A 45,602-nucleotide genomic window follows, 5' to 3' on the forward strand; every position below is an offset into this window, starting at 1 on the left:
GCCCGGCGCGACGGCGAGCTGGCCCGGCGGCTGGCCTCGGACCTCGGCGACCCGGGGCGCGGCGTGCTGCCCGCCGGGACGGCGAGCGTCGAGGCGCCGGCGGGCGCCCTGGTCAGGGACCTGCTGGACGAGGACGGCTGGCAGGCCGGTGAGCCGTGGACGCCGCTGCGCCGCGACCTCACCGCGCCGGTGCCCGGCCCAGGCGTGCGGGTGGTGGAGGTCACCCCTGATCAGGTGCCCGAGCGGGTGGCCGTCCAGCGGGCCTCGTTCGACGGGTCGACGTTCACGGAGGCGGCCTGGCACGCGATGGCCGCCGGCTCGCCGTACTCCGGCGCCCGCTGCCTGGTCGCCTACGACGAACGGGGCGACGCGGTGGCGGCCGTGACCGTCTGGCCGGCCGGGCCGGACCGGCCCGGCCTGCTCGAACCGATGGGCGTGCACCGCGACCACCGAGGCCGCGGCCACGGCGCCGCGATCGTCCGCGCCGCCGCCGCGGCGCTGCGCGAGCTGGGCTCCTCCAGCGCGGTCGTGTGCACCCCCAGCTCCAACACCGCCGCCGTCGCCACCTACGGGTCGGCCGGCTTCGACCGCCTCCCCGAGGTCAGGGACCTGTGCCGGCCGCCCCTATGAGGGGTTCTGCTCCGTGGACTGGTCCATGACGTAGAGGGTCGCGCCGCCCGGGTCCCGGTAGGTGGCCTGGAAGCCGCCGGGGATCTCCGACGGCGCTTCGACCACGGTCAGCGACTCCGGGCGGGCGGCGTGGAACGCCTCGACGCTCTCGACGACGAACACCGGCCCCACCGGGGCGGCCGGGTCGTGGGCGTCGAGCATGATCTGCACGTCGGTGCCCGGCAGGGCCAGGGCCACGGTCGCGTCGCCCTCGCGCCAGCTCTCGGTGAAGCCGAGGCCGTCACGGTAGAGGGCGAGCGACGCCTTCAGGTCGGCGGTGGGGACAATGGATCCCCGTATCGACCTCCCCGAGGGGCAGGCTCGTACTCGCAGCGGTCAAGGAGTTCGGGGCGCGCCCCTTCGACGAGGTCACGGTCGCCGATCTGGCGGCGGCGGCCGAGGTCACCACGGGCGCCCTCTACCACCACTTCGGCAGCAAGCTCGGCCTGTACGCCTTCGTCCGGGACGACGTCGAACGGCGTCTGCTGGACCGGATGGAGGGCGCGATGGCGGCCACGGGGTCCGGGCCGGACCGCCCGGCGGCCGTCACCGCCGCCCTGCTGGTCGGCCTGGACTTCGCCGTACGCGAGAACTTCCTGCGCATCCTGGGCGAGCCGCCCCAGGACGCGGAGCGCGACCGGCTGGCCGAGCTGCTCGGACGCGGCGACCTGCCGTCGGCGCCGCTGCTGGGCCGCGTGCTCGCGGCGGCCTGGCGCGCTGCCCTGGCGGCGGTCGCCGAGGGCGCCGAGCCGGAACACGCCCGCGCCGCCCTCGCGGCCCTCAGGCCGCACACCCCCTGACGGACCCGCCGCCCGGGACGTCGGGCGAATCGCCCGCTCAGGGAAGAAGGGCGTCCAGCGCCCGCAGGGCACCGGCCACGCCCATCCGGGCGCCGAGCTCGTACCTGTCGATCAGCTCGGTGAGGGGCGTCCCATCGACACGGGCGACGACTTCGAGGGCGTCGAAACCGAGCTCGTCACGTCCCTGATCATCCCACCCTGGTCGAGGTCGGGTCAGGGGGTCAGAGAGGGCGCGGGTCAGGTGGGGGAGGTGGCGGCGGCGGGGACGGTGGGGTCCGTGGGGGCGGAAAGGCGGCGCAGGCCGCGTACCGGTCTGATCAGCAGCAGGGCGGCCGACACGCCGACCGTCACCACCGCCGAGCCCAGCAGGAAGGTCTGCGGCTCGACCACCAGGGCCGCCGGGCCGGCGAGCGCCTGGCCGACCGCCATGCCCGCGACCGACCCGGCCACCTGGTAGGCGGAGACCCGGTTGAGGACGTCCGGCGCGACGAGCGTCTGCACGCTGGTCGACCACATGACCGACCAGAACGCCATCGCGCATCCCCCGATCACGTGGCCCGCCATCAGCGTCGGCAGCGGCGCGCCGAGGGCGACGGTCAGCGGCACCGGAGCGTAGCCGATCAGCGCGATCGCCCCGGCGGCCAGCGGCCGGGCCGGGCGCAGCCGGATGGCGACCACGCCGCCGATCACCGTGCCGAGGCCGAGCGCGGCCATCACCCAGCCGTAGTCGGCGCCGATGACCTGCGACGACAGCGGCACGGACGGCCCGACGACCAGGACGCCCCAGAACACCCACACCAGGATGACCGACCACATCCAGCTCCTGGCCTTGAACTCGTGCCAGCCCCGGCGCAGGTCGGCCAGCACGTTCGAGGGTTCGGGCCTGGGCACGGTGACGCGGACCAGCAGCAGGCAGATGGCGCTGACCAGGAACGTCCCGGAGTCCAGCGCGTACACGAACACCGGGCCGGCGGCGAGCACCAGGATTCCGGCCAGCGCGGGCCCGGCGAGCTGGGTGATGGCCTCGGCGATCTTCAGCGTGGCGTTGGCCCGCTGCGGGTCACGGGCGACGAGCGGCACCATGCCGTTGACGCCGGGCTCGAACATGCCGGCCCCGATCCCGGAGAGGAACGCCATCGCCAGCAGCAGGCCGTACGGCGGGGCGCCGTCGAGGAAGGCGACCGCCACCGTGGCCTGGGTGAGGATCCGCAGCAGATCCGCGACGATCATCACGGTACGGGCGCCGATGCGGTCGGCGAGGACGCCGCCGAAGAGCATGACGAGGACGGCGGAGGCGGTCCAGAGGGCCAGCACGTAGCCGACTCCCGCGATGCCGTACACCTGGCCGACCGCGAGGGCGGCGGCGACCGGCATCATGGCGTCACCGAGCAGCGAGATCGTCCGGGCGCCGAAATAGAGGGTGAAATTCCTCGTCCACATAAGCAACAATTGTGGATATTTCCAGATCAGGGCGCTGGTGTCCCAGATGACATCATTGGGTACATTTGCGCCATGCTCCTCGCGCCACCCCTGGACCTGCCCTCGGCCACGCTCCCCGCGTGCCCCCCGCCGCCTCCGCCGCTCGACCCGCACCGCGTGGTCGCCCTCGTCGGCGAGAACCAGGAGCTCTACCCCGTCACCTCGGCCTCGGCGGTCTTCGGCTACCAGGGACGCGAGATCCCCCAGCATTACAGCTTCCGCCTCTGCGCCGAACGCCCCGGCTCGCTCACCACCACGCTGGGCGCCCCCATCCACGTCGAACACGGCCTCGACGCCCTCGACACCGCCGACACCGTCGTCATCGCGAGCTGGACGGTCGCCCCCACGCCCGCCGTGCTCGACGCCGTCGCCGGGGTCCACGCCCGCGGCGGCCGGATCGTCGCCGTCTGCGCCGGGATCTTCATCCCGGCCGCGCTCGGCCTGCTCGACGGCCGCCGCGCCTCCGTCCACTGGGACCTCGCCGCCGACCTGGTCGCGCGCCACCCCCGCATCGTCCCCGACGACACCGTCATCTACGTGGACCACGGCGACGTCGCCACCGCCGGGGCCTCGGCCGCCACTCTGGACCTCTGCCTCCACCAGGTCCTCCAGGAGCACGGCGCGTCCCACGCCATGCGCGTCGGCCGCCAGCTCGCCGCGGGGCCGCACCGCGAGGGCTGCCAGCGCCAGTACCCGCCGCTGCCGACGGCCGGGCCCATGCCGGACTCCCTCGCGCCGCTGCTGGAATGGCTGCTCGCGCACCTGTCCGAGCCCGTCACCGTCGAGGACATGGCCGCCTTCTCCGGCGTCTCCCCGCGCACGCTCACCCGCCAGTTCGCCGACCAGCTCGGCGTCCCGCCGGCCCGCTGGCTGCTGGAGCGCCGCCTGGCCGCCACCCGCGCGCTCCTGGAGGACACCGACCTGCCGGTGGAGACGATCGCCGCCCGCGTCGGCCTGTCCTCGGCGGTCAACCTGCGCCGCCGCTTCCACGCCGCGCTCAACACCACCCCGGCCGCCTACCGCCGCGCCTTCCGCTGACCGGCCCCGTACCAGGCTCGGGTGGGGACGGCTACGGGGCGCGGTCCTCCGGGTCGGGGGCGGAGCCGCCGGCGACGAGGGCGTCGCCGAGCTCGGAACGCAGGTAGAGGACCGAACGACCGTGCCGCGCGCTGGTGAGCAGACCGGCGTCACGCAGCGCGCGCAGGTGCTGGTTGACGGCCGAGGTGGTGACGCCGAGCCGGCCGGCCAGCTCGGTGGAGGAGGCCGGGGTCGCGAGAGTCGTCAGCAGGCCCGCGCGGGTCGCGCCGAGCAGTCCGGTGAGCGCCGCGGGGGAGCGGTGCGTCTCCGTCTGCCAGAGCGTGCCCGCGCCGCGCGTGCCGTACATGATCAGCGGCGGTTCCTCCGGCGAGATGGGCGCGGTCACCCCCCGGCCGAACAGCGTCGGCACGAGGGTGAGCCCCTCGCCGCCGGTGGAGCGCCGGTAGCCGGCGTTGGTGGTCAGGCGGACGCGCACCACGCCGCCGTCGAGGGAGACGCGTTCGCTGAGCCCGGCGAACATGGCCGCCAGGCCGTGCGCCGAGATGACCTGCGCCCGGTAGATGATGTCGGCCTGCAGGACCGTGCGCATCCTCGGCCACCAGGGCGCGAAGCAGGCGTGCCAGTACGCGCGCAGCGCCGTGGTGATGCGCTCGCGCACGGCGGCCGGGTCGCCGCGCAGCGGCTCGGGCAGCTCCCCTGGATGCAGGGCGCGCAGGTCGTCGAGCATGCGGTCCAGGGGGACGCGGGCGATGGCGGCGAGCTCGTCGTCGATGCGGGTGAGCGGCGCGTACGGCCGGGGCGTCAGGTAGTCGGGCGACCACATGGACGCGTTCGTGAGGGCGTGGAGCAGGGGCAGGTCGAGCCCGGCCCGGACCCGCTCGGTGCGCCGCAGCCAGGGCAGGTGGACGGGATAGCGCCCCGGGTCGCGGAACGTGCGCAGGGACAGCGTCAGCTCGTTGACGGGCGAGACGGCGAAGCGCACGTCGGCGACGTCCATCCCGGCGAGCTCGTACGAGATCAGCCCGCCGCCCGGGACCATGACCATGTAGCCATACCCTACATCAATTCGCCCATCGGTCCCGATACGGCACAAAGGGGACCGTGATCCGTACCTTCTTCCCCGAGGACCGCGTCGGCCGCTCGCTCACGCTGAGCACGATGGCGTTCGCGCTGTCCAGCGGCGTCTTCTACACCGTCAGCACGCTGTACTTCACGCTCGTCGTCGGGCTCGCCCCCACCACCGTGGGCCTGGGGCTCGGCATCGCGGGCGGCGCCGGCGTGCTGTCCTCGTACGTCTCGGGACGGCTGTCCGACCGGCTCGGCGCGCATCGCGTCCAGGTGGCGGCGACGGCGTTCAACGGCGCGGCGATGCTCGGCTACACGCTCACCTCGGACGCCGTCGCGTTCACCGTGGTCGCCTGCCTGGCGACGGCGATGCGGTCGGCCAGCGGCACGTCGAAGCAGGCGATGCTGGCGCGCTGGTACACCGGCCCGGAACGCGTCGAGGTGCGGGCCCGGATGCGTGTGGTCACGAACGTCTTCATCGGCCTGGGCACCGTGGCCGCCGCCGCGGCGCTCCTGGCCGGCACCGCCGCCGCCTACCGGGCCGCGATGCTCGTCTCCGGCCTGCTGCTGCTGACGGCGAGCGTGCCCCTGGCGCGGCTGGGCAGCCGGGTGCCGGAGCTGGCCGGACGGATGTCCGCCCCGGCCGGTCCGGCGAAGGGCGCCGCCGCCGGCCCGTCGCCGCTCAAGGACCGCACGTACGTGGCGAGCGTCGCGTGCAACACGGTGGTGGCCATGCAGTTCGGCCTGATGACCGTCGGCGTGCCGCTGTGGGTCGCCTCCACCGAGGCCCCGACCGCCCTCGTGTCGGTGCTGCTCGTCCTCAACACCGTGGTCGTGGCCCTGCTCCAGGTGCGCTTCTCGCGCGGCGTGCACGACGTGCGCCGCGCCGGGATCGCCGTCCGCCGCGCGTCGTGGCTGCTCGCGCTCGCCTGCGGGGCGTACGCGCTGGCGGGCTACGGGAACGTGGCCGTCGCGTGCGCGCTGCTCCTGGTGGCCGCGTTCGCCCACACGCTCGGCGAGATCCTCGGCGAGGCGGGCGGCTGGGGCATGGCCTTCGAGCTGGCCGACCCGCGCAGCGCGGGCGCCTACCAGGGCCTCAGCCAGACCGGCTACTCGATCGCCGCGATGGTCTCGCCGGTGCTCGTCACCGCCACCGCGGTCGAGCACGGGACCGCGGGCTGGCTCGCGCTGGCCGTGCTGTTCGTCGCCGGCGGCACCGGGGCCGCGGCGGTCGCCCGCCGGCACCGTCCCGCGCCCGCCGCGGACGGCCCCGCGCCGGTCACCGAGCCCGTCGGCTCGCCGCCCGCCTGACAGGCGCGCCGGGGCCGACTTGACCGGATGATGTTGCCCGGCGCCCCGGAAAGGGCAGGGATCCCCGGAGACGATCATCCGCTCGGACGACCTGAGGAGCTGGTGTGCAAGACATCCTGTCGAGGATCTCGGACTTCGTCTGGGGACCGTTCCTGCTGATCCCGCTGCTCCTGCTGACGGGCCTCTACCTGACGATCATGCTGCGCGGGCTGCAGTTCCGCAGGCTGTTCTACGCGTTGTGGCTGGCGCTCATCCGGCGCAAGGAGCCGGGCGGCGTCGGCGACATCACCCACTACCAGGCGCTGTCGACGGCGCTGGCGGCCACCGTGGGCGTCGGCAACATCGCGGGCGTCGCCACGGCCATCCACTTCGGCGGGCCCGGCGCGCTGTTCTGGATGTGGGTGACCGGCCTGGTCGGCATGGCGACCAAGTACTCCGAGGCGTTCCTCGGCGTCCGCTTCCGCCGCACCGACGCCAGGGGCGAGCAGAGCGGCGGCCCGATGTTCTACCTCACCTACGGGGTGGGCGGCAGGTTCGGGGCGACGCTGGGCGTGCTGTTCGCGGTGTTCGGCGCGCTGGCGGCGTTCGGCATCGGCAACATGGTGCAGTCCAACAGCGTGGCCGACGCGATCAACGCGCAGTGGGACGTGCCCATGTGGCTGACCGGCGCGGTCATCACGGTGCTGGCCGCCGTCGTCATCCTGGGCGGCATCAAGAGCATCGGCGCGGTCACCAGCGCCTTCGTCCCCGTGATGATCGTCTTCTACATCCTCGGGGCGCTGTGGATCATCATCGCCAACGTCGGCGAGCTGCCCGGCGCGCTCGCGCTGATCTTCACCGACGCCTTCACGGGCACCGCCGCCACGGGCGGCTTCGCGGGCGCGGGCGTCCTGCTGGCGATCCGGTACGGGGTCGCCCGCGGCATCTTCTCCAACGAGTCCGGCCTCGGGACCGGCGGGATCGCCGCGGCGGCGGCCAAGACGACCGAGCCCGCGCGTCAGGCGCTCGTGTCGATGACGCAGACGTTCATCGACACGCTCGTCGTGGTCAGCATGACCGGCCTGGCCATCGTCGTCACCGGCGCCTGGCGCAGCGGCGAGAACGGCGCGCCGCTGACCACCCTGGCCTTCAGCCACGGCCTGCCCGGTCAGTGGGGCGGCATCGTCGTCACGATCGGCCTGGTGTTCTTCGCGTTCTCCACGCTGCTCGGCTGGGCGTACTACGGGGAGCGGTGCATGGACCGGCTCTTCGGGCGGGTGGCGGTGACGCCGTACCGGCTGCTGTTCATCGTGCTGATCTTCACCGGCACGGTGCTGGAGCTGCAGACGGTGTGGACGTTCTCCGACATCATGAACGGCCTCATGGCGCTGCCCAACCTCATCGGCCTCATCCTGCTGTCGGGCCTGGTCGTCCGCGAGACCCGCGCGTACTTCGCCAGACCGGACTGGCGGGACGACACGGTGTCGCGGTGAGCCCGCACGCCCTCACCGCGGCCGGCTCCCGGACGGCCCGCGCCGCCAGGGCCCTTGGTCCCGGACCTCTGTTTGAAACAACTGTTTACGGCCGCTGGTAGGATCGCCCGAATGGGAGTCCCTGAGGATTTGCTGGCCGCGGCCAAGCAGTGCCTGTCCGAGCGCGGCTACGCCCGCACGACGGTGCGCGACATCGTCGCCGTCTCCGGCAGCAACCTCGCCGCGATCAACTACCACTTCCGCTCCAAGGACGCCCTGCTCACCCAGGCGATGATCGAGACGACCGGGGAAGCGGTCGCCGAGGTCCTCAAGGCGTTCCCGGACGACTCCAAGCAGTGGTTCGAGGCGTTCTGGGGGGAAATGATCGAATCGTTCCGGGCCAATCCGATGGTGTGGCGCGCCAACGTGGAGACGCTCGCGCAGGCGCCCCACCTGCCCGAGGTACGGGCCCGCCTGACCGAAGGGCAGGCGCTCGCCCAGCGCGAGCTGGGCAGGCGGCTGCCGCACGGGGACGAGGCGGGCGCGCAGGTGCTGCTGACGCTGTTCATCGGCCTGCTGGTGCGCTGGCAGCTCGACCCGGACAACGCCCCGTCGGCCCGCGACCTGGTCGCCGGGATCCGCTCGGTGGCCGAGGCCGCGGGCGGCTAACGCATCGCGTGCCGCCCAGCCGGGTCCGGCTGGGCCGGCGGCGGCGTCGCGCGCCGCACGGAACGCAGCAGGACCGGCGCGAGCACCGCCATCAGGCACAGGCCCGCCGCGGCGGCGATCATGGCGTAGTGCTGGCCCTGCGTGAAGGCCACCCGGGCCGCCCCGGCCAGCGCGCTCCCGGCCGCCTCCGGCAGGTGCCGGGCCGTCTCCAGAGCGCCGCCGAGGGTGTCCATCGCGGGCGCGGGCGCGCCGGTGCCGGCGAGGTGGCCCCGGTAGACGGCGGTCCCGATGCTCCCCAGCAGCGAGATGCCGAGCGCGCCGCCGAACTCGGTGGCCACCTGCGACAGCCCGGCGACCGAGCCGGCCCGCTCCGGCGGGGCGGTGGCGATGATCAGATCCGAGGAGACGGTCAGGACGAGCGTCACGCCCCCGGCCATGAGCATGATCCCGGCGATCAGCAGGCCGCCCTGGCCGGTCACGTCCAGCATCGAGAGCACCGCGAACCCGCTCGCGCCGACGAGCAGCCCCACGCAGACCACCAGCCCGGGCCGCACCCTGCGGACCAGGACGGGGGCCAGCCCGGCGGCGAGCATCGCTGTGCCCGCCGACGGCAGCGCGTACAGCCCGGCGATGAGCGGCCTGGCGCCCATGACCATCTGCAGATACTGGGTGGTGAACAGGCTGGAGCCGACCATGGCGAAGACGCCGAGCGTGTTGGCGCTGATGGCCGCGGTGAAGGCGCGGCTGCCGAACAGGCGCACGTCCAGCAGGGGATCGGCGGCCGAGCGCTGGCGGCGGACGAAGGCCACGCCCAGCGCCAGCCCGGTGACGACGGCGAGCACCGGGGCCCAGCCGAGGCCGTCCTGGGCGATGTGCTGGATCCCGTAGATCGCCGGCAGGATCGCGCCCAGTGACAGGGCCACGCTCACCAGGTCGAAGCGCCCCGGACGCGGGTCACGCGACTCGGGGAGCAGCAGCGGCGCCAGGACCAGCAGCAGCGCCATCACCGGCAGGTTGACCAGGAACACCGAGCCCCACCAGAAGTGCTCCAGCAGCGCGCCGCCCATCAGCGGGCCCAGCATGGCGCCACCGGCGAACGCGCCCGTCCAGATGGAGATCGCGACCCGGCGCTGGCCGTCGTCGTGGAACATGTTGCGGATCAGCGACAGCGTCGAGGGCATCAGGGTCGCGCCGCCCACCCCGAGCAGGGCCCGGGTGACGATGAGCAGGTCCGCGCTGGGGGAGAAGGCGGCGACCGCCGAGGCCGCGCCGAAGGCCGCCGCCCCGGCCAGCAGCAGCCGCCGCCGTCCGATCCGGTCGCCCAGCGTGCCCATCGGCAGCAGCAGCCCGGCCAGCATGAACGGGTAGATGTCGATGATCCACAGCAGCTGGGCGCCGCTCGGCGCCAGCTCGGCGCTGATGAACGGCAGCGCGTACGACAGCACGTGCAGGTCGACGGAGATCAGGAGCACGGGCAGGACCAGGACCGCCAGCCCGATCCACTGCTTGCGTCCGGCCCTCATGGCCGGCCCGCCCGGCCGAGGGGGTGCGGGGGGTGTGGGACCGCGGTCGTCGCGGTGGGTGATGTCATGCCGCCGACCATACACACGTTTGGCACAATCGTGCAAAACACTTGTTTGTGACAGTTGTTTGGATAGGGTGGCGGCATGACCGAGCGAGACGACCCGGCCCCGGCGATGCCGTCGCTGACCCTGCGTCAGGCTTTGCTGATCGTGGACGCGGTGAACGGCCTGGCCCCCACCGGCCGCCTGGCCAGGGCACGCCTGCTGGCGCGGGAGGTGGCGGCGGTGATCGCGCTGGGCGCGCCGGAGGTGTGGGCCGACGACGGGCGCGCCCTGCTGGGGATGATCGAGACCTGGACGACCGGCGAGCGCCTGGCCGTCATCGACGCCGCCGAGCGGTTCTGGGCGTCCGCCGAGGGCGGCTACGAGGAGGGCCTGCGCGCGGCGGGCCTGCTGCCCGGGGCATGAACCGGGCGGGAACCCGGCCGTGCCCGGCGCCGGAGAGTGAGCCGGGCCTCCGTCACCGGTGGCGGACGACGCCCGTCATCGTGGTGCCGCCGGCGGGCACGCTGTTCACCGTCACCAGCCCGCCCACCTCGGCGAACGCGGCGCTCAGCGCGGCGATCCGCGACGCCGGCCACGGCTCGCCGCCGCCCTCGTGGCTGACCGTCAGGCGCACCCCCCGGGCGCCCGACGTGCAGGCCACGTGCACCACCGCCGGCCGCTCGCCGTCCTCGACCGCGCCCAGCGCCTCCCGCAGCGCCCGCGCGAGCGCCCCGGCGACCCGCGCCGGCACGGGCGTGCCGGTCCAGAGCCACGCCTCCACGGGGACGCCGGTCCGCTCCGACCAGGCGGCCAGCACCTCCGCCACCGTCGCGGGACGGCCGGGCGCACGCGTCCCGCTCACCGCGACCGGACCGCCATCCGCACCCCGATGACCCCGTACGTGCCCACCAGCCAGGCGGCGCTGACGTACGTGGACACGACGCCGCCGCCGAGGATCTGCGCGGCCATCGTCACCGGGAACCAGCACCCCGCCACGAGCGGCAGCCACCGCATCGCCCCCCGGTAACGGCCGGTCACCGCGACCGCCACGCCGAGCACCAGCATGCCGAGCATGCTCAGCGGCCAGCACCCGTCCAGAATCATCAGCCACAGCGGGAACTCGTCGTGCGTGGCGTAGCCGAACGACAGCGCGTTCAGCAGGAACGCCCCCGGCAGCAGCGCGAGCAGGACGACGGGCACGGCCCGCCCGGCCCGGTCGCCGCCGGCCCGGTCGGCCCGCAGCCGCCACACGAACGCCCACACCCCGGCCGCGAACATCATGCCGGTGACCGTGTCCAGCGTCTGGATGCCCTCCTGGATCTTCTCCCCGACCACGAGCGTGCCCACGGCCCAGGCGCTCGCGCCGGCCGCGAGCAGCACCCCGGCCGTCCGGGTCGCCGCCCGTCCGTCGGGGACCCTCGCGGCGAGGGTGGTGTCGTGCGGGCTCTCTGACATGGGGCGCCTCCGTCGTCGCGGGCCCCCGGCCGGGCGCCGGGGCGGCCTCCACGGTCGCGCCGCCGCGTCCCGGGCCACCAGGGAACGCCGCCATCCCCGCCGTCCCGGCGCTGTCCCGGACCGGACGGGACAGGAGTCCCGGCCGATCCGGGATCGCGGTCACCTCCCGCCGGCGGCGGCGCGTGCCACGCTAGGGAGGTGTTCAGGTATCGCGCGGGCCGCCGCGTCCCGGGCCACCAGGAAACGCCCCCGCCCCCGTCCCCGCCACCCCGCGACCCGGCGCGGACGGCCGCCGTCGCCGTCGCCGCCGCGGCGGGCCTGGCCGCGCTCGCCGCCACCGGGCTGGACCTCGCGGCGGGCCCCGCCGTCCGGCCCGAGCCGATCGACTGGCCGGTGTGGTCGTCGACGGTGCCGGGCGTCGCGCTCGCCGCCGCCGGGTTCGTCCTCGCCACCCGGCTGCCCCGCCACCTGATGACCTGGCTGCTGCTCGGCGGCGGCGCCGTCTCCGGCCTGAACGCGCTCGGCGCCGCCTACGCCGTCCTGTCGCTGCACGCGCACGGCGGGCGGCTGCCGCTGACGGCCGCCGCCCTGTTCGCCGGGGCGCGGCTCGGGCCGCTGCTCAACCTGGTGACGCCGCTGGTGCTGCTGTACTTTCCCGACGGGCGGCTGCCGTCGCCGCGCTGGCGAGCCGCGGCCTGGCTGACGCTCGGCTCGGCCGGGCTGGCCGCCCTCCTGTTCATGACCGTGCCCTGGCGGCTGATGTCGGCCGGACCCGGCTGGCCGGGCGTCGACGCGCCGCTGCCGCCGCTGCCCGACGCGGTGTGGACCGCCCTGCTGCCCGCCGCGCCCCTGCTGCTCGTGGTGAGCACGGCCGTCCCGGTGCTCGCGTTCGTCAGCCGCTTCCGCGGCTCGCGCGGCGTGCTGCGCGCCCAGCTCCGCTGGATGGCGCTGGCCGCGCTGCTCAACGGCGCGCTCATCCTGCTGCCGCTCGCGCTGAGAGGGCTGCCGCAGGACCTCGCGTTCGTGCTGTCGCTGCTGGCCGTCGCGGGCGCGGTGCTCGTCGCCGTCGGCCGCTACCGGCTGTACGACATCGACCCGCTGCTCGGCTGGACGCTGCTGTACGGCGGCCTGGCCGTGGCCGTCGTCGCCATCGACGTGCCCATCTTCGTCGGGCTCGGCGCGCTGATCGACGAGCCGGTCGCCGCCGTCCTGGCCGCCTCGGCCGTCGCCCTGGTGTACGCGCCGCTGCGCGAGCGGGCCCGCCGCTGGGTGAGCCGCGTCCTGACCGGCCGGGCCGAGCCGTACGAGGTCGTCTCGGTCCTGGCGCGGCGGCTGGAGGAGGCGACAGGCCCCGAACGCCCCCTGCTGGAGCCGCTGCTGGAGACCGCGCGGGCCGTCTGCGCCGCCTACGGCTCCCCGTACGCGAGGGTGGAGCTCGACCAGGCGGACGGCGGGACGCTCGTCGCCGAGCACGGCACGCCGGGCGGGGCCACGGTCGTGCTGCCGATCGGCTACCGGGGCGAGCCCATCGGGCGGCTGTCGCTGACCCCGCGCGGCCGGCTCGCCGAGGCCGACGAGCGGCTGCTGGCCGACGTCGTCCGGCAGACGGCGGCGGCGGTGCGGGCGATCGCGCTCAGCGAGGAGCTGCAGGAGAGCCGGGCGCGGCTGGTGTCCGGGGTGGCCGAGGAGCGGCGGCGGCTGCGCCGCGACCTGCACGACGGGCTCGGCCCGGCGCTCGCCGCGGCGGCGCTGAAGGTCGAGGCGGCCGGCAACCTGATGGAGCGCGACCCCGCCGCCGCCCGGCAGGCGCTCGGCCAGGTGCGCGCCGACCTCGGCGCCGTCATCGGCGACGTCCGGCGGCTCGTGCACGACCTGCGGCCGCCCGCGCTGGACCAGTGGGGGCTGGCCGGGGCGCTGCGCAAGGAGGCGGCCAGGTTCAGCGACGGGGGGCTGGCCGTGCGCGTCGAGGTGCGCGGCGAGCTCGACGGGCTGCCCGCCGCCACGGAGGTCGCCGCGTACCGGATCGTGTGCGAGGCTCTCGTCAACGTGGCCAGGCACGCGGCCGCGCGGACGTGCGAGGTCCGGCTGACCCGGACCGGCGGCGAGCTGGAGGTCGAGGTGGCCGACGACGGCCGGGGCGTGGAGCCGCAGGCGGCGCCCGGGGTGGGGCTGATCGCCATGCGAGAGCGGGCGCGGGAGCTGGGCGGCCGGTGCTCGGTCGCGCTGCGGGCGGGCGGCGGCACGCTCGTCCGGGCGGTGCTGCCGTCGGGAGGCGTCGCGTGAGCGTGCCGCGCGTGCTGCTGGCCGACGACCATCCCGTCTACCGTGACGGGCTGCGCATGATGCTCGACTCGACGGGCCAGGTCGAGGTGGTCGGCACCGCCGCCGACGGCGCGCGGGCCGTGGCGCTGGCCGCCGAGCTGCGGCCCGACGTGGTGGTGCTCGACCTGCAGATGCCGGGCCTGGACGGGCTCGCCGCCGCCGAACGCATCCTGGCGGCGGCGCCGGGCACGGGCGTGCTCGTGCTGAGCATGCACGAGGACGACGACACCGTGCTGGCGGCGATGCGCGCGGGCGCGCGCGGCTACCTGCTCAAGGGCGCCGACCAGACGGAGATCCTGCGGGCGATCACCGCCGTCGCGGGCGGCGAGGTGATCTTCGGGCAGGCGCTGGCGGCGCGGGTGAGCGGCTTCTTCGCCCGGCTGGCGGGCGGCGACGCGCCGAGGGCGCAGCCGTTCCCGCAGCTCACCGCCCGCGAACGGGAGGTGCTTGAGCTGATCGCGGCGGGGCTGTCCAACGCGCAGATCGCGGCGCGGCTGTTCCTGTCGCCGAAGACGGTGCGCAACAACGTGTCGAACGTGTTCGCCAAGCTCCAGGTCGCCGACCGCGCCCAGGCGATCATCCGGGCACGCGACGCGGGTCTCGGCCGCTGACCTGCGCCCGGCCGGTCAGGAGCGCAGCAGGTGGCTGGTCAGCTCGTACAGGCGGTGGGCGGCGGCCGGGTCGAGCGTGGGCAGCGACGGGTCGAGCGGGCGGCGGCGGTCGTAGGCGAGCAGGCCGCCCGTGCCCGGCGGGTCGTCCATCAGCTCGATGATCGGCGCGATCGCCCGCTCGACCGGCTGGGCGGCGAACCTGGCCAGCAGCTTGACGACGGACCTGGCGGGCTGCGCGAGCCCGTCGGCGCCGCTGTCGGTGAAGCCGGGGTGGTGCAGCAGGTAGCGGGTGCGGGCGTCCGGGTGGTTGCGGGCGTACGCGACGCCGAGCAGGTCGGTGGCGCGCCCGGCCTGCAGCATGGCCTTGACGGTGCCGTAGCCGCGCTTGAGCGACAGGTCGTCCCAGTGGATGCGGCCCTTGGTGACGCCGACGCCGCAGATGTTCACGATCATCGGGTTCGCGCCGCGTTCGAGCAGGCCGGTGAGGCCGTAGGCGAGCAGGAAGCGGCTGACGTAGTAGAGGGCGAACGTGGCCTCGTAGCCGTCGGGCGTCTCCACCCGCTTCGGGAACGGCCGCAGCGCGGTGCAGACCAGGCCGTCCAGCGTGTCGTGCCGTGCCTTGACCTCCTCGATCACCCGGGCGTTCTCCGCCGCCGACGTCAGGTCGGCGCGCACGAACGCGGCCCGGTCCGCGGCGCTCAGGCGGGCGGCGTCGTCGAGCAGGCGCCGCCCCCTGGCGGGGTCGCTGCCGACGACCGTCACCCGGTCGCCCCGGCTCAGGAAGTGCAGGGCGAGCCCGCGGCCCATGCCGTTGGTCCCGCCCGCCACCACGTACGTCCCCATGAGTCACTCCGTAAGTCATCGAACGCTGACTTGAGTGAACGTAGCACGACCTCCGCCTACAATGTCAACGGTCGATGACCGAGCGAGGAGGAGCGCGGTGCAGAAGAGGGACAGGGAGGCCACCCGGGCGCGCCTGCTGGAGGCCGCCAGGCTGCGCTTCGCCCGCGAGGGCTACGACGCCACCAGCGTCCGCGACATCGCCCGCGACTCCGGCGTCGACGCCACCCTCATCTTCCGCTACTTCGGCTCCAAGAAGCAGCTCTTCGACCTGGCCACCGCCGCCGACGTTCCCGCCGGGCTGCTCGACGGCCCCCAGGAGGAGCTGGTCGCCCGCATGGTGCGCACGGTCGTCGAGCACGACTGGACCGCGTACGGCGGCGAGCACCCCCTGGTCGCCATGCTGCGCTCGTCGGCCCACGAGGACGCCCGCCGCCGCATCCGCGACGAGGTCTGCGCCACCTACGTCGACGCCCTGCGCGACCTGGCCGAAGGCGAGGACGCCGAGCTGCGGGCCGAGCTGCTCAGCGCCTGGATGGTCGGCATCGGCATCCTGCGCTCGGTCGTCGCCACCCCCGCCCTGGCCGGGGCGAGCGCCGCCGACCTGGACCCGCACGTCGCCGCCGTCGCCACGGCCCTCCTCGGCCGCCCCATGTCGGGCGCCGTCGCCCCCGCCGGCGAACGCTGACGCACCCGCCTCCGCGCCTGGCCGCCGCTCAGGCACCCCGTGTATACCCTCGGTATATATTGGGCTCCCATGACCGTCCCCCTGGCCCTGCTCGGCCTCCTGGACCGCGAGCCCAGCTACGGCTACGACCTCAAGCGCGACTACGACACGTACTTCGCCAGGGGCAAGCCGCTGCCCTTCGGCCAGGTCTACTCGACGCTCAGCCGCCTGGCCAGGGACGGCAAGGTCACAGCCGGTCAGAGCGAGCCCGGCGACGGCCCCGACCGCAAGCGCTACTCCATCACCACGCTCGGCAAGCAGGAGGTGGACGCCTGGCTGGCCGAGCCGGTGGCGGCCGAGCCGTTCCTGCAGACGGTGCTGTTCACCAAGGTCGTGCTGGCGCTGATGCTGGGCCACGACGCGCAGCGCTTCCTCGACACCCAGCGCGCCACCCACATGCGGCGCATGCGCGAGCTGTCGGAGATCAAACGCGGCGGCGCGCTCGTCGACGCCCTGCTGGCCGACCACGCGCTGTTCCACCTGGACGCCGACCTGCGCTGGATCGACGTGACCACGGCCCGGCTGGGGGCGCTGGCCGAGACGGTGCGCCGCGCATGACCGTCGACGGCCTCCCCGTGCCCGGCCCGCTGCTGGAGGCCCGCGCGATCGACCGCTCCTACGGCCGCACGCAGGCGCTGCGCGAGGCCAGCCTGTCCGTGACGCCGGGGGAGATCCTGGCGATCATGGGCCCGAGCGGATCCGGCAAGTCCACGCTGCTGCACTGCCTGGCCGGCATCTTCACCCCCGACGCCGGCGAGGTCTGGTTCGACGGGCGGCGGCTCGACACGCTGAGCGACGCCCGGCGCTCGGAGCTGCGCCGCACCGCGTTCGGCTTCGTGTTCCAGTTCGGCGAGCTCGTGCCGGAGCTCACCGTGGCCGACAACGTCGCCCTGCCGCTGCTGCTCGGCAGAGCCGGGCGCAAGGAGGCGTACCGGCGGGCGGCCGGCTGGCTCCAGCGGCTGGAGCTGGACACCCTGAGCGGGCGGCGCACCGGCGAGCTGTCCGGCGGGCAGGCGCAGCGGGCGGCCATCGCGCGGGCGCTGGTGACGCGCCCCAAGGTGGTCTTCGCCGACGAGCCCACCGGCGCGCTCGACTCGCTCACCGGCGAGCGGGTCATGGACCTGCTCGTCGGCCTGGCCCGCGAGGAGGGCACGACCGTGGTCGTGGTGACCCATGACGCCCGCGTCGCCGCCTGCGCCGACCGGGAGGTCATGGTGCGCGACGGCAGGGTGACCGATCCGTACGTCGGCGGGGCCGTCCGATGACGCTCCGGCTCGGCCTGCGGCTGTCGCTGCGCGGCGGCCGGGAGGCGGCCGGCCGGCTGGTCCTCGTCGCGGCCTCGGTCGCGCTGGGGGTGGCGGTGCTGCTGTCCACGCTGGCGCTGTTCAACGCCTTCCGGGCCACCGCGGCCCGCCCGTGCTGGGAGTGCACGACCGGCTCCGCGCCGGGCGCCACCCCGGGCGCGGTGCTGTGGAACCACCGCCAGGACTCGTACGCGGGCCGCCCGATCGTCCGCCTCGACGTCGCCGTCCCCGCCACGCGGGCGGCCCTGCCCGGCATCCCGGGCATCCCGGAGCTGCCCGGAGCCGGCCGCCACTACGTCTCGCCCGCGCTGGCCGGGCTGATGGCCGCCGTGCCGCGCGACCAGCTCGCCGACCGCGTCCCCGGCACCCGCGCCGGCCTCATCGGCAGGGCGGCCCTGTCCGGCCCCGACGACCTGGTCGTCATCGCCGGCCGGAGCGCCGCGGAGCTGACCGCGATGGCCGGCACCGTGGCCGTCGGCGAGGTCGCCACCGCGCCGCGCGCCGACGACACCACCGCCCTGTACGAGCACGGGTTCGGCATCGCCGCCGTCGGCCTGGTCTTCCCGCTGCTCGTCCTCGTCGGCACCGCCACCCGCCTGGCCGCCGCCCGCCGGGAGGCGCGGTTCGCGGCGATCCGCCTGGCCGGCGCCACCGCGCGGCAGGTCAACGCGATCGCGTCGGTGGACGCGGCGCTCGGCGCGGCCCTGGGCGCGCTCGCCGGGATCGCCGTCTTCCAGGCGATCCGTCCCGTCCTGGCCGAGGTGGCCATCACCGGGTCCCGGTTCTTCCCCGACGTGGTCGCGCCCACCGCGCTCCAGTACGCCGCCGTGGCCGCGGGCGTCCCGCTCGCCGCGGCCGGAGCCGCCCTGTGGTCGCTGCGCCGGGTGCGGATCACCCCGCTCGGCGCGGCGCGCACGGCGCGGGGCTCCGCTCCCGGCTGGTGGCGGGTGCTCCCGCTCCTGGCGGGCCTGGCCCTGTTCGCCGGCCCGGCGATCGCGCCGGGGAAGGAGCCCGACGCGGTGCTCGTCGACACCGGCCTGGTGCTGATCATGGCCGGGCTCGTGCTGGCCGGGCCCTGGCTGACGATGCTGACCGCGCGGCTGGCCGCCCGCGTCACCTCCGGCCCGGCGACGCTGCTGGCCGCGCAGCGGCTGGCGGCCGACCCCAAAGGCGCCTTCCGGTCGGCGAACGGCATCGTGCTCGCGGTCTTCATCGGCACGGCCGTCGCCGGCATCGTCCCCGCCGTCGTCTCCGGCCAGCAGGCCGCGGGCGGCGGCACGCTGAACGCGGTCCTGCGGGCCTCCTTCGGCGACGACCGGCCCCTCCCGCCCGCCGCCGAGGCCGGCCTGCTGGCCCGGTTGCGCGCCCAGCCCGGTGTCACCGTGCTGCCGATCCACCACCGGCCCGACGCGCCGCCCCTGCCCATGCGGCCTCCGCCGTGCGACCCGGGCCCCGGCTGCCGCCCCGGCTTCCTGCTGCGCCACGTGGTCGCGTGCGACGACCTGGCCGCCTTCCCGGCGCTCGGCCGGTGCGCCCCGGGCCCCCGCGCCGTGGCGGCCGACCTCAACCGGCTGCTGACCAGCGACAACATGCTCTCCGTCGACCGCAACCTGCCGGTCGTCGACGCGGCCAACCCGGCCGCGCCCGGCGACCCGGGCGCCCGGGCCGGACTGCCGCTGGCCGCGGTGCTGGTCCACACGGACGACCCGGCCGTACGCGAACGCGTCCGCACGCTGCTCGGCCCGTACCTCGCCCGCACCGGCAGCACCGAGACGCCGCAGACGTTCGCCGAGGTCGCCCAGGCCCGCGAGGTGCTGCTGGACCGGGTCGAGGACGCCGCGCTGGCCATCGTCGCGCTGACCCTGCTGGTGGCGGGCTGCGGCCTGCTGGTCTCGGTCGCCGGCGGCGTCGTGGAGCGCAAGCGGCCGTTCACGCAGCTGCGGCTGTGCGGCACGCCGACGCGGACGCTGTCGAGCGTGGTGCTGCTGGAGACGGCGGCCCCCGTGGTGCTGGCCGCCCTGGTGGCGGCGGTCGCGGGGGTGGGCGTGGCCGGCCCGGTGATCGGCCGGCTGGCCATCAAGAGCGCCCCGGCGGCGCTGCCGGGCCCCGCCTACTTCCTGACCGTCGGCGGCGGCCTGGTCGTCGCGCTGCTCGTGACCCTTGCCGGGCTGCCGCTGCTCAAGCGCGTGACCGCGCCCGGCGGCGCCCGCTTCGAGTAGGACCGCCGGCGAACCCGGGCCCGGTCCGGCGACCGGCGGTGCCGACCGGCCGATCTTCGCCTATGCTCACAGTGACCCTTCGATCACCATGAGTGTCACTCGTGCGGCAGGAGCTCGGCATGACGGTCAGTCCGGCGCAGTCCCCGGCGACGAGAGCCGGGCGCCGTGACCGGGTCGTGCTCTGGCTCGGCGTCGCCTTCATTCGACCTCGGCTCTTAGCGGACGCCTCGCCGGGCGCGGCCGGCGCACATGACCGACGCCCCCGAGGAGAGTCATGACCCGATACGCGCCGATGCTGATTCCGGCCTGGCTCGCCCTGGGTGACCCCGCCGTGACCCGGGCCTTCGACCGGGCCGGCGACATGATCACCAGCTGGGCGCCGGGCGTCGGGCGGCTGGTGGTGATCCGCGACCCGGTCCTGGTCCGGCAGGTGATGCGCGCCCCGGGCGAGGACGTCGACGCCGTGTCGGCCAACCGGCTGCAGGAGCCGGTGGTCGGCCGCCTCGGCCTGGCCGTGCTCGACGGCGACGAGCACCGCAGCATCCGCGCGATCATGCTGCCCGCGCTGAAGGGCCGGATCCTGCACGACCTGCGCGACGTCGCCGCCCGCATCGCGCTGCGCACCGTCGAGACGTGCCCGGCGGGCACGCCGTTCCGGCTGCTGCCGCGCCTGCGGCCGGCCATGCTCCACGCCATCCTGCACACCACGGTCGGGGACGACCCGCTCCTGCTGCGCCGGTGGGGCACCCCGCTGCGCCGCCTGCTCAACCTGGCCGACTCCTACGAGATGAACGTGCGGTACGCGCTGCGTGACGTGGGCGGCCTCGCGCTGTGGCAGTCGTACCGGCGGCTGGGCCGCGAGTGCGACCGGCTCATCCACGCCGAGGTCGATCACCGGCTGCGGCGCGGCGAGGACCACGACGACGTGCTCGGCCTGCTGATGCGGGCCCGCGACGAGCGCGGCGCCCGGCTCACCCAGCAGGCGCTGCGCGACGAGCTGATGAGCGTCATCAGCGCCGCGCGCACCTCCACCGCCACCGGCATCGCCTGGGCGTTCGAACGGCTCGCCCGGCATCCGGAGGCGCTGCGCCGCCTGACGGCGGAGGCCGACGCGGGCGAGGGCGCGTACGCCGACGCCGTCACCTACGAGACCCTGCGCGTGCGGCCGCCGGTCGCCTTCATCGGCCGCCGCACCGTGCGCGCCTACCGGCTGGGCGGGCGCGTCCTGCCGCCCGGCACGCTGATCGCCGTGCACCTCAAGAGCCTGCACCACGACCCCGGCCTCTACCCGGACCCGGAGGAGTTCCGTCCCGGACGCTGGTTCGACGGCCGGCCGGGCGGCTACGGCTGGATGCCGTTCGGCGGCGGCGCCCACACCTGCGTCGGCGACCGCCTGGCCTTGCTGCACATCAGGACGTTCCTGCACGTGTTCGCCAGGCACGTGACGATCTCGCCCGCCGATCCGCGGGACGAGCCGGTCAGGTGGCGGGCCGTCTCCAACGTCCCGGGCCGCCAGTGCCGGCTCGTCCTTCACCCGCGCTGAGCCCGGCCTGCGCCGGAACCTCACTCCACCTCGGTCACCGGCTCGGCGAACTGCGCCGAGTAGAGCGCGGCATAGGCCCCGCCGGCGGCCAGCAGCGACTCGTGGGTGCCCTGCTCCACGATCCGCCCGTTCTCCATGACGAGAATCAGGCTGGCGTCGCGGATCGTCGACAGCCGGTGCGCGATCACGAAACTCGTCCGCCCTTCGCGCAGGGAGCCCATGGCCCGCTGGATGAGCACCTCCGTCCGGGTGTCGACGGAGCTGGTCGCCTCGTCCAGGATGAGGATCGCCGGCTCCGACAGGAACGCCCGCGCGATGGTGATCAGCTGTTTCTCGCCCGCGCTGACCGTCGCGCCCTCCTCGTCGAGGACCGTGTCGTACCCGTCGGGCAGCGTGTGCGCGATCCGGTCCACGTGCGCGGCCTCGGCGGCGGCCTCGACGCGCTCGCGGGTGGCGCCCTCGGCGCCGTAGGCGATGTTCTCCGCGATCGTGCCGCCGAACAGCCAGGCGTCCTGGAGCACCATGCCCATCGCGCCGCGCAGCTCCTCCCGCGACATCGCCGCGATGTCGACGCCGTCGAGCGTGATGCGGCCGCCGGTCACGTCGTAGAAGCGCATGAGGAGGTTGACCAGCGTCGTCTTGCCCGCCCCGGTCGGGCCGACGATGGCCACGGTCTGGCCGGGCTCCACGGTGAGCGACAGGTTCTCGATCAGCGGCCGGTCCGGCGCGTACCGGAAGGACACGTTCTCGAACGCCACGCGCCCCCTGATCCGCGCCGGCCGGGCCGGGACCGCCGGTTCGGGCGACTGCTCGGGGGCCTCCAGCAGCTCGAAGACCCGCTCGGCCGAGGCGGCGCCCGACTGGACGATGCCCGCCATGCCCGCGACCTGGGTCAGCGGCTGGCTGAACTGCCGCGAGTACTGCACGAACGCCTGCACGTCGCCGAGCGAGATCGAGCCCGACGCCACCTTGAGCCCGCCGACGACGGCCACCAGCACGTAGTTGAGGTTGCCGATGAACATCATCGCCGGCTGGATGAGCCCGGAGATGAACTGGGCGCGGAAGCTGGAGGCGAACAGCGCCTCGTTGTGCTCGGTGAACGTCTCGGCCGCCTCGCGCTGCCTGCCGAACACCCTGACCAGCGTGTGCCCGCCGTACATCTCCTCGATGTGGCCGTTGAGCCGGCCGGTCGACGACCACTGCTTGACGAACTGCGGCTGCGAGCGCTTGCCCACGACGGCGGTGACGTAGATCGACACCGGCACGGTGACCAGCGCGATGAGCGCCAGGAGCGGCGAGATCCAGAACATCATCGCCAGCACGCCCACCACCGTCAGCAGCGACGAGATGAGCTGGCTCAGCGTCTGCTGCAGCGACTGGGCGATGTTGTCGGTGTCGTTGGTGGCGCGGCTGAGGATCTCGCCGCGCGGCTGGCCGTCGAAGTAGCTCAGCGGCAGCCGCCCCAGCTTGGCCTCGATCCGCTCGCGCAGCCGGTACGCCGAGCGCTGCACGACGTTCGTGGTGAGCCGGAACTGCGCGATGCCGAGCAGCGCCGCCACCAGGTAGATGGCCAGGACCCAGGCGAGCACCCCGGCCAGCGCGGCGAAGTCGATGCCCTGCCCCGGCACGACGCTCATCGAGGCGACCATGTCGGCGTACGTGCCCTGCCCCTGGGCGCGCAGCCCGGCCACGGCCTGCTCCTTGGTGAGCCCGGCGGGCAGCTGGGACCCCACGATCCCGGCGAAGATCAGGTCGGTGGCGTGGCCGAGGATCTTGGGCCCGATCACGGTCAGCGCGACCCCGGCGGCGCCGAGGGCCAGCACCACGACCAGCATCGGGCGTTCGGGGCGCAGCAGCCGCATCAGGTGGCGCAGGGTGCCCTTGAAGTCGCCGGGCTTCTCGGCGGGGCCGGACATCATCCGGCCGGGCCCGAAGCCGGGCTGCGGCCGGCGCGCGGGCGTCTGCGTGGTCATGCCGCGGCCTCCTGTTCGGTGAGCTGGGACAGGACGATCTCGCGGTAGGTCGGGCAGGTGTCCATGAGCTCGCCGTGGGTGCCGATCCCGGCCACGCGGCCGTCGTCGAGCACCACGATGCGGTCGGCGTCGCGGATGGTGTTGACCCGCTGGGCCACGATGACGATCGTGGCGTCGGCGATCTCCTCGGCGAGCGCCGTGCGCAGCCGGGCGTCGGTGGCGTAGTCGAGGGCCGAGAACGAGTCGTCGAACAGGTAGACGCCGGGCCGGTGCACGAGCGCCCGCGCGATGGCCAGGCGCTGGCGCTGCCCGCCGGAGACGTTCGTGCCGCCCTGCGCGATCGGCTCGTCCAGCCCGCCGGGCATCGCCTCGACGAACTCGCGCGCCTGCGCCACCTCCAGCGCCCGCCACAGCTCCTCGTCGGTCGCGTCCGGCCTGCCGTAGCGGAGGTTGGAGGCGACGGTGCCGGAGAAGAGGTAGGGCGCCTGCGGGACCAGGCCGACCCGCTCGGCGAGCGCCGCCGGGTCGAGGTCGCGCACGTCGACGCCGTCGACGAGCACCTGCCCCGAGGTCGCGTCGAACAGCCGGGGGACGAGGTTGAGCAGCGTCGTCTTGCCGCTGCCCGTGCTGCCGATGATCGCGGTGGTGCGGCCGGGCCGCGCCGCGAAGCTCACGCCGGACAGCACCGGCTCCTCGGCGCCCGGGTAGCGGAAGCCCGCCTCGCGCAGCTCCAGCTCGCCGGTGCGGCGTTGGGGGACGACCGGGTTGGCCGGCGGGCGGACGGTCGGCTCGGTGCCGAGCACCTCCTCGATGCGCTCGGCGCACACCTCGGCCCGGGGGATCATCATGAACATGAACATCGCCATCATCACGGACATGAGGATCTGCATCAGGTAGGAGATGACCGCGGTCAGCGCGCCCACCTGCATGGCGCCGCCGGCGATGCGGTCGGCGCCGAACCAGACCACGGCGACGCTCGACAGGTTCACCACCAGCATCACCGAGGGGAACATCAGCGCCATCAGCCGCCCGACCCGCAGCGACACGTCGGTGAGCTCGTCGTTGGCCGCGCCGAACCGCTCGCGCTCGTGCCGGTCGCGGACGAAGGCCCTGATGACCCGGATGCCGGTGATCTGCTCGCGCAGCACCTGGTTGATCCGGTCGATGCGCTCCTGCATGGCGCGGAACAGCGGGCGCATCCGCATCACGACCAGGCTCACGATGACGATCATCAGGGGCAGCGCGACGAGCAGCAGCGACGACAGCGTCACGTCCTGGCGCAGCGCCAGCACGATGCCGCCGACGCACATGATCGGCGCCGTCACCACCATCGTGCACGTCATCAGCACGAGCAACTGGACCTGCTGCACGTCGTTGGTGGTCCGGGTGATCAGCGACGGCGCCCCGAACCCGTTGACCTCCTGGGCGGAGAAGTCCTGCACCCGATGGAAGATCGCGGCCCGCAGGTCGCGGCCCAGCGCCATCGAGGTGCGGGCGCCGTAGTAGACGGCCACGACCGAGCAGACGATCTGCACGAGCGTCACCCCGAGCATCACCAGCCCGACGCGGACGATGTAGTCGGTGTCGCCCTTGACGACGCCGTCGTCGATGATGTCGGCGTTCAGCGTGGGCAGGTAGAGCGTGGCCAGCGTCTGGACGAACTGGAAGAGCACGACGAGCGTGATCTCTTTCCCGTACGGCCTGAGCCGGGCCCGCAGGAGACGGAGCAGCATCAGGGAGCGCTTCCTGTGGAAGGGGCGGGGGAGTGGCGCACGAGGAGACCGTCGAGCAGCATGGAGACGATCTCGTCGTCGTCCACGTCGCCGATCTCCGCGCCGCCGTGCCCGAGGTCGGCGTGCGCGCTGACAGCGACCAGCGTGAACAGCAGGTGGGCGGTGGTCTCGGGGGACCGGCGCAGCAGGTGGCGGTCGGGTTCGACGAGGGCGGCGAGCGCGGCGGCCAGCCGGTCCCGGCCTTCCACCATCCGGTCGCGGAAGCACGCGTCGCCGTTCATCAGCTCGCGGGGCGCGGTGAGGAGGTTGGCGTTGGCCCGCATCCCGGCTCTCAGGATCGCGACGGCCTCGCGCAGCCGCTCGCGCAGCCCGGCCGTGGTCGCGCCGACGGCCGCCAGCGCGTCGATCCCGGGCTGCGGGTCGAACGCGTTCATGAGCGCCGCGCGCAGCAGGGACGCCTTGTCGGGGAAGACGCCGAAGATCGTGCCTTCGGCCACTCCGGCGGCCTCGGCGATCTGGCGGGTGCTCACCGCGGTGCCGTGCTCGCGCAGCAGGGGGACGGTGGCGGCGATGAGCGCCGCCCGGCGGTCTTCCGGCGCCATGGCCGGCACTCTGCGCCTTTTGGACATGCCGGACACCCTAATGAGCGAGCGCTCACTCGTCCAACGGGTTTTCGGGGCGTCCGGTCTTCGGGGGGTCCGTGCGGGGAGAGGGCGGCCGCCCGGCCTCGTGGCGGGGCCGGACGGCCGTACGGGTCGGGGCCGTCAGAGCGGGCGCACGTCCAGGCCGTAGGAGACGCGGTCGATCCACCAGGGGCCGCAGCTCGCCGAGCTCCACTGCCCGGTGTTGGTCGTCACCCAGGCGCCGTCCCGGCGGCCGTTGACGCACTGGACGTAGGCGCGGAACTCGTAGGCGGGGCCGCTCGTCGCGCACCGGGCGGAGAACGAGTTCCCGCCCCAGCCGTATTCACAGTCGCCGGCCGCCGACGCCGGGCTCAGCAGGCCCGACCCGACGGTGACGGCTCCTGCCGCGAGCACGGTCGCGGCCAGGACGCGCAGGGTTCTGGTCATACCTCTCCTTGTGCTGGTGACGGTCGCCCCGAGTGAATTGCTTAGGAAACTTTCCTAAGCGAAAGATACGCGCCGACCAGGGCCCGTCAACCCCCCGCGCCACCCCTTTCCGACCCCTCTCCTGCCCCCTCTCCGGAGCCGACGACAATGGGGGACATGACACGTGCTGTGTACGTCGCGGCGGGCGAGGCCGGGAGCAACAAGGCGACCGTGGCCCTGGGGCTGGTCGAGCTGCTGTCCCGGCAGGTCGGCGCCGTGGGCGTCTTCCGCCCCGTGGTCCGGGCGGGCCGCGAGGACGCGCTGGTCAACACCGTCAGGAGCCGCTTCCAGCTCGCCCTGCCGTACGGGGCCTGCGCGGGCGTCACGTACGACGACGTGCACGACGACGTCGAGCGCGCGGCCGGCGAGATCGTGGCCCGCTACCGCGCCCTCGCCGGGCGCTGCGACGCGGTGGTGGTGATCGGCACCGACTACACCGACGTGGGGGCGCCGACGGAGTTCGGCTTCAACGCCAGGCTGGCCGCCGACCTGGGCACGCCCGTGATCAACGTGGTCAGCGGGCGGGGCCGCACCGCCGCGCAGATCGCCGCGGCGGTCGAGCTGTCGACCCGGGAGCTGGCGCAGCACCACGCCCACGAGCTCGCCGTCGTGGTGACCCGGGCCGCGCCGGGCACGCCCGCCGTCGGGCACCGGACGCCGGTGTTCGTGCTGCCGGAGACCCCCTCGCTGCGCGCGCCGACGGTCGCCGACCTGCTCGACGCGTGCGACGGGAAGCTCTTCCTCGGCGAGCGGGAAGGGCTCGGCCGCGAGGCGAGCAGCCTCATGGTCGGGGCCATGTCGCTGCCCGGCATCCTCGACCGCTACACCGAGGGCGCCGCCGTCATCATCCCCTCCGACCGGGCCGCCGCCCTGCTGCCCGGTCTGATCGCCGCGCACACCTCGCCCGGCTTCCCGTCCCTGTCGGCCGTGGTGCTCACCGGCGGCACGGACCTGCCGGGGCCGGTCGACCGGCTGCTGCGCGGCATGACGATCCCGTTGCCCGTGATCGCCGCCGACCACGACACCTTCGAGACCGCCACCAGGCTGTCGGCCGTGGAGGGCCGCTTCACCCCCGAGGCCATCGGCAAGATCGACACGGCGCTGCGGCTTTTCGCCGAGCACGTGGACGGCCCGCTGCTGCTCGACCGGCTCGCCATCGCCAAGACCGACGTCGTCACGCCCCTGATGTTCGAGTACGAGCTGCTGGACCGGGCCCGCGCCCGGCGCAGGCACATCGTGCTGCCCGAAGGGGAGGAGCCCCGCATCCTGCGCGCGGCCGACATCCTGCTGCGCCGGGGCGTCGCCGAGCTCACCCTGCTCGGCGACGCGGAGCGGATCAAGGTCCAGGCCGGTCAGCTCGGCCTCGACCTGACCGGCGCCAGGGTGCTCAGCCCGTTCGACCCGGACCTGCGCGAACGCTTCGCCCGCGCGTACGCCGACGCCCGGGCGCACCGGGGCATGACCGTCGAGCTGGCCCGCGACGCCGTCACCGACGTGTCCTACTTCGGCACGCTGATGGTCCACACGGGCATGGCCGACGGCATGGTGTCCGGCGCGGCCCACACCACCGCCCACACCATCAGGCCCGCCTTCGAGATCCTGCGCCTGGGCCTGGTCTCCAGCGTGTTCTTCATGTGCCTGGCCGACCGGGTGCTCGTGTACGGCGACTGCGCGGTCAACCCCGACCCGAGCGCCGAACAGCTCGCCGACATCGCGATCGCCTCGGCGCGCACCGCCGCGTCGTTCGGCGTCGACCCCAGGATCGCCATGCTGTCGTACTCGACGGGCGCCTCGGGCGCGGGCGCCGACGTCGACAAGGTGCGCGCCGCCACCGAGCTGGTCCGCGAGCGCCGCCCCGACCTCCCGGTGGAGGGGCCGATCCAGTACGACGCCGCGGTGGACCCCGCGGTGGCGCGGGCCAAGATGCCCGGCAGCCGGGTGGCCGGCCGGGCCACGGTCTTCGTCGTGCCCGACCTGAACACCGGCAACAACCTCTACAAGGCCGTCCAGCGCAGCGCGGGCGCCGTCGCGGTCGGGCCGGTCCTCCAGGGGCTGCGCAAGCCGGTCAACGACCTGTCGCGCGGCGCGACGGTGGCCGACATCGTGACCACCGTCGCCGTCACCGCCGCCCAGGTGAGCGACGAGCCCCCCGAGCCGCACGAGCCGCCCAGGTGAGCGGCGAGCCGCACGAGCTCACGCGCCGGACGGCCGCACCAGCGCGAGGGTCTGGGAGGCGATCTCCCACTCCTCGTCGGTGGGGACGACCAGGACGGCCACCTCGGCGCCCGGCGGCGACACCGCGCGCTCGCCCTCCCGCGCCGCCTCGTTGAGCGCGGCGTCCACGGTCACGCCGAGCCGGTCGAGCCCCGCCAGCGATTCGGCGCGGGTGGCGGCGTCGTGCTCGCCGATCCCGCCGGTGAACACGATCGCGTCCACGCGGCCGAGCAGCGCGTAGTAGGCGCCGACGTACGTGCGGATGCGCCGGGTGTAGACGTCCAGCGCCAGCCGGGCCGCGTCGTCGTCGCGGGCGCGCACCTCGCGCATGTCGCCGGACCCGGCCAGCGCCAGCAGGCCGCCCTCGTGGGTGAGCGCGCGCTCGACCCGCTCGGCGTCCAGCCCGGCCGCCCGCGACAGGTAGCCGGCCAGGGCCGGGTCGACGTCGCCGGAGCGGGTGCCCATGACGAGCCCCTCCAGCGGCGTCATCCCCATGGACGTGTCGACGCTGACGCCGCCGGAGATCGCGGTGGCGCTGGCGCCGTTGCCCAGGTGCAGCACGATCAGGTCGAGCTCGGCGAGGTCGCGGCCCAGCACGGCGGCCGCGCGCCGCGACACGTAGGCGCAGGACGTGCCGTGGAAGCCGAACCGGCGCACGCCGAACCGCTCGCGCCACTCGCCCGGCACCGCGTAGGTGTACGCCTCGGGCGGCAGCGTGCCGTGGAAGGCGGTGTCGAACACCGCCACCTGCGGCACCTCGGGGAACACCTCGCGGGCGAGCCGGATGCCGGTCAGGTTGATCGGGTTGTGCAGGGGCGCGAGCGGGGCGAGCTCCTCGACGGCGGCGATGACCTCCTCGTCGATGAGCACGGCCGAGGTGAACCGGGTGCCGCCGTGCACCACCCGGTGCCCGACCGCGACCGGCGCCGGCTCCGGGCCCGCCTCGGCGAACGCCGCCATCATCGCCGCCAGCCCCTCGGCGTGGTCGCGGAAGCGCCGCTCCACGACGTACGGCGGTGCGTCCCCGCGACGGTGGGTCAGCCGCCCCCGCTCCTCCCCGATGCGCTCGACGAGCCCCTTGGCGGCGCGCTCGCGCGTGTGCGGGTCGACGAGCTCGTACTTGATCGAGGAGGAGCCCGTGTTGAGGACGAGAATGTGGTCGGCCATGACGACGAGCCTATTTCCGCGACGGCGACCCGCCCCCGGCGGCCCGTCTCAGGTGGCGGCCTCGTTGAGCGGGCGGCCGTACGTCTCGGGCGCCAGGAACGCCGACGCCACCACCCCCACGCCGCAGAACACCCCCAGCAGCACCATCGTCAGCGAGATCCCCGCCCCGTCGAGCAGCGACGGCACCACGAACGTGCCCAGCACGGCGCCGATGCGGCTGGCCGCCACCCCGATCCCGAACGCGGTCGCCCGGATCTCGGTCGGGAAGATCTCGTTGGGGTAGATCCACTGCAGGATCGTGGGGCCGCCGATGGCCAGCGCGTAGACGCCGGCGAGCAGCAGGATGACGGGCGGCGGCGCCTGCGCGAGCACGCCGAGCAGCACCAGGCAGCCCGAGGCCACCGCCATCGGCCAGATGAGCAGCGTCCTGCGTCTCATCCGGTCGGCGACCAGGGTCGCCACCACGCAGCCCAGCAGCAGCAGCCCCCCGACGGCGACGCTGGAGGCGCGGTCGTCGCTGATGCGCAGCGCCTGGAGGATCTGCGGCGCGAAGGCGTAGATCGCGTACAGCGGCGTCACCGAGCACGTCCAGAACAGCGCCACGAACACGGTGCGGCGCAGGTACACGCCCTGGAAGACGGTGCGGAACCGGGTGGGCGCCCGCCGCTCGCCGACGCCGTCGAGATCGGCCGACTCGCCGTAGACGCGGCGGGTGACGGCCAGCGCCTCGCCGCCGCGGCCCTTGGTGATCAGCCAGCGCGGGGACTCGGGCGTCCCGATGCGCAGCACGAACAGCACCGCCGCCACCAGCGCCGGCGACATGAGCAGCCACCGCCACGCGTCCGGCCCGAACCCCATCACCCACAGGCCGAGCAGGTACGCCAGCGCGTTGCCCGCCGACCACATGACCGTCTGCAGGCCGATGAGCGTGGCCCGCGACCGGCGCGGGGCGAACTCGGCCAGCAGCGAGGTGGCGATGGGGTAGTCGGCGCCGATGGCGACCCCGAGCAGCAGGCGCAGCACGAGCAGCTGCTCGGGCCCGGTGACGAAGAACTGCGCCCCGGAGAAGATCGCGATGGCCGCGATGTCCAGCGTGTACATGAGCTTGCGGCCCACGAGGTCGGTGACGTACCCGAAGACGAACCCGCCGGCGAACAGGCCGAGCAGCGCGGAGGCGGCCAGCGCGCCCTGCCACAGCTCGTCGAGCCGCCATTCGGCGGTCATCGGAGGCAGCGCGAGCCCGATGACGCCGAGCGCGAGGCCGTCGAGTAACGGCCCGCCGGAGCAGAACAGGGCCAGCCTGCGGTGGAAGGGCGTCATGGGGGCGTCGTCGATGACGTTCGCCGCCCGGGTCTCGTTCGTGGTCATGGGCTGCTCCGATCGGAGTGGGCCGCGTTCCTGTTCCTGGCGGCGTTGGCGTACCAGAACAGGGCGGCCAGCACGAGGCCGAGCGCGGCGAGCGAGACGAAGGGGTTGTCCAGCACCCGGATCGGCAGATCCCAGCCCATCGACCTGGGCAGCGCGGCGGAGAGCCCGACCAGGGCCTCGCCGGTGATGAGCCCCGAGCAGACCAGCACCGCCCGGTCGTGCGCGACGTCCTCGGCGCCGGGCTCACCCGACCGGCGGCCGGCCCGTTCAAGCGCGTGGGCCAGCAGCCCGCCGACGAGCAGCGGCAGCGACAGGCTGAGCGGCAGGTAGATGCCGATCGCGATCGGCATCACGTAGATGACGGCCCCGCCGGTCACGCGGCGCAGCACCTGGTCCAGGACGATCAGCGCGACGCCGATCCCCGCGCCGGTCCACAGCATCCCCATCGGGACCGAGCCCCGGGTGAAGACCGCGTCGGCGAGGTTGGCGAAGATCACCGCCTGGGGCGCCTTGAGCGTGTCGCTGCCCTCCCCGCCGATGCCGTACCCGGCCAGCAGCAGGACCACGATGGGGGCGACGACGAAGGCGAACACCCCGACGCCGAACAACTGCGCGAGCTGCACCCGGCGCGGCGTGCCGCCGAGGATCGCGCCGGTCTTGACGTGCTGCGCGGTGTCGCCCGCCGTCGCCGTGGCGGTGCAGACGAACACCGCGATGAGCAGCACGCACAGCACCACGCGCGAGTCGGCGCCGGCCCGCAGCAGCGTGAAGATCAGGGACGCGGCCAGGAACCCGCAGATCGCCAGCCCCGAGATCGGGTTGTTGGAGTTGCCGACGAAACCGACCACGTAGCCGGACACCGCCGAGAAGAAGAACACCAGGACGACGGCGACCACGGCCGACAGCGCCGCCAGCGCGACCGAGCCGACCATGGACCACACGAAGGCGAAGATGCCGAGCCCGGCCAGCGCGACGCCGCCGACGACCCAGCGCATGCCCAGGTCGGTGTCGGTCCGCTCGGTGGCGGCCCGCCGGCCGGGGCGCAGCCCGGCGAACGCGGTCCTGGCGCCCCGGGCGATCGACGTCCGGGCCTGGACGATCGACCAGCAGCCGCCGACGATCATCGCGCCGATGCCCAGGTAGCGGATGTGGGAGGCCCAGGTGTCCCAGGCGAGCGTCACCAGCGACCCGCCCGCGGCCGGCACGTCCGCCAGGAGCGGGATGGCGACCAGCCAGGACAGCACGCCCCCGGCCACGATCATCACCGTGAAGCGCAGCTTGACGATGAGACCGACGCCGACCAGCGCCAGCGAGATGTCCATGCCGCCGTAGAACACCCTGCCGCCGATCGCGACGGCGCCCTCGACCGTGCCCGAGATCACCTGGACGACGCTGGACAGGACCTTGAACACGGCGCCGGCCAGCACCGCGAGCCCCGCCGGCAGCAGGGTGCCCCGCCCGTCCTCCCCGGCCTCGGCGATCTTGGCGGCGGCCACGCTCTCCGGATAGGTCAGCTCGGGCGACTCCACCGTGAGCGAGCGGCGCAGCGGGATCATGAACAGGACCCCGAGCAGGCCGCCCAGCGCCGCCGCGAGGCTGACCTCCCAGTAGTCCAGGTCCTGCCTGACCCCGGCGAGCACCAGCGCGGGCAGGGTGAAGGCGACGCCCACCGCCAGCGCCTCGCCGGAGGAGGCGATGGTCTGCGCCAGGTTGTTCTCCAGCACGGTCGCCCGTTTCGCCCGGACGCGGATCAGCCCGGTGCAGATCAGTGCCGCGGGGATGGCCGCCGAGATGGCCAGCCCCGAGTACAGCGCCAGGTAGGTGATGGCCGCCGTCATGACGAAGCCGACAGCGAATCCGATCCCGACGGACCGTACGGACAGCTCCGAACGCTCGCCCAGCTCCTTCACGCGCATCCTTTCGTGGTGCTTGAACAGATCCGTGCTGCCGAACCGCCGGCGCGGTCCCTACTCGACCTTCAGGCGCACCAGCTCGTGCACCGCCTCGGCGTCGCGTTCGAGCTGCGCCCGGTCCTCGTGGACCAGCCGCACCAGGCCCCACGCAGACCCCAGGTCCACCGTGACCGGCCAGTAGCCGCCCTCCTCGGCGATCAGCCGCACGCCGTCGTACGACTCCAGCCGGCTGACCTCCTCCAGCCCCTCGAACCCGCTCACCCGGCCGGCGCGGTCGTTGATCAGGCAGCACATGTTGTAGTGCCGGTGGAAGACGTGCGGCTCGGCGTTGTCGTACTCGCCCAGGAAGATCTGGATGTTGTCGCGGTACCAGCTGCGGCCGGTGCACTTCTCGGCCATCAGCGGGGTGCCCGCGCCCGGCAGCCGGTTGTTGATCTCCAGGGCGCGCGGCCCCCGCGAGGTGAGCTTGTACTCGGTGTCGTTGATCCCGTAACGCACGTCGACCGCCGTGTTGAGATCCTGGATGTACGGCAGCGCCTCCAGCACCCCGGGATCGTCCAGCGGCAGCGACCGGAAGTTCCGGTAGACGCTGGGGCGCCCTTCCCGCTGCAGCTTGTCGTACTTGGCGGCCGAGACCAGCAGGCCCCGCCCGCCGTTGTGCAGCAGGTTCATGAAGTACTCGTCGCCGTCCAGGTACTCCTCGGCCAGCACCGAGCCGAAGCGCCTGTCGTACAGGTCGGGCAGGCTCGTGATCGCCGCGAACGCCTTGGCGACCTCCCGCTCGTCGGTGCAGACGAAGACGTTCGACGCGCCGGTGGAGGCGTTCGGCTTGAGCACCACGGGATACCCCTGGCGCTCGGACCACTCCACCACGGACTCCACCCGGTCGGACTCGTGGAAGGCCGCGCACGGCAGCCCGTGCGCGTTCCAGCGCTCCTTCATCGCGCGCTTGTTCACCCGGGCCGCCAGGCTCTCGACCGGGTTGCCGATCAGGCCGAGCTCGCCGGCGAGCAGATCGGTGATGTCGAGCGCGACCTGGGTGCCGGGGATGACGGCGGCGACCTGGCGGGAGGCCAGCAACGCCACCGTCTCCCCGATCGAGCGGTGCTCGTGGATCTCGTCGTAGTCGTCGGGCTGGAAGGTCTGCACGACGTACGAGGCGGTGTACTCCTGGCTCAGCACGGCGATCACGGACAGGCCGAGGGCCTTGCCGGCCTCCCCGTACGACGCCCCGCTCGCCACCGGGTCGACGACCGCTATCGTCCGGCGGTGTCCCGTCATCCCATGACCTCCTTGTTGTGACACGAACGCTGGTGACAGGAGCCCGTCAGGACACGAACTCGAAGTAGCCGTTGGGGGAGTAGTCGTAGCCGGCCCGCTTGAACCGCTCCGCGGGCATCGGGAACCCGGCCTCCAGATACCGTTCGAGGAAGTAGGCGCCCTCGCGCGAGTCGATGCCGATGCTCTTGGCGAGCGTGTCGTCCTCGACGTCCTGGGCGCGGGCGTACTCCACGAGCGTGTTCTTCATGCCGCTGCCGTCCGGCATGCGGATCTTGGGGCGGTTCGTGATGTACGCCGGCAGCCGGTCCCTGAAGGCCTCGCGCAGCAGCCACTTGTCCACGCCGCCGCGCAGCTTCATCTCCATCGGCACGCTGTAGGCGAACTCCAGCAGGTGGCGGTCCATGAACGGCACCCGGGTCTCGACCGAGTTCATCATGCTCGACCGGTCGACCCGCTGCAGGTCCGTACGGTGCAGGTTCGCCACCCGGTAGCGCATCAGGTCCACCGGGTCGTGGTGGTGCCGGAACAGGTCGTACCCGGCCATGACCTCGTCGCTGCCCTCACCGCACAGGGCGAGCTTGAAGCCATGCCGCTTGGCCAGCTCGAAGGCGAAGTAGCCGACGCAGGTGTCCATGACGTCGATGGCCTCGAAGAACTCCGCGCCGTAGACGATGTCGGGGATGATGTCGACCAGCGCGTCCCGGTTGAGGTGCGCCACCACGTGCGGGATGTCGTGCTCCTGGCAGTAGCGCCGGGCGACCTCGATGTCGGCGGCCCCCTCGAACCCGATCGTCAGCGCCGTGACCGCCGGGTGGTGCAGGCGGGCGCTGGCCAGCACGGCCGCGCTGTCGATCCCGCCGCTGAAGGTGACCGCGACCGGCAGGTCGGTGTCGACCTGCCGCCTGACCGCGTCGTCGAACAGCTCCCGGTAGCGCGCCACCATGTCCCGCTCGGGCAGGTCGCACGGCGTGTCGTCGAGCTCGTGGTAGCGCGTGACCCCCCGCTCGGTGAGGTAGCTGCCCGGCGGCAGCGTCCGGATCTCCCCGGGCACCCCGAGCAGGCACTTCTGCTCGGAGGCGAACCGGTACACGCCGTCCGACACCACGTAGTAGAGCGGCTTCATGCCGACGTGGTCGCGGGCCGCCAGGAAGGTGCGCCGCTCGCTGTCGAAGACCACGAACGCGAACATGCCGTTGAACCTGCCGAGCATGTCCGGGCCCCACTCGGCGTAGGCCTGCGCGATCACCTCGGTGTCCGAGGTGGTCCTGAAGCGGTGCCCGAGCCGCTCCAGCTCGCGCCGCACGTCCTGGAAGCCGTACAGCTCGCCGTTGTAGGCGACCCAGATCCGGCCGTGCTGGTCGGACTGGGGCTGCTGGGCGTGCTCGCGGTCCACGATGGCCAGCCGGTTGGCGCCGAGGGCGGCGCCCACCTCCGAGCGCCGCTCGGCGAAGCACTCCGGGTCGCCGCGGTGCCAGATCTTCGCCAGCATCGCGATGAGCTCACGGTCGCGCGCCGCCAGCCGATGGGCGTCCTCGGCGACGACCCGGGGGTCGATGATCGCTGCGATTCCGCACAAGGTGATCTCCTCCTCCGTTACGCGTCGACCGTCGCGCCGAGGCGCTGCAGGTCATCGAAGAACCGGGGGTACGTCTGCGCCACGTACTGCGGGTCCTTGATCGTCAGCCCGGTACGGCTGCGCAGCGCGACCACGCTCATCGCCATGACCACGGCGTGGTCGTAGTGGCTGTCCACGGTGACGCCGCCGGGCACGCCGGCCGGCGAGCCGTGCACGATCAGCTCGTCCCGCTTCTCGTCGCAGGCGATGCCCGCGCGCTCCAGCTCCCGGCGGAAGTCGCTGATGCGGTCGCACTCCTTGTAGCGGATGTGCTCGATGTTGTAGAAGCGGCTCGTGCCGTCGGCGTGGGCGGCCAGCGCCGCCAGCGGCAGCACGGCGTCCGGCGCCAGCGAGCCGTCGAAGTCCAGCGGCCGCAGCTCGCCGCCGCCCTGCACGCGCAGCGTCGAGTCCTCCTCGGTGACGCTGACGCCGATGTCGCGCAGGTAGGCCAGCACCCCGTCGAGCTCCTCGAGCCGGTGGTGCCGCAGCTCCACCGTCGAGTCGACGCAGGCGGCCACGGCGAGCAGCGCCGCGGTGCTGGCCGGGTCGCTGCCGCAGACGTAGTGCGCCGGCTGGTAGGCGGTGGCGGCCGGCACCCGGTAGCTCATCATGTCCTCGCTCGCGGCGACCTCGACCCCGGCCGAGCCGAGCACCGTCAGCGTGGTCCGCACCATCGCCTTGGCCTTGAGCTCGTCCGGGACGCGCACCGACAGGGCGTCGTCGAGGAGCCCGCCGAGGAAGAGCAGGCCGCTGAGGAACTGGGAGCTGCGCCGGCCGGAGATCTCCACCTCGCCGCCGTGCGCGGCCGAGCCGTCGAGCGTGATCGGCAGGGTGCCCTCCTCGCCCGCCTCGACCACGACGCCGAGCGCCCGCAGCGCGTCGACCATCTCCTGGTTGGCCCGGCGGCCGAGGGAGTCGAGGTACGGCGTCATGAACGTGATGCCGCGGTTGCGCGCGGCGGCGCCCATGAGCAGGCGCAGCACGATGCCGGAGTTGCCGGGGGAGAGGGTCACGCCGTCGTGGAACCTGCCGGGGCCCTCCACCTGGAGGCGGCCGGGCTCGACGTGCGTCAGGCGCGCGCCGAGCTCCTGGCAGCACTCCATCATCGCCTTGACGTTGTTGCTGGAGGCGACGTTGTCGATGACGCTCGTGCCGGGGGCGAGGGACGCGGCGAGCACGGCCCTGGCCGAATAGCTCTTGGAGGCCGGCGGGACGACTTCGCCCTTGAGCACCTTGGCCGGGTGGACGTGAAGCTGCTTGTACTGGAGGAAATCCATGGTCCTTCTCAACTCGTCTTCGACGGATCCGTCGTGAGCCCGGCGGCCGGCGCCTGGGTGCGGCCGGCCGCCCGGGGTGATCTGGCGGTTCTGCTGGAGCTAGTTGGCGACCTGCACCCGCGTGTGGCCGGTGACGACGCGCACGCCCAGGCCCTCCATGACCTCCAGGTAGTCGGGGAAGCTCGCGTGCAGGTGCTGCACTCCCTCGATGGACGTCGGCCGCCGCGCGCCGAGCGCGGCGGTGGCCAGGCTCAGGAAGATGCGGTGGTCACCGTGGCTGTCGACGGTGACGCCGCCGGCCGGCGCCTGCCGCCCGGCGGTGGCGAACCCGTCCACCTCGCCGTCGGCGCCGTACGTGGGCTCGATCGCGCAGCCCATCCGGCGCAGCTCCCCGATCATCACCGAGATGCGCGGGCACTTGTGGTTGTTGACCTGAGCCGCGTTGCGCAGCGTCACCTTGGCCTCGACGAACGGCGCGATCGCCGCGAGGGTGGGGACGACGGTCGGGATGTTGCCGCCGTCGATCTCTATCGAGGCCGAGCCGGGCGAGGTGCGCCGCAGCCGCAGCTCGCCGCTCACCCTGTCGTGCTCGGCACGCACGCCCAGCGCCTCCAGCACCTCGAAGAACTCGGCCTCCGAGCTGAGCGAGGAGCGCTGGTAGCCGGCGACGGCGATCTCGCCGTGGTCGGCCGTGGCCACCGCGCCGGCCAGGTAGGACAGGGCGGTGAAGTCGGAGGCCACCCGGTGGATGCGCGACTGGTAGGCCGACGGGGTGATCGTGAACGACCGCCCGTCCTGCTCCACGACCGCGCCCTGCTCCCGCATCATCTGCAGGGTCAGGTCCACGTACCCCTGCCCGACCGGGTCGTCGGTGCAGTCCACCCGGATCGCGCGGCGGGCCAGCGGCGCGACCAGCAGCACCGCCGTCAGCACCTGCGAGCTGTGCCGCGTGTCGACGGTGGTCCGGCCGCCGAGCCGGCGGGTGCCGTGGATGCGCACGCGCAGCCGCCGGGAGTCGCTGACGTCCTCGAACCGGCCGCCGAGGTCGCCGATGAACCCCATGTGCTCGCGCACGGGGCGGGCGAACATCGAGGTGTCGCCCTCGATGACGGTCTCGTGGCTGGACAGGCAGGCCAGCGCGGCGAGCGTACGGAAGTTGAAGGCCGAGCCCGCCACGGGCACCGGCGCCCGGCCCGCCCGCAGCGACCGGCCGACCCCCGACACGATCAGCTTGCCCGCCTCGTCGTGCAGCACGTCGAGGCCGAACTGCCGGGCCGCCGTGAACAGCTTCTCCGCCTCCGAGCTCCAGGCCGGGTTCACGATGATGCTCGGCGCGTTGGTCAGCAGGCTGAGCAGAATGGCGCGCTGCATGTGCGGCTTCGAGTACGGCAGGCGCCCGGTCCCGCCGATGCCGCGTCGTGCCGGATGTATTTCCACCAGGCGCATCGTCGCGCTTCCCTCTTTTCCGGTCATCATGATTCCGCGGTGCCCGGTAGTATCGCGGTCGCGGTGATTTCGACGAGGAACTCCGGCTTCACCAGGGCGACGGCCACCGTGGTGTTCACCGGCGTGATGTGCCCGAAGTACTTCTGGAACGCCCGGGCATAATCGTCGAAATGGGCGAAGTCGGTGAGGTGCGTGGTGGTGCTCACGACGTCCTCGAGCTCCGCGCCGAGGCGGCGCAGCGAAGTCTGAATTTTCTCGATGATGAATTCCGTCTGGGCGAACGCGTCGTGGCCGACCGCGTTTCCCTCCCCGTCGGCGGCGACGGTTCCCGCGATGAACACCTGGTTTCCGATGCGGACGCCGCGGGAGTATCCCATCTGCGGTTCCCAGGGCGACGCGCTGAAGATGATCTTCTTCTCGGACTGCCGGTCCGCTGCTGCTGTTGCGGTGTTTTCCATGCTCAACCGTCTGACTTCCCTTGTGAGGTGGTGTTTTCGGGCATGCGTGGGCCCGAGATCGGATAATGCGCGGTGAAAACTGAGTAACGGCAGGCTCGCGCCGCCGCCGCGCAAAAGAGAAGTGCTTCCGGCGAAATGGGTTCCCTGCGTCATGGGAGCAATTCCGGAGCCCCCCGGCTCCACCCGTCGCCGTGTGGCGCGATCATGTAAAGGAAGATCGCTGGTATTTCCCCCGATGTGCCTCCAGTACCTTGCCGCCCGCTTTCCTTTGGCTACATAAGTACATGCGGAGACATGAGTCAAGGGTCACTCTTCCGGCTTTTGCCCGGCTCAACATCGACATCGGGGCGGAGTGGCGAGAAAGCGCATGTGGAAGGGTGGTCCGGCACCCGGTTTCGCCGGAGGAGAATGATTTCGGACGGTGACTTACCGGGAAAAGACTCGTCCGGACCGCCCGTGTCGGATCGGCAGTCAGGCCGGGAGACGGCGAGAATATTTCTTATAATCTTCCGCCGGCGGCCACCTCCGATCCTCCGGACGATCGGACACGTCACCGCGGCAGGGCCGCGCCGGTCCCCGCCGGGCGGGGTATGCCGGGAGTGACCCGCTCGGGACCAATGGCCGGACCTTCCGGGACTTCCTCCTCCTGTGCCGTGCGGGCCGCCGGGGCGAGGCTGGCGGCGAGAGCCGGCAGGCAGTGAGGAGACGTGAGATGGCCGATCGGATCGTGGTGGGCGTGGACGGGTCGGCGCCGGCGGCCGCGGCGGTGGAATGGGCGGCGGCCGACGCCCAGCGGCGCGGGCTGGACCTGCGGATCGTGCACGTGTGCGGGCACGAGACGGACGCCGGAGAGACGCTGGAGATCGCCGCCGACCGGGCGCTCGCGCTGACCCGCGACGTCGAGGTGACCACCGAGTCGCTGCCCGGGCACGCGGCCGACCGGCTCATCGGCGAGTCCGTGACGGCCGACAGCCTGGTGCTCGGCAGCCGCGGGCTCGGCGGGTTCACCCGGCTGCTGGTCGGCTCGGTGAGCGTCGCCGTGGCCGGGCACGCCGCCGGGCCGGTCGTCGTCGTCCGCGCCCCGCGCGTGGTCGAGCACGGCAGGGTCGTGGTCGGCTACGACGGCTCGGAGCACTCGCGCGCCGCCATGGAGTACGCCGTCCAGCAGGCGCGCGCCCGCCAGGCCCAGCTGCACGTGGTCACGTCCTGGCAGATGCCGCCGTTCTTCTCCTCGCACGCCGTCGCGTACACCGGCCTGATCGAGGAGGCGATGGAGGACGAGGTGCGCATGGCGCGCGAGCGCGTGACGCCCTGGCGGCTGGCCAACCCCGGCCTCGTCATCACCGACGAGCAGTCGCGCATCCACCCGATCTCCGCCCTCGTCGAGGCGGCCGAGTCGGCCGACCTGGTCGTGGTGGGCTCGCGCGGGCGGGGCGGCTTCGCCTCGGCGCTGCTCGGCTCGGTCAGCCACGGCGTGCTCCACCACGCGCCGTGCCCGGTCGCCGTGGTCCGGCCGCGCCCATGAGCCCCGTCGCGCTCGTGCTCTACGAGTCCCGGTACGGCAGCACGCGGCTGATCGCCGAAGCGGTGGCGGAGGGCCTGGCCACCCGGATGCCGGCCGAGGCGCGCGAGGCCGCCGCCACGCCCGCCCGCCTGGGGGAGGACGTCACGCTCCTGGTGGTGGGCGCGCCGACGCACGCCTCCCCGATGAGCCGGGCGCCCGTCCCGCGGGGCGGGGGCGTGCGGGAATGGGTGGCCGCGCTCGACCCGCCGCCGGCCACGCTCGGCTCGGCCGCCTTCGACACCCGCGTGGGCAGGCCCCGCCTGCCCGGCTCGGCCGCCCGCGCGCTGACCAGATCGCTGCGGCGGCTCGGCGTCAGGTCCGTCGTCCCGGCGCGGAGCTTCGCCGTCACCGCCGCCCAGGGCCCGCCGGCCGAGGGCGAGCTGGACCGTGCCACGCGATGGGGTGAGACCCTCGCCGCCCGGCACCTACCGGCGGAGCGGGACGCCGCGACCGCCTCCGTGCGCGGCTGAGCCTCCGCTACAGCAGCGTGGTCATCGCCGCGATCACGAAGATCAGCGCGATCGGCCCCAGCACCGCCGACGACACCACGATCGCCCGGTGGCCGGGCAGCAGCCGGGCCAGCGCGTGCGACGCCGCCTGCCGCACCGTCCCCGCGCCCGGCAGCACGAACAGCCCCAGCGTGAACACGGCCGCCGCCAGCGGCTCCACGTGGCTGGTGCTCAACCGGCCGGTCCAGTGCAGGAAGCTGGAGGCGGCGATGCCGAGCGCCAGCGACAGCACGACGTGGCCCACCGTCACGAGCACGACCCTGGACAGCGTCCGGCGGTGCTCGCCCAGGAAGTACGCCCCGGCCCGCAGCGCCACGGACAGCGCCGCCGCGGTCAGCCCGACGCCGACCGGCTTGAGCACGGTCAGCGCCATCAGCGTCACCAGGACGAGCACCCCGGAGAAGTCGCTGCCGGCCAGGAACCGCCGCAGGTCGAAGGGCTCCCGGGGCGGCGACGGGCGCTCGGGCTCCGGCCGCTCGGCATGCACCGTCGGCGCGGGCGCGGCCACGGGGCCGGCCGGCGCGTACCGGACCGGCGGGAGCAGGTCGGAGACCGTGTCCAAGGCCCGCGTACGGTCCGCCCGCCCCGGCTCGGCCCGCACGGGCTCGGCACGCCAGGGCTCCGGGCGCACGGGCACCCGGCTTACGGGCTCCGGGCTTGGAGGCACCGGGCGCACCGGCTCCGCGCGCCCGCCCGGGTCGAGCGCCCCGGCCATCCGCAGCAGCTCCCGCGCGCTGGGCCGCGCCGCCGGATCGACCTGGAGCGCCCGGCTCAGCCAGCCCCGCAGCCACGCCGGGGCCCGGTCGATCTGCGCCCGGCCTTCCAGCGTGTTGAAGCAGACCGCCTCGAACGTCCCCGTCCCGAACGGCGGCAGCCCCGTAGCGGCGAAGAACACCGTCGAGGCCAGCGCGTGCACGTCGGCCGCCGGCGTGATCACCGAGCCCCGGATGATCTCCGGAGCCAGGTAGCCGGGCGTGCCGACGAACATCCCGGACTGCGTCAGCCGGGCCGCGTTCACCAGGTGGGCGATGCCGAAGTCGATCACCAGCGGCTCGTCCCCGACCAGCATGACGTTGGACGGCTTGAGGTCGCGGTGGATGACGCCGGCCTCGTGGATGTCCACCAGCGCCTGGCACAGCTTCCTGGCCAGCGCGACGACCTCACCGGCCCCCAGCGGGCCCCGGTCCAGGATCGTCGCCTCCAGCGTGCGCCCCGGGGCGAACCGCGTCACCACGTACGGGGTGCCGCCCGTCAGCTCCGCGTCGAGCGTCTCGGCCACGTACCGGCTGCGCACCCGCCGCATGGTCTCCACCTCGCGGACCAGCCGGTCGCGCGCCTTCAGGTCGGCCGCCACGTGCGGGTGCAACACCTTGATCGCGACTTGCCGGCCCGCGCCGTCGAGTCCGAGATGGACGACTCCCATGCCGCCCTCGCCGATCTTCTCGATCAGCCGGTACGGGCCCAGATGCTCCTGCGTCCGCGTGCTCATTCCCGACGTCTTCCTCCTTGCTCCGGCAGCGCCCCCGCCTTGGACATTAAGCGACGACCGGCGCCGGCGCGGCGTCTAGGCGACGTCGGGCCGGGTCATCAGCGGTGATCGCACGTGCACCTCAAGGCTAGGGCCGGTCAGGGGGACGATGTTCCACGCCGCCACCGCCGTCCGCGCGACGGCGTCCACCACCAGCCTGACCCGGTGCGGCGTGGTGATGACATAGACGTCGGCGACGAACGTGTCGCCCTGCCAGGCGGCGGACGCCACGACGGGACGGCCGAGCGGCGCGCTCTCCCGCCACCCGCCGTGCCCGGCCTCGACGACGAGGGAAGCCCCGAGCCGCAGGAGCCACCCGCCGTCCACCGGCTCCGCCGCCACCGTGCTCCCCTCGGGCAGCGGCGACCCCTCGGCGGAGGCGTCGAGCCGCGCCTCGACCGGACGCCCCGGCTCGGCGGTCCCCGGCACCGGCGCGAACGACAGCCCCCGCAGCCGCGCGGCCAGCTCCTCGTCGTCCCCGGCGCTGTCGGCGCGGTCCAGGCCGGGCAGCAGGCACTCCCAGATCGCGTCGAGCACGCCCTGCTCCTGGTGGTGGGCGCCGGTCAGGACGACCACCAGATCGTGCGACGGGGCGACCACGAACTGCTGCCCGAAGGAGCCGACGCCGTGGAAGCCGTGCGGCGACGTCCAGAACTGGTAGCCGTAACCGTCCAGGAAGTCGGCGTCCCCCGGCATGTCCTCGGGCGGCAGCGGGTCGGCGTGCCGCCTGGTGGCCAGCTCGATCCAGGCGGCGGGGACGAGCCGCCGGTCCCCGCGGACGCCGCCGCGCAGCAGCAGCTCGGCGAAGGCGGCGACGGCCTCGGTGGTCAGGTGCAGGCCGTGGAAGCCGAACGCGGCGCCGCTCGCCACCCGGTCCCACTCGGCGTGATCGACGCCCATCGGCTCGAACAGGCGCTCGTCGAGCAGCTCCGGCAGGCCGAGTCCGGTGACCCGCTCGACCATCCGGGCCAGCACGTACGTGGTCGCGTTGTCGTAGGTGTGCCGGGTCCCCTCGGGGTCGGTGAACGGGATGCGCAGGAAGCCCTTCACCAGGTCACCCGGTTCGAGCCGCCAGGCCTCGCCGAGGCTGTCCGTGCGGTATCCGGCCGTCATGGACAGCAGGTGGTGGACGGTGAGGCGGCGTGCCTGTGCCGAGACGCCCGCCGGGACGTGGTCGGGCAGCACGTCCACCACCCGATCGTCGAGCGAGAGCAGCCCGTCGGCGATCGCGAGCCCCACGGCGACCGAGGTGAACGACTTGGTCACCGAGTACAGGAGGTGCGGGCGCCCGGCCGAGTAGGGCGCCCACCAGCCTTCGGCGACGACGTGACCGTGGCGGACGACCATGATCGAGTGGCACTCGACGGACCGCTCCTCGAGCCGGTCCAGCAGCGCGGCGACGGCGCGCGACGACACCCCCGAGGCGGCCGGCGTCGAGCGCGGCAGCAGTGCGCGGTGAGAAGGCATCCCGGCACCGTAACAAAGCCGCCGAAACCGCCCCACCGATTTAAGGGCGGGCCCGCACTCGGGCGCGACGTACGCGCCGGGGCCGCGCCCGCCCGGCGTGCCTGCGCCTGGCCCGTAGCATGGGGGCGTGCGGACGTTCATGCACGGGCCGGCGGCGTGGGGGGTCGAGAGCCCGCGGCGGCCCAGCCGGGTGGCCGGCGTCACCATGGCCGGGTTCCGCGTCCGTGACCTGGACACGCTCCGGATGGTGCCGCACCCGGCCGTGACGGTGGTCCTGAACTTCGGCGACGGCTCGCCCGTCCTCGACGGCGCCCCCGGGCACGGGCGCGGCGGCAGCATCGTCGCCGGGCCCGGCCTCGGTGCCGCGGGCGCGGTCCGGGTGCGCGGGGAGAACGTCGCGTGCGTCCAGGTGCGCCTGTCCCCGGTGGTCGCGGGCGCGGTCCTGGGTGTCTCCCCGGCCGAGCTCGACGGCGCCGTCGTGCCGCTGGACGACCTGTGGGGCGCGGAGGCGTCACGCATCCGCGAGCGGCTGGGCGAGGCCGCCTCGTGGCAGGAACGCTTCGCGCTGACGGACGAGCTGCTCGCCCGCCGCGACGGCGCCGGGCCGCCCGTGGACCCGGAGGTCGCCTGGGCCTGGCACCGGATCGCCGCCGGCCGCGGCCGGGCCCGGGTCGACGGGCTCGCGGCCGAGGTCGGGTGGAGCCGCAAACGGCTCTGGTCCCGGTTCCGGTCGCAGCTCGGGCTGCCGCCCAAGCAGGCGGCGAAGCTGGTCCGCTTCGACCACGCCGCCCACCGCCTGGTCGCGGGGGAGAGCCCGGCCCAGGTCGCGGCCGACGCCGGCTACGTCGACCAGTCCCACCTGCACCGCGACGTCCTCGCCTACACCGGGGCCACCCCCGCGACCGTGGCCGGCGAGGCGTTCCTGGCCGTGGACGACCTCGCCTGGCCCGGCCACGCGGCGCCCCGGCCGCCCGCGCTCACCCGGGCGGCACGACGAGGCCCGCCGGGTCGAGCGGGGCCTTGAGCCACTTCCGCTCGTGCGCCAGGTCCGCCAGCCGCCGCAGCTCCTCCAGGTCCGGCGTGGCGGGATAGACGCCCTGCCTGATCCGCAGGGCGGCCGGCTCGGTGATGCGGATGTAGTGCGGCAGGATCGCCGCGACCTGCCCGGGGTCCTCCGCGAGCAGGCGGTGCGCCCGGGCGAGCGCGCGCCGGAACGCGGCCAGCGTGGCCGGGTTGCGCCGCACCCAGTCGTCGCCGGCCATCCACCCGGCCACGTGCAGCCCCGCGAACGCGCCGGTCATCGGGTCCGCCAGCACCCGCGTACGCCGCTGCGCGACCCCCTGGGAGACGAACGGCTCCACCAGCAGAGCCGCCGCGAACCGGCCCTTCTCCAGCCCGCCGATCAGCTCGGGCAGCGGGGTCTCCACCAGGACGACGTCGCTCCGCCTCAGCCCGGCGCGCTCCAGCGTGGCCTCCAGCGCCAGCTCCTCGACGCTCCTCAGCCCGGCGACGCCGATCCTCCTGCCCTTGAGCCCGGCCACGGACCTGATGCGGGACCCGGCACCGACCACGAGCGCGGTGGTCCCCGGCCGCGCCTGGTGGAGGCTGCCGACGATCTTCAGGGGGTGGCCGTTCTCGGCCGCCATCAGCGTCGCGAGATAGTCGGTCTGCGCGAGGTCCAGATCGCCGGCGCTCACCCGGGGCAGACCCGCGGCGGCGGCGGGGATCACGTGCGGCTCCACCGTCAGCCCCTCCTGCCGGAAGAACCCCTTGGCGTTCGCCACGTACAGCGGCGCCGCCGCCGCGCTCGCCACCACCCCGACCCGGAGCGTGCTCCGCTCGGGCGGGGGCGCCGGCGCGGCGGGCTCCTGCCGCGCGCCGGGCAGCGCGCGGACGCCGACGGTCGCGG

The 45,602-nt window shown here is 73.9% G+C and carries 40 protein-coding genes; 18 read left to right on the plus strand and 22 right to left on the minus strand.

Annotated elements, in window-relative coordinates; translation table 11 throughout:
• Positions 1-630: GNAT family N-acetyltransferase (locus tag KME80_RS34665; protein WP_219510946.1), on the plus strand; the 630-nt coding region annotated here is incomplete at its 5' end.
• Here KME80_RS34665 and KME80_RS53390 read toward each other — a convergent pair.
• The gene (locus KME80_RS53390; protein ID WP_372455411.1) at positions 625-1,002 is read right to left on the minus strand and encodes a VOC family protein; all 378 of its coding nucleotides are present in this window, start codon (positions 1,000-1,002) and stop codon (positions 625-627) included. The genes KME80_RS34665 and KME80_RS53390 overlap by 6 nt on opposite strands.
• Here KME80_RS53390 and KME80_RS53670 point away from each other — a divergent pair.
• Positions 960-1,469, plus strand: a complete 510-nt coding sequence (locus KME80_RS53670) for a TetR/AcrR family transcriptional regulator (protein ID WP_219511048.1) — start codon at positions 960-962, stop codon at positions 1,467-1,469. The genes KME80_RS53390 and KME80_RS53670 overlap by 43 nt on opposite strands.
• A 237-nt stretch (positions 1,470-1,706) precedes the next feature.
• On the opposite strand, the gene KME80_RS34680 is transcribed toward KME80_RS53670, so the two are convergent.
• Positions 1,707-2,909 carry an MFS transporter gene (locus tag KME80_RS34680; protein WP_219510950.1) on the minus strand — a complete coding sequence of 401 codons (1,203 nt, stop codon included), beginning with the start codon at positions 2,907-2,909 and terminating at the stop codon, positions 1,707-1,709.
• Between the two features lie 72 nt (positions 2,910-2,981).
• Between KME80_RS34680 and KME80_RS34685 the strand changes: the two genes are divergently transcribed.
• Complete coding sequence (locus KME80_RS34685) at positions 2,982-3,986, plus strand: GlxA family transcriptional regulator (RefSeq protein WP_219510952.1); 1,005 nt, start codon at positions 2,982-2,984, stop codon at positions 3,984-3,986.
• A 31-nt stretch (positions 3,987-4,017) separates the two neighbouring features.
• On the opposite strand, the gene KME80_RS34690 is transcribed toward KME80_RS34685, so the two are convergent.
• Positions 4,018-5,031 (minus strand): ArsR/SmtB family transcription factor, encoded by a 1,014-nt coding sequence (locus tag KME80_RS34690; RefSeq protein WP_219510954.1) that lies wholly within the window; start codon positions 5,029-5,031, stop codon positions 4,018-4,020.
• A 56-nt stretch (positions 5,032-5,087) separates the two neighbouring features.
• Between KME80_RS34690 and KME80_RS34695 the strand changes: the two genes are divergently transcribed.
• From KME80_RS34695 to KME80_RS34705, 3 genes are all read left to right on the plus strand, one after another.
• Entirely contained in the window at positions 5,088-6,362 is a 1,275-nt protein-coding gene (locus tag KME80_RS34695) for an MFS transporter (protein ID WP_219510957.1), read from the plus strand.
• A 104-nt stretch (positions 6,363-6,466) separates the two neighbouring features.
• The gene (locus tag KME80_RS34700) at positions 6,467-7,834 is read left to right on the plus strand and encodes an alanine/glycine:cation symporter family protein (protein ID WP_219510959.1); all 1,368 of its coding nucleotides are present in this window, start codon (positions 6,467-6,469) and stop codon (positions 7,832-7,834) included.
• Between the two features lie 111 nt (positions 7,835-7,945).
• Entirely contained in the window at positions 7,946-8,482 is a 537-nt protein-coding gene (locus tag KME80_RS34705) for a TetR/AcrR family transcriptional regulator (protein ID WP_219510961.1), read from the plus strand.
• On the opposite strand, the gene KME80_RS34710 is transcribed toward KME80_RS34705, so the two are convergent.
• Complete coding sequence (locus KME80_RS34710; protein ID WP_219510962.1) at positions 8,479-10,005, minus strand: MFS transporter; 1,527 nt, start codon at positions 10,003-10,005, stop codon at positions 8,479-8,481. The genes KME80_RS34705 and KME80_RS34710 overlap by 4 nt on opposite strands.
• 144 nt (positions 10,006-10,149) lie before the next feature.
• On the opposite strand from KME80_RS34710, the gene KME80_RS34715 reads away from it, so the two are divergent.
• Positions 10,150-10,473, plus strand: coding sequence for a hypothetical protein (locus tag KME80_RS34715; protein ID WP_219510964.1), 324 nt, complete (start codon positions 10,150-10,152; stop codon positions 10,471-10,473).
• A 52-nt stretch (positions 10,474-10,525) separates the two neighbouring features.
• Here KME80_RS34715 and KME80_RS34720 read toward each other — a convergent pair whose 3' ends face one another.
• Together KME80_RS34720 and KME80_RS34725 are read right to left on the minus strand one after the other, a co-directional pair.
• Positions 10,526-10,912: a sensor histidine kinase gene (locus KME80_RS34720; RefSeq protein WP_219510966.1), complete on the minus strand. Its 387-nt coding sequence runs from the start codon at positions 10,910-10,912 to the stop codon at positions 10,526-10,528.
• Entirely contained in the window at positions 10,909-11,505 is a 597-nt protein-coding gene (locus tag KME80_RS34725) for a hypothetical protein (RefSeq protein WP_219510968.1), read from the minus strand. The genes KME80_RS34720 and KME80_RS34725 overlap by 4 nt, the downstream gene beginning before the upstream one ends.
• Positions 11,506-11,703: 198 nt before the next feature.
• On the opposite strand from KME80_RS34725, the gene KME80_RS52960 reads away from it, so the two are divergent.
• Together KME80_RS52960 and KME80_RS34735 are read left to right on the plus strand one after the other, a co-directional pair.
• Positions 11,704-13,788, plus strand: coding sequence for a sensor histidine kinase (locus tag KME80_RS52960; protein ID WP_219510970.1), 2,085 nt, complete (start codon positions 11,704-11,706; stop codon positions 13,786-13,788).
• Complete coding sequence (locus KME80_RS34735; RefSeq protein ID WP_219510972.1) at positions 13,785-14,438, plus strand: response regulator; 654 nt, start codon at positions 13,785-13,787, stop codon at positions 14,436-14,438. Before KME80_RS52960 ends, KME80_RS34735 begins: the two co-directional genes overlap by 4 nt.
• A 15-nt stretch (positions 14,439-14,453) precedes the next feature.
• Here the strand turns inward: KME80_RS34735 and KME80_RS34740 are convergent, their stop codons facing one another.
• The gene (locus tag KME80_RS34740; RefSeq protein WP_219510975.1) at positions 14,454-15,281 is read right to left on the minus strand and encodes an SDR family NAD(P)-dependent oxidoreductase; all 828 of its coding nucleotides are present in this window, start codon (positions 15,279-15,281) and stop codon (positions 14,454-14,456) included.
• Between the two features lie 97 nt (positions 15,282-15,378).
• Between KME80_RS34740 and KME80_RS34745 the strand changes: the two genes are divergently transcribed.
• The 5 genes from KME80_RS34745 to KME80_RS34765 all read left to right on the plus strand — a co-directional run bounded on the left by KME80_RS34745 (position 15,379) and on the right by KME80_RS34765 (position 21,071).
• Positions 15,379-15,966, plus strand: coding sequence for a TetR/AcrR family transcriptional regulator (locus KME80_RS34745; protein WP_219510979.1), 588 nt, complete (start codon positions 15,379-15,381; stop codon positions 15,964-15,966).
• Positions 15,967-16,035: 69 nt separating this feature from the next.
• On the plus strand, positions 16,036-16,563 hold the full coding sequence (locus KME80_RS34750) for a PadR family transcriptional regulator (RefSeq protein WP_219510980.1): 528 nt from the start codon (positions 16,036-16,038) through the stop codon (positions 16,561-16,563).
• Positions 16,560-17,270, plus strand: a complete 711-nt coding sequence (locus KME80_RS34755) for an ABC transporter ATP-binding protein (protein ID WP_219510982.1) — start codon at positions 16,560-16,562, stop codon at positions 17,268-17,270. Before KME80_RS34750 ends, KME80_RS34755 begins: the two co-directional genes overlap by 4 nt.
• On the plus strand, positions 17,267-19,528 hold the full coding sequence (locus KME80_RS34760) for an FtsX-like permease family protein (RefSeq protein WP_219510984.1): 2,262 nt from the start codon (positions 17,267-17,269) through the stop codon (positions 19,526-19,528). The genes KME80_RS34755 and KME80_RS34760 overlap by 4 nt, the downstream gene beginning before the upstream one ends.
• 274 nt (positions 19,529-19,802) lie before the next feature.
• On the plus strand, positions 19,803-21,071 hold the full coding sequence (locus KME80_RS34765) for a cytochrome P450 (protein WP_219510986.1): 1,269 nt from the start codon (positions 19,803-19,805) through the stop codon (positions 21,069-21,071).
• Positions 21,072-21,091: 20 nt separating this feature from the next.
• Here KME80_RS34765 and KME80_RS34770 read toward each other — a convergent pair whose 3' ends face one another.
• From KME80_RS34770 to KME80_RS34785, 4 genes are all read right to left on the minus strand, one after another.
• Positions 21,092-23,044, minus strand: a complete 1,953-nt coding sequence (locus KME80_RS34770; protein WP_219510988.1) for an ABC transporter ATP-binding protein — start codon at positions 23,042-23,044, stop codon at positions 21,092-21,094.
• Positions 23,041-24,777: an ABC transporter ATP-binding protein gene (locus KME80_RS34775; protein ID WP_219510989.1), complete on the minus strand. Its 1,737-nt coding sequence runs from the start codon at positions 24,775-24,777 to the stop codon at positions 23,041-23,043. The genes KME80_RS34770 and KME80_RS34775 overlap by 4 nt, the downstream gene beginning before the upstream one ends.
• The gene (locus KME80_RS34780; protein ID WP_219511013.1) at positions 24,777-25,379 is read right to left on the minus strand and encodes a TetR/AcrR family transcriptional regulator; all 603 of its coding nucleotides are present in this window, start codon (positions 25,377-25,379) and stop codon (positions 24,777-24,779) included. Before KME80_RS34780 ends, KME80_RS34775 begins: the two co-directional genes overlap by 1 nt.
• Positions 25,380-25,541: 162 nt before the next feature.
• Positions 25,542-25,847 (minus strand): hypothetical protein, encoded by a 306-nt coding sequence (locus KME80_RS34785; RefSeq protein ID WP_219511016.1) that lies wholly within the window; start codon positions 25,845-25,847, stop codon positions 25,542-25,544.
• Positions 25,848-26,003: 156 nt separating this feature from the next.
• On the opposite strand from KME80_RS34785, the gene pta reads away from it, so the two are divergent.
• A complete protein-coding gene (gene pta, locus KME80_RS34790; protein ID WP_219511017.1) occupies positions 26,004-28,061 on the plus strand; it encodes a phosphate acetyltransferase in 2,058 nt (685 codons plus the stop codon).
• Between the two features lie 18 nt (positions 28,062-28,079).
• Here the strand turns inward: pta and KME80_RS34795 are convergent, their stop codons facing one another.
• The 8 genes from KME80_RS34795 to KME80_RS34830 form a co-directional block, all read right to left on the minus strand.
• Positions 28,080-29,267 carry an acetate/propionate family kinase gene (locus KME80_RS34795; RefSeq protein WP_219511019.1) on the minus strand — a complete coding sequence of 396 codons (1,188 nt, stop codon included), beginning with the start codon at positions 29,265-29,267 and terminating at the stop codon, positions 28,080-28,082.
• Between the two features lie 48 nt (positions 29,268-29,315).
• The gene (locus tag KME80_RS34800; protein ID WP_219511021.1) at positions 29,316-30,635 is read right to left on the minus strand and encodes an MFS transporter; all 1,320 of its coding nucleotides are present in this window, start codon (positions 30,633-30,635) and stop codon (positions 29,316-29,318) included.
• Positions 30,632-32,551 carry an OPT family oligopeptide transporter gene (locus KME80_RS34805; protein WP_219511025.1) on the minus strand — a complete coding sequence of 640 codons (1,920 nt, stop codon included), beginning with the start codon at positions 32,549-32,551 and terminating at the stop codon, positions 30,632-30,634. Before KME80_RS34805 ends, KME80_RS34800 begins: the two co-directional genes overlap by 4 nt.
• A gap of 51 nt (positions 32,552-32,602) precedes the next feature.
• Positions 32,603-33,829, minus strand: coding sequence for an ATP-grasp domain-containing protein (locus KME80_RS34810; protein ID WP_219511028.1), 1,227 nt, complete (start codon positions 33,827-33,829; stop codon positions 32,603-32,605).
• Positions 33,830-33,875: 46 nt separating this feature from the next.
• Positions 33,876-35,405 (minus strand): asparagine synthase (glutamine-hydrolyzing), encoded by a 1,530-nt coding sequence (gene asnB, locus KME80_RS34815; protein WP_219511031.1) that lies wholly within the window; start codon positions 35,403-35,405, stop codon positions 33,876-33,878.
• 17 nt (positions 35,406-35,422) lie between these two features.
• Positions 35,423-36,721: a 3-phosphoshikimate 1-carboxyvinyltransferase gene (aroA, locus tag KME80_RS34820; protein WP_219511033.1), complete on the minus strand. Its 1,299-nt coding sequence runs from the start codon at positions 36,719-36,721 to the stop codon at positions 35,423-35,425.
• A 99-nt stretch (positions 36,722-36,820) separates the two neighbouring features.
• A complete protein-coding gene (locus tag KME80_RS34825; RefSeq protein ID WP_308126047.1) occupies positions 36,821-38,197 on the minus strand; it encodes a 3-phosphoshikimate 1-carboxyvinyltransferase in 1,377 nt (458 codons plus the stop codon).
• Positions 38,194-38,778, minus strand: a complete 585-nt coding sequence (locus KME80_RS34830) for a RidA family protein (protein ID WP_219511037.1) — start codon at positions 38,776-38,778, stop codon at positions 38,194-38,196. Before KME80_RS34830 ends, KME80_RS34825 begins: the two co-directional genes overlap by 4 nt.
• A 559-nt stretch (positions 38,779-39,337) precedes the next feature.
• Here KME80_RS34830 and KME80_RS34835 point away from each other — a divergent pair.
• Complete coding sequence (locus tag KME80_RS34835; RefSeq protein WP_219511039.1) at positions 39,338-40,150, plus strand: universal stress protein; 813 nt, start codon at positions 39,338-39,340, stop codon at positions 40,148-40,150.
• Complete coding sequence (locus KME80_RS34840; RefSeq protein ID WP_219511041.1) at positions 40,147-40,659, plus strand: flavodoxin family protein; 513 nt, start codon at positions 40,147-40,149, stop codon at positions 40,657-40,659. The genes KME80_RS34835 and KME80_RS34840 overlap by 4 nt, the downstream gene beginning before the upstream one ends.
• Positions 40,660-40,666: 7 nt before the next feature.
• On the opposite strand, the gene KME80_RS34845 is transcribed toward KME80_RS34840, so the two are convergent.
• Positions 40,667-42,187, minus strand: a complete 1,521-nt coding sequence (locus KME80_RS34845; RefSeq protein ID WP_219511043.1) for a serine/threonine-protein kinase — start codon at positions 42,185-42,187, stop codon at positions 40,667-40,669.
• A 75-nt stretch (positions 42,188-42,262) separates the two neighbouring features.
• Positions 42,263-43,693 (minus strand): serine hydrolase domain-containing protein, encoded by a 1,431-nt coding sequence (locus KME80_RS34850; RefSeq protein WP_219511045.1) that lies wholly within the window; start codon positions 43,691-43,693, stop codon positions 42,263-42,265.
• A gap of 127 nt (positions 43,694-43,820) precedes the next feature.
• On the opposite strand from KME80_RS34850, the gene KME80_RS34855 reads away from it, so the two are divergent.
• Positions 43,821-44,717, plus strand: coding sequence for an AraC family transcriptional regulator (locus KME80_RS34855; protein WP_308126048.1), 897 nt, complete (start codon positions 43,821-43,823; stop codon positions 44,715-44,717).
• Here KME80_RS34855 and KME80_RS34860 read toward each other — a convergent pair.
• Positions 44,671-45,602: ABC transporter substrate-binding protein (locus KME80_RS34860; protein ID WP_219511047.1), on the minus strand; the 932-nt coding region annotated here is incomplete at its 5' end. The two genes, KME80_RS34855 and KME80_RS34860, sit on opposite strands and share 47 nt — an antisense overlap.

This window comes from Nonomuraea ceibae (assembly GCF_019396325.1).
Lineage (GTDB): Bacteria > Actinomycetota > Actinomycetes > Streptosporangiales > Streptosporangiaceae > Nonomuraea > Nonomuraea ceibae.

Bases quoted from the DNA above. Each gene is read 5' to 3' on its own strand.
- KME80_RS34680 (WP_219510950.1), bottom strand. From the start codon at position 2,909: ATGTGGACGAGGAATTTCACCCTCTATTTCGGCGCCCGGACGATCTCG.
- KME80_RS34685 (WP_219510952.1), top strand. From the start codon at position 2,982: ATGCTCCTCGCGCCACCCCTGGACCTGCCCTCGGCCACGCTCCCCGCG.
- KME80_RS34690 (WP_219510954.1), bottom strand. From the start codon at position 5,031: ATGGTCATGGTCCCGGGCGGCGGGCTGATCTCGTACGAGCTCGCCGGG.
- KME80_RS34705 (WP_219510961.1), top strand. From the start codon at position 7,946: ATGGGAGTCCCTGAGGATTTGCTGGCCGCGGCCAAGCAGTGCCTGTCC.
- KME80_RS34710 (WP_219510962.1), bottom strand. From the start codon at position 10,005: ATGAGGGCCGGACGCAAGCAGTGGATCGGGCTGGCGGTCCTGGTCCTG.
- KME80_RS34715 (WP_219510964.1), top strand. From the start codon at position 10,150: ATGACCGAGCGAGACGACCCGGCCCCGGCGATGCCGTCGCTGACCCTG.
- KME80_RS34725 (WP_219510968.1), bottom strand. From the start codon at position 11,505: ATGTCAGAGAGCCCGCACGACACCACCCTCGCCGCGAGGGTCCCCGAC.
- KME80_RS34740 (WP_219510975.1), bottom strand. From the start codon at position 15,281: ATGGGGACGTACGTGGTGGCGGGCGGGACCAACGGCATGGGCCGCGGG.
- KME80_RS34750 (WP_219510980.1), top strand. From the start codon at position 16,036: ATGACCGTCCCCCTGGCCCTGCTCGGCCTCCTGGACCGCGAGCCCAGC.
- KME80_RS34755 (WP_219510982.1), top strand. From the start codon at position 16,560: ATGACCGTCGACGGCCTCCCCGTGCCCGGCCCGCTGCTGGAGGCCCGC.
- KME80_RS34760 (WP_219510984.1), top strand. From the start codon at position 17,267: ATGACGCTCCGGCTCGGCCTGCGGCTGTCGCTGCGCGGCGGCCGGGAG.
- KME80_RS34765 (WP_219510986.1), top strand. From the start codon at position 19,803: ATGACCCGATACGCGCCGATGCTGATTCCGGCCTGGCTCGCCCTGGGT.
- KME80_RS34770 (WP_219510988.1), bottom strand. From the start codon at position 23,044: ATGACCACGCAGACGCCCGCGCGCCGGCCGCAGCCCGGCTTCGGGCCC.
- KME80_RS34775 (WP_219510989.1), bottom strand. From the start codon at position 24,777: ATGCTGCTCCGTCTCCTGCGGGCCCGGCTCAGGCCGTACGGGAAAGAG.
- KME80_RS34780 (WP_219511013.1), bottom strand. From the start codon at position 25,379: ATGGCGCCGGAAGACCGCCGGGCGGCGCTCATCGCCGCCACCGTCCCC.
- KME80_RS34785 (WP_219511016.1), bottom strand. From the start codon at position 25,847: ATGACCAGAACCCTGCGCGTCCTGGCCGCGACCGTGCTCGCGGCAGGA.
- pta (WP_219511017.1), top strand. From the start codon at position 26,004: ATGACACGTGCTGTGTACGTCGCGGCGGGCGAGGCCGGGAGCAACAAG.
- KME80_RS34795 (WP_219511019.1), bottom strand. From the start codon at position 29,267: ATGGCCGACCACATTCTCGTCCTCAACACGGGCTCCTCCTCGATCAAG.
- KME80_RS34800 (WP_219511021.1), bottom strand. From the start codon at position 30,635: ATGACCACGAACGAGACCCGGGCGGCGAACGTCATCGACGACGCCCCC.
- KME80_RS34805 (WP_219511025.1), bottom strand. From the start codon at position 32,551: ATGCGCGTGAAGGAGCTGGGCGAGCGTTCGGAGCTGTCCGTACGGTCC.
- KME80_RS34810 (WP_219511028.1), bottom strand. From the start codon at position 33,829: ATGACGGGACACCGCCGGACGATAGCGGTCGTCGACCCGGTGGCGAGC.
- aroA (WP_219511033.1), bottom strand. From the start codon at position 36,721: ATGGATTTCCTCCAGTACAAGCAGCTTCACGTCCACCCGGCCAAGGTG.
- KME80_RS34825 (WP_308126047.1), bottom strand. From the start codon at position 38,197: ATGATGACCGGAAAAGAGGGAAGCGCGACGATGCGCCTGGTGGAAATA.
- KME80_RS34830 (WP_219511037.1), bottom strand. From the start codon at position 38,778: ATGACGCAGGGAACCCATTTCGCCGGAAGCACTTCTCTTTTGCGCGGC.
- KME80_RS34835 (WP_219511039.1), top strand. From the start codon at position 39,338: ATGGCCGATCGGATCGTGGTGGGCGTGGACGGGTCGGCGCCGGCGGCC.
- KME80_RS34840 (WP_219511041.1), top strand. From the start codon at position 40,147: ATGAGCCCCGTCGCGCTCGTGCTCTACGAGTCCCGGTACGGCAGCACG.
- KME80_RS34845 (WP_219511043.1), bottom strand. From the start codon at position 42,187: ATGAGCACGCGGACGCAGGAGCATCTGGGCCCGTACCGGCTGATCGAG.
- KME80_RS34850 (WP_219511045.1), bottom strand. From the start codon at position 43,693: ATGCCTTCTCACCGCGCACTGCTGCCGCGCTCGACGCCGGCCGCCTCG.